Origin of the sequence: Sphaerotilus hippei (assembly GCF_003201595.1) — a bacterium.
Classification (GTDB): domain Bacteria; phylum Pseudomonadota; class Gammaproteobacteria; order Burkholderiales; family Burkholderiaceae_C; genus Sphaerotilus; species Sphaerotilus hippei.
In genome coordinates, this window is sequence record NZ_QJJS01000006.1 from 54,910 (window position 1) to 109,913 (window position 55,004).

Genomic DNA, 55,004 nt, shown 5'->3' on the forward strand with positions numbered 1-55,004 from the left:
CTCGGCGGTGTCAAGGACATCCGCGAGGCGGTCGAGGGCGCCCGGGTGGCGCAGGCGCGTGGCCAGCGCTGCATCGTCTTCGTCGACGAGGTGCACCGCTTCAACAAGTCGCAGCAGGACGCCTTCCTGCCGCACGTCGAGTCGGGCCTGTTCACCTTCATCGGCGCCACGACCGAGAACCCGTCCTTCGAGGTCAACTCGGCGCTGCTGTCGCGTGCCACGGTGCATGTGCTGCAGCCGATGTCGGACGAGGACATGCAGGCCCTGCTGCGGCGCGCCACCGAGGCGCTGGGTGCGGTGGCGCCGCTGCCGGCCGCGGCCGACCGGCTGATCGCCTATGCCGACGGCGATGCGCGGCGCCTGCTCAACACCTTCGAGAACGTGGTGCGCATGCTCGGGGCCGTCCGCCCGATCGACGAGGCGGCGCTGGAGCGCAGCCTGGGTGCGCAGCTGCGCCGCTACGACAAGGGCGGCGAGCAGTTCTACGACACCATCTCCGCGCTGCACAAGTCGGTGCGGGGCAGCCAGCCCGATGCGGCGCTCTACTGGTTCGTGCGCATGATCGATGGCGGGGTCGATGCCCGTTACCTGGCGCGTCGCCTGATCCGCATGGCCACCGAGGACATCGGGCTGGCCGACCCGCGCGCGCTGCGCATGACGCTCGACGCCGCCGAGACCTACGAGCGCCTGGGCTCGCCCGAGGGCGAACTGGCGCTGGCCGAGGCGGTGGTCTACCTGGCGGTCGCGCCCAAGTCCAATGCCGTCTATCAGGCCTACAAGGCCGTGCGCGCGCTCGTCAAGCAGGACGGCACCCGCCCGGTGCCGCTGCACCTGCGCAATGCGCCGACCGCGCTGATGAAGTCGCTCGACTACGGCCGTGACTACCGCTACGCCCACGACGAAGAGGGCGCTTACGCGGCGGGCGAACGTTATCTGCCCGACGGCATGGATCCGGCGACACGCTTCTACGAGCCCGTGCCCCGCGGACTGGAGATCAAGATCGCCGACAAGCTGGCGCGGTTGCGGGCGCTGGACGAACAGGCTCGTGGTCGTACCTGATCTGCCGGTCTCCAGGGCCTGAAACGAGTTGTTGCGACCTTCGTGCCGGCCTCCCCCGTCGGAGGGAGGCGGCGTGGCGCCATCCCCCGCTAGCATCGATCCCGAGTGCCCGGGACCTCACGCATCACGCACCACATCCGGACCAGCGAGTCCGTTCAGGGAATGTCAGATGAAAGTGCTCCTCGTCGATGACCACCCGCTGATCCTGGCGGCCATGCAGTCCGTCATGGCCCGGCTGGGCCCCCAGGTGGAGGCCACCTCGGTCGGTTCCGCCCGCGAGGCGAAGGCGCTGCTCGAGCGACAGGCCGACTACGACCTGCTGCTGCTCGACCTGCTGCTGGGCGACGCGAACGGCATCGATGTGCTGGTCGAGCTGCGGGACCGCTGGCCGGCGCTGCCGGTGGTCGTGGTCTCGGCCTCGGACCGGGCCAGCGACGTGATCCGTGCGATCGACGCGGGCGCGATGGGCTACGTGCCCAAGCGTGCGAGCAACGACATGCTGATCGAGGCCCTGCACCTGGTGATGTCCGGGGGGCTGTACATCCCGCCGATGGCGCCTTCCCTGAGCCAGCCGCCGTCGAACGCGCCGGTCCAGGTGGTCGGTCCGGCCGGTGCGATGGGGCCGGTGTCGACCCGTTCCCTGTCGGCCATGGTCGAGATGGACGAGGTGGCGATGGACGAGGCGCGCGAGCCGCGCCCGGATGCGGCCGACCGGGCGAGCCTGGTGCCGCTGGAGTCGCTCGGCCTGACCCCGCGCCAGTGCGAGGTGCTGGCCCTGCTGCTGCAGGGCAAGGCCAACAAGGTGATCGCCCGGGAACTGGGCCTGTCGGTGGAGACCATCAAGGACCATGTGGCGGCCGTGCTGCGCAGCCTGGGCGTGAGTTCCCGGACCCAGGCGGTGCTGGTGGTCAACCAGATCCAGCAGACCCGCGGCGGAGCCATGCGCCTGATGCGGACCTGAAGCCCCGGCGAGCAGGAGCAGCGATGTCGAGCCTCCCTGTCGCGGTGGTCGCCGAGGCGCCGGACGCCGGTCTGGTCGGGCGGCTGGCGCCGCTGGTGCCGGACGGGCTGGTCGAGCTGCCGCTGTGGTGGGTCGTCGCCGGCCTGGTGCTGCTGATTGGTGGTGTCGGCAGCCTGGTGGGGTGGTCGCTGGCCCTGCAGGCCCGCTGCCGTCGGCTCGAGCACCGGCTGGCGCGCCAGCGGGAGCAGGCCCGTGCCGCCCACGCGAGTGCGGAGCAGGCGCGTGAAGTGGCCGAAGCGGCCCTGCAGGCCCGCACCCAGTTCTTCTCCGCCGCCAGCCATGACCTGCGCCAGCCGCTGCATGCGCTGGTGCTGTTTGCCGATGCCTTGCGCGAGCGGTGCCGCGACCCCGACGTGCTGCACCTGACCGGCGGCATCACCGATGCCGTCCGCGCGCTGGACGGCCTGTTCGACGAGCTGCTCGACCTGACCTGGATCGACCATGGCGGGGTGGAGCTGCATCCGCAGTCGTTCCCGTTCGAGCGGGTGTTCGAGCGCCTGCGGCCGCACCACGAGCCGGTGGCCTTCGACAAGGGGCTGGTGTTCGAGCTGCGCGGCGGGCGGCACTGGCTGCAGGCCGACGAGCAGGTGCTCGAGCGCATCCTGCGCAACCTGGTGGCCAACGCGATCCGCTACACCGAGGACGGCGGGGTGCTCGTCACCTGCCGCCCGCGGCGCGGTCAGTTCCTGATTCAGGTCTGGGACACGGGCGTGGGCATCGCGCCGCAGGCGCAGGAGCGCATCTTCGACGAGTTCTACCAGGTGTCCGGCGAGCACCGGCTGGCCTCGCCCCACCGCAAGGGGCTCGGCCTGGGGCTGGCCATCGTCAAGCGGCTCGCCGGCCTGATGCAGGCCGACCTGCAGCTCTGCTCCAGGCCCGGCCAGGGCTCGGTGTTCAGCCTGACCGTGCCGGCCGGCCGGCCCCAGGAGGCGCCTTCGCCGCCGCCGGCGCAGGTCCGGCAGCAGGCGATGCTGACCTCGACCTCGCTGGTCGATCGTTGCCTCGTGGTGGTCGAGGACGACGAGGCCGTCCGGGCCGGTCTGACGCTGCTGCTGACCGGCTGGGGCGCCGACGTGATCGGGTTTCCTGACCTGGCCAGCGTCCAGGCCTGGGTCTCGCAGCCGTGCGTGCGCTGCCCGGATCTGCTGATCGTCGACCATGGCCTGCCGCAGCAGGTCACCGCACCGCAGGTCATCCGGCTGCTGCGCGAGCGTTTCCAGCCCGACCTGCCGGCCATCGTGATCACGGGGGAGGTGCCGCGACCGGATGGCGGCGGGGCAGCCCCTGCGGGCCATCACCTGCTGCGCAAGCCGGTGGCGCCGAACAAGCTGCGCGCCATGATCGCGGCCAAGCTGCCGCGCCGGCCGCCCGAACCCGCCCGGGCCGGTGCCTGAGCGGGTCGGCCACCGCATACAATCGACACCCCTGCAAGAACCCCGAGAGACTCGGCGGCGGCCCCGCTCGAGCGCATACCCATGTCGATGGAAGACCGAGACGGCAAGATCTGGATGGACGGCGAGATGGTGGACTGGCGTGATGCCAAGATCCACGTGCTGACGCACACGCTGCACTATGGCTGCGGCGCGTTCGAAGGCGTGCGCGCTTACGACACCGTCGACGGCACCGCCATTTTCCGCCTGCGCGAGCACACCGAGCGCCTGTTCAACAGCGCCAAGATCCTGCGCATGAAGATCCCCTTCACGATCGAGCAGGTCGAGGAGGCCCAGAAGGCGGTCGTGCGCGAGAACGGGCTGGCCAGCGGCTACCTGCGCCCGCTGACCTGGATCGGCACCGAGAAGCTGGGCGTCTCGCCCAAGGGCAACCGCATCCACCTGATGGTGGCGGCCTGGTCCTGGGGCGCCTACCTGGGCGAAGAGGGCATGCGGCGCGGCATCCGCGTCAAGACCTCCAGCTACACCCGCCACCACGTCAACATCACGATGACGCAGGCCAAGGCGGTGAGCAACTACACCAACTCGATCCTCGCCAACATGGAAGCGACCGACGACGGCTACGACGAGGCACTGCTGCTCGACGCCTCCGGCTTCGTCTCCGAAGGCGCGGGCGAGAACATCTTCGTCATCAAGAACGGCGTGGTCTACACGCCCGACCTGTCGGCCGGTGCGCTCAACGGCATCACCCGCAACACCATCTTCCACATCTGCAAGGATCTGGGGCTGGAGGTGGTGCAGAAGCGCATCACCCGCGACGAGGTCTACATCGCCGACGAGGCCTTCTTCACCGGCACGGCCGCTGAAGTGACGCCGATCCGCGAACTCGACCGCATCGAGATCGGCATCGGCTCGCGCGGCCCGATCACCGAGAAGATCCAGAGCGCGTTCTTCGACATCGTCAACGGACGCAACCCCAAGTACGCCGACTGGCTCACCAAGGTCTGACCATGAGCGAAAAACAAGCTGTCGTCGAAGTCACCGCCCGCGACCTGCAGGGTCACGGCGTGGTGGCCTGCCCGAACCCGAAGATGGCGCTGTGGAGCACCCACCCGAAGGTCTACATCGACCTGAGCCACGCGGGCGAAGGCCGCTGCCCGTACTGCGGCACGGTCTATCGCCTGAAGGCCGGCGAGTCGCTGCACGCCCACTGATCGCGTGATCCCCGGTTCCGGCCCGGCCGCCTGCGTGCGGCGCCATGTTCCGTCAGTGATGCACCCGGGCGCCCGGCGATGAAGCGTGCACTGATCATCGCCCCGCAGTGGATCGGGGATGCGGTCATGAGCCAGCCGCTGGTGGCCGCGCTGGCCGCCCGCGGCGAGACCGTGACCGTGGCGGCGCTGCCCTGGGTCGCGCCGGTCTACCGTGCGATGGCGGGCGTGGCGGCGATCGTCGAGCTGCCGTTCGCGCATGGTCGCCTCGACTGGTCCGCGCGCCGCGCGCTCGGCCGCTCCTGGCGCGGTCACTTCGACGTGGCCTACGTGCTGCCCAACTCGCTGAAGTCGGCCCTGCTGCCGGTCTTCGCGGGCATGGCGCGGCGGGTGGGCTATCGGGGTGAATCCCGCTGGTGGCTGATCAACGAGGCGCTGCCCAATCCCGGCCACCGCGGCCCGATGGTCGACTTCTACCTGGCGCTGGCCGATGGGCGTCCCCCCGCGGCCGGGTCGGTCGCACCGGCCCCCCGGCTGGTCATCGATGCGCCGCGGGTCACGGCGGCGCTGTCCCGGCTGGGCCTGTCGCCGGGTGGCTACTGGGCGTTTGCCCCGGGCGCCGAATACGGTCCGGCCAAATGCTGGCCCGCCGCGCACTACGCCCGGCTGGCCCGGCGCCTGATGGACGAGACCGGCCTGCCGGTGCTGCTGCTGGGTTCGGGCAAGGAGGCCGCACTGGCCGAAGGCATCGCGCAGCAGGCCGACGACGGCCGCGCCGGCACGGCGGTCCGCTGCCTGGCCCTGGCCGGCAAGACCTCGCTGGACGACGCGATGGCCGTCATCGCCGGGGCCCGTGGCCTGGTCAGCAACGATTCGGGGCTGATGCACGTGGCGGCGGCCTTCGGCCTGCCCCAGGTGGCGGTGTTCGGCTCGACCAGCCCGGAGCACACGCCGCCGCTGAATGCCCGGGCGGCGGTGCTGTGGCTCAAGGACGAGCTGGCGCTGGACTGCGCCCCGTGTTTCGAGCGCACCTGCCGCTATGGCCACACCCGCTGCCTGACCGAGGTCAGCCCCGAGCGGGTGCACGAGGCGCTGAAGAGCCGGCTGTGAGCGCACGGGGCGGGCGGGCCGTGTGCCCGTCGCGCCCACGCGGCCCGTCGGCCCGGCTCAGAGCTCGAGCTTGCCGGCCGACACCACCGGGCCGGTCGGCGCGCCGGTCGGAGAGCCCCCGGGGGGCTCGATGCTGACCGCGAACGCGGCCGTGCCCTGGAGCAGCTCCGCCCGCCGCACCGTGGTGGCGCCCTGTGCCGAGACCAGTCCCAGCGACCGCGGGGCACCCTGTGGTGGCACGGCCCACAGCTCCAGCGCCTGCGTCGCGCTCAGCGCCATGCCGCCCAGCGGCTTGAGCACCAGGCTGCGGCCGTCGGCGCTGACGCTGGCGACGAAGGTGGCCGGACCCTGCTCGCTGTTCATCACCACCACGACGGGGGGCTGCACCGGTGCCGGCAGACCGAGCGCGACCAGCAGCGCCAGGCTGCAGGCGCCCGCGGCGGCGCACAGGCCCTGCCACACCCTCAGGCGCTGCCACCAGGGCCCGGCCTCGCCGGAAGCGGGCGGCGCGAACAGCGTGGACTGGATGCCGGCCCAGACCCGCGGTGACGGCGGCACCGGCGGCACGCTGGCGGTCAGCGGCATCAGGCGATCCTGCCATTGCCAGACCGCCTGGCGCAGGCCGGGGTGGGCCGGCAGCAGGCTCTCGAAGCGCCGCCGCGCGCCGCCGTGCAGGGTGCCCACGACGTATTCGGCGGCCAGGCGCTGGGCCAGTTCGGGACGGCTGTAGTCCATGGGGTCAGGCCTTCGACACCGGCATGCGCACGACGGCCGCATCGCCCAGGCCCGCTCGCTCCAGGCAGCCGCGCAAGGCCTGCAGGCCCCGGCGCACCCAGCTCTTGACGCTGCCCAGCGGCTGCTTCAGGTGCTCGGCCACCTCGGCGTGGGTCAGGCCCTGGTAGAAGGCCAGCGCCAGGCTCTGTTTCTGGTCGGCGTTCAGCGTGCCCAGGCAGGTCTGCATCGCGCGCGCCTGCACGGCGCTGTCGAGCAGGTCCTGGGGGTCGGGGTCGGCGCTGGCAAAGTCCTGCAGCATGTCGTGATCGTCCTCTTCGTCGTGGCCGGCCCGGTGGCTGCTGAGGGTCTGCGGCTGCGTGTGCAGCCGGCGCAGGCTGTCGATGGCCCGGTGGCGGGCCACGCTCGACATCCAGGTCAGCGCCTGGGCCCGCTGGGCATCGAAGCTGCCCGCATGGCGCCAGAGGCTGACGTAGACCTCCTGCAGCAGGTCTTCCGCCAGGTCGTGTCGACGCTGGATACGCAGGATCACGCCCAGCAGATGCGCGCTGGTGCGCTCGTACAGCCGGGCGAAGGCCTGTCGGTCACCCAGCGCCGTGCGGGACAGCAGATCGGCGAGTTCCTGGGCGCGTTCGGCCGGTGGCTGGGGCATGGGGGGGGCGGAGGATCGTGGGTGTGGATGATTCTAGGGGCGAGCGCCGGCCGGCGGGGCTGAATAGAATCCGGGCCACCATGCCCATGTCCCGCGAATTCGTACTCACCCTGTCGTGCCAGGATGCCAAGGGCATCGTGCACGCCGTCTCGGGCCTGCTCTACCAGGCCGGCTGCAACATCATCGACTCCCAGCAGTTCGGCGATGTGCTCGGGGAGGACGCCACCGGGCTGTTCTTCATGCGGGTGCATTTCGACGCCCCGGAGCACCTGGCCGACGCCCCGACGCTCGAGCGCCTCTTCGGCCACGTGCGCCAGCAGTTCGCGATGCGCCTGCAGGTGCACGGACTGCAGCGCCGTCCGCGCCTGATGCTGATGGTCAGCCGGTACGGCCACTGCCTCAACGACCTGCTGTTCCGCTGGAAGAGCGGCCAGCTGGCGGTCGACATCCCCGCCATCGTCTCCAACCACCCCGACTTCGCCGACCTGGCGGCCAGCTACGGCATCGCCTTCCACCACCTGCCGCTGGCCACGGGCAGCGGGGCGGCGGCCAAGCGTGAGCAGGAGCAGCAGGTCGAGGCGCTGTTCGCCCGCCACCAGATCGACCTGGTGGTGCTGGCGCGCTACATGCAGATCCTCAGCCCCGAGTTCTGCGACTTCCTGCAGGGCCGGGCGATCAACATCCACCACAGCTTCCTGCCCAGCTTCAAGGGCGCCAAGCCCTATTTCCAGGCCCACGATCGGGGGGTGAAGCTGATCGGTGCCACGGCGCACTATGTGACCCCGGACCTCGACGAAGGTCCGATCATCGAGCAGGATGTCGAGCGCGTCGATCACACCCTGAGCCCGGAGGACTACACCGCGGTGGGGCGTGACGTCGAATGTGTCGTGCTGGCGCGCGCCGTGCGCTGGCATGTCGAGCACCGTGTCCTGCTCAACGGCCGCAAGACCGTCGTCTTCCGCTGACCTCCTCTTCACCATGCCGCGCCAGAAACCCCTGCAAGCGTCCCTGATGGCCACCCCGGATGACACCGAGGCCCAGTTCTACGAGGCGCTCCAGCGCGCCGATCTCGAGCAGGTGATGGCCGTCTGGGCCGATGACGAGGAGATCGCCTGCATCTCTCCGGGCGGTCCGCGCCAGATCGGGGCCGCCGCCATCCGCGGCGGCTTCGAGGAGATCTTCGCCCAGGGCGGCGTCAACGTGCGGGTGGTGCAGGTCCGCCGGGTGGTGGTGGGCGGCTGCGCCGTGCACCATGTGCTCGAGGAGGTGCGCGTGCCCACCGAGCAGGGCACGCATGCCGGCTACGTGGTGGCCACCAACCTCTACGCCAAGACGACGCAGGGCTGGAAGCTGCTGGTGCACCACGCCAGCCCGGGCGGGCCTGCGGAGCTGCTCGAGTTCCGCGATCCGTCCGCCATCTTCCATTGAACCGCCTCGCCGTCGAGTGGGCCGATGCCCCCTGGTGGCTGCCCGGCGGGCAGCTGCAGACGGTGTGGCCGGCCCTGCTGTCGCGCCACCGGCTCGGCGAGGCGCCGCGCTGGCGGCGCCAGCGCTGGGATACGCCCGACGGTGACTTCATCGATGCCGACTGGCTGATCCCCGCCGGGCCTGCCGAGGCCGCGCCCGCACCGCTGATCGTGCTGTTCCACGGACTGGAGGGCAGCTCGGCCAGCCACTACGCCGTCGCCTGGGCCGACTGGGCGCAGCGCCACGGCCACGCGCTGGTGCTGCCTCATTTCCGGGGCTGCTCTGGCGAGATCAACCGCGCGCCGCGGGCCTATCACAGCGGTGACCATGTCGAGATCGGCTGGATGCTCGAGCAGGTGCGGCGCCAGCACGGGGCCGCGCCGGTGCTGGCCGTCGGCGTGTCGCTGGGCGGCAATGCGCTGCTGCGCTGGGCCCAGGAAGCCGGTCACCAGGCGGGCGGCCTGGCGGGCGCGGTGGTGGCGGTCTGTTCGCCGCTGGATCTGGCCGCCAGCGGGGCGGCCATCGGGCGGGGGCTCAACCGCCTGCTCTACACGCCGATGTTCCTGCGCTCGATGAAGCCCAAGGCGCTGGCCAAGCTGGCCCAGCATCCGGGCCTGTTCGACGCCCGGCGCCTGCGCGCTGCCCGCACGCTGCACGATTTCGACAACGTCTTCACCGCGCCGCTGCACGGCTTCCGCGACACCGACGACTACTGGCGGCGTGCATCCTCGCTCTGGCGGCTGGCCGATGTCCGCGTGCCGGCCCTGGTGATCAATCCGCGCAATGATCCGTTCGTGCCGGTGCACAGCCTGCCGCCGCCGGGGGCGGTCAGCGATGTGGTCATGCTGTGGCAGCCGGCCCACGGCGGGCATGTCGGTTTTGCGACCGGGCCCTGTCCGGGCACGGTCACCACGCTGCCGGCGGTGGTCATGCGCTGGTTGCGGCAAGGAGGATGTGATCATGGATGATCTGGTCAGGGCCGCGATGGCCAAGTGGCCGAACGTGCCGGCCTGCCACGGCTGGCTGGCGCTCGATGCGCGTGGCGACTGGTACATGCGTGACGACCGCACCCAGCAGGCGGGTCCGTTCCCGCAGGTCAAGGGCAGCCGCATCGAGCATGCGAAGCTGATCGGCTTCATCCAGCGCAACTACCAGGCCGACGGGCAGGGCCGCTGGTTCTTCCAGAACGGCCCGCAGCAGGTCTTCGTCGAGCTGGAGGCCGCGCCGCTGGTGCTGGGCGTCGAGCGCGAGACCGGTGCGGCGGGGGGCTGGGCCGTCACGGCCCACACCGGCCAGCCGGTGCGCGAGGTGCGCGAGGCGCTGCTCGACGAGTCCGGGCGCCTCTACCTGCAGACCGAGCTGGGCCTGGGGCTGGTGCGCTCGATGGACATGGCCGTCGCGGTCGAGCCGGTCGAGCAGGGGCTCTGGGCGCCGCTCGAGGTGACGCGCGCCGGCCTGCCGCGGCGCGCTGGTTTTGTGCTCAGCCCGCAGCAGGCGCTGGCCGGGCCGGCACCATGAAAAAAGCCGGCCTCGAGGGGCCGGCTGTTCCGGGGCGGGCAGACCGGGTGGCCTGCGCCCTTCACGGGGCCGAAGCGGCCGGTGCCGCCGGCTCGGCGAACTTGGCACCGCCGGCGTTGGCCATGTAGACCACGGCACGGCCGACTTCGGTGTCGTTGAATTCACCGCCGCCCTGGGCGCTCATGTTGCCCTTGCCCTTCAGGGCCGAGTTCAGCAGGGCTTCGTAACCCTGGCCGAGGCGAGGACCCCAGGCGCCGGCATCGCCGAACTTCGGTGCACCGACCACGCCGGCGGCGTGGCAGGCCGAGCACTGGCCCTTGTAGACCTCTTCACCCGAGCGCAGCGGGCCGCCCTCTAGCTTGATCTCCACCGCGCCGACCGGCTGGATGCGTGCCGCGACGGCTTCCGCGCTCATCGCTTCGGTGCCGGCACCGGTGGTCTTGTTCATCGACACGTTCTTCACCAGCAGCGCGATCGCGAAGATCGGCACCACCAGCGCGAACACCACGGCGGTGATCAGTTGCTTGGGCGTCTTGATCGGGCTCGAATGTTCGTCGTGGTTGGCAGTCTGGGGTCGGGCGTCGCTCATGGGTTCCTCTGGCGGTGACAGCGCGGGGCAAACGCGGTGCGCAAAACCTCGCAATTATAAGGGGCACCCCTGCTCGATGCGTGTTGCGTGCAGACCTCGCTCATATACCTGCTAGAATGTGGATTCTGCGCCCGTAGCTCAGTGGATAGAGTATTGGCCTCCGAAGCCAAGGGTCGCTGGTTCGATCCCAGCCGGGCGCACCACACGATGGTGTGCAAGCACCGCAGCAAAGCCTGATCCCGCCCCGCGTGATCAGGCTTTCTATCTTGTGGGGCCGCGTTGGCGGTGCTCAGCGGCGGGCCGCGCCAGCGCGCTCGATGCATTCGATGCTCAGCTCGCTCATGTCGCCGATGCAGACGCCGGCCAGCGCCAGCACCTCGGGGGCGAGCGGGAACTCCGGCCCCGGCGCGGCCACGATGCCCATGCCGGCGGCCTTCAGCGAGCGGATGCCGTTGCCCGAATCCTCGATGCCCACCGCGTTCTGCGGCGCCACGCCGATCTTGGCCAGCACGTCGAGGTAGATGTCGGGCGCGGGCTTGCCGTGCACCACGTCGTCGCCGTAGGTGGCGGCGAGGAACACCCGGTCGAGGCCGGTGGCCTTCATCACGAACGTGGCCAGCTCATTGGGTGAGCCCGAGGCCAGCGCGACCTTGTACTTCGCGGCGATGCGGTGCACGGCGGCCACCGCGCCCGGACGCTCGGGCAGGTGCTGTTCGTACTTGCGCAGCAGCCGACCCTTGATCTCGGCGGCGATGGCCGCGTCGTCCATGCCCAGGCGCTCCTGCAGCTGCAGGCGCTCGACCATCAGACGCGACCACATGCGGGTGTTGCAGCCCATGGTCGACTCCTGGTCCTCGGCCGACCAGACCAGGCCGTGGTCGGCCGCGAACTCCTCGCGGACCTGGCGCCACAGCACCTCCGAATCGATCAGGATGCCGTCCATGTCGAAGACGACGGTGGTGATGGGGTTCATGGGCTGGATTCCTCGGCGGTGGTGTGGTGTGGGGTGGGGTTCGGGGTGTCGGCGTCAGCGCACCTGCTGGCGCCTGAATTTCTCGGCCTCCCAGTCGGCGAGACCGCGGGCCTCGTCGTCGGGCAGGCAGACCGGGATCATGTCGGCGGGCAGGCGCGGCAGCACGTCGGCCAGGCAGGCCAGCATGTCCTGCGCACCTTCACCCAGGTCGTCGCGCACCAGCATGCCGCGCCCGGGCAGGGCGAGGCTGGCCGGGGTGTGCTCGCCGCGTTGCCGTTCGGACTGCAGCCACTGGCGCAGCGCGGTGTCGTCGTGCATCAGCCGCTGCGGCGCCGTGTGCTGCCGGGTGCCCAGGAAGACGACATGGTCCGGATAGAGCACGCCGGCGCGGGCCTGGGCCAGCTGCGCCGGGTCGGTGGCGATGCCGTGGCAGCGCTCGTGGGTCGGCAGCGCCCAGCCGGTGCCCTCGGCCAGCGTGCGCAGCGCCACGAGGTCGGCCGCGGGGGCGCGGCGCTGCGGACGGCGCAGCGCCGCCACGACGTGGTTCAAGCGGTCCTCGGCCTCGTCCGGCGTGGCGCCGCCCACCACCAGGCCGTGGTTGGCGAGCAGCAGCACGTCGACCTCGTGCCGGGCCATCACCGTCGCGACCGCCCGGGTCAGCGGCAGGCCCGGGCGGGCATAAGGCACCCAGGCCCAGCGCTGGCCGGCCAGCGGCATGCGCAGCCGCTGCTCGGCATCGGGCTGCACCGCCCACGCGATCGCCTCGACCGCATGCACGTGCAGCACCACCGCATGGGGCATCAGCGCATGCAGCGTGGTCTCGATGGAGGGCCTCAGGCCGGGCGCGGCCCGCCCGGCCTGCAGCGCCGGCCCGACCGGGTCGGCCTCGCCCCCGGCCACCCGCCGGCGCACCTCGGCCAGATCGACGGGGGCGAACATCGGCCGGGCCAGCGCATCACGCAGCCACAGGCCGCTGGCCTTGACCCAGAGCGTGCGGCCTTCCTTGATCGAGGTGTTGCCCCCGGCGCCCTGGATCAGCAGCGGATCGGCACCGAGGCGGGCGGACAGCCGGGCGAGGGTGAGGCAGGCGGGGGTGTAGTCGGGCGAGTTCATGGTGGTGGCGCAGGCAGGCGTGAAGGTGGCGTGCAGGTGTGATGTGGCAGGGCCTCAGGCCCAGCGCAGCGTCGGCAGCGCCCAGGTGGGCGCCGGGGCGCCGTGGGCCGGCGGGCTGTCCAGCAGCCGGGCCAGCGTGGCCTCGGCGGGGGCGGCCGAGGCGAAGTCCGCGGCATGCAGGCCACCGGCGATGAAGCAGGTGTCGTAGCCGGCGCGGGCACCGCCGCCGATGTCGTGCTCCAGCGAGTCGCCGATCGCGAGGAAGTGGCGTGAGCCCCAGCGCCCCAGCGCCTCGCGGCAGACGGTGTAGATCAGCGCATGCGGCTTGCCCAGCCACACGACCTCGCCACCCCGATCGGCATGGCGCTGGGCCAGCGCACCGCTCGAGGGCTCGACGCCGCGGGCGCTCAGGCGCTGCCGGTCGGGGTTGGCGCAGATCAGCGGCAGGCCGCGGTCCAGCGCGAGGTCCAGCGCCGGGTGCAGCGCCTCGGCCGCCCCGGCCACGTCGGGCAGGCTGGCCAGCAGCACGAAGTCGGCCTGTGCGGGATCTTCCACCGCCTCGAGGTCGAGGCCTTGCAGCGTGGGCCCGTCCTCGGCCGGATGGCCCAGCCAGACGCGCCGGCCGAGCGTGTCGAACGGTGCCCGGTCGCGCTGGCGCAGCATCTGGAACATCAGCTCGCCGGAGGTGATCAGCGCGTCGTAGTGCGCCGGCGTGACGCCGAAGCGGCTCAGCCGCTCGGCATTGGGCGCGGCCCGCTTGCCCGAGTTGCTCAGCACGATGACCCGCTTGCCACGTGCGCGCAGCTCACGCAGCGCCTCGGCCGCGCCGGGGTAGGGCGTGATGCCGTCGTGCAGCACGCCGAACTGGTCGATCACGTAGCCGTCGTAACGATCGGCCAGTGCCCCCAGGTGATCCAGCCACTGTGTCATGCCGCGGCCTCCGCGCCCTGGCGGGCCAGGCGGGCGACCCCCACCGCGGCCTCGTCCTGCGCCGGGGTGCACACCGGCACGCCCAGCAGGCGCTCGCGGATGCGGCCCCAGGCGGCATTGCGGGCCCCCCCGCCGACGCTGAACACCCGCCGCACCGGCGGGGCGCCCAGCTCGGCCATGCGCTGGAAGGCCAGTCGCTCCACGCCCGCCACGCCTTCGAGCAGGCCCTGGAAGAAGCGCAGGTCATCGGCCGGGCGGGGGTCGACGCGCGCCTGCAGCGCCGGGTCGTGGATCGGGAAACGCTCGCCCGGGCCGGGCAGCGGGTAGTAGTCCAGGCCGGTCGGGGTGTCCGGCTGCAGTCGTGGGGTCATCGCAAGCATCTGTTCGGTCGTGAAGAAGCGCAGCAGCGCCGCGCCGCCGCTGTTCGAGGCGCCGCCGGGCAGCCACAGGTCGCCCAGCCGGTGGCTGTAGAGGCCGAGGCGGGGCGCGAACACCGGCCGGTCGCTGAGCAGCTTGAGGACCAGCGTGGTGCCCAGCGAGCTGACCGCGTCGCCCACCTCGGTGGCGCCGGTGGCGAGGAACGCCGCCACGCCGTCGGTGGTGCCGGCGGCCACCACCACCTCGGGGCGCAGGCCGTGGCGCCGCGCCAGCGCCGGGTCGATGCGGCCGATCGGCGTGCCGGGCGGCCGCACCTCGGGCAGCAGCGCGCGGCGCACGCCGAGGCGGTCGAACCAGTCCGGCCAGCGGCGGTGCACCACGTCGTAGCCCAGCTTCAGCACGTTGTTCTCGTCGGAGACGCCATGGCGGGCGGCGAGCCGGCCGGCCAGCCAGTCGGCCTGGTGCAGCACATGGACGGCCTCGGGGTGCAGCGCCTGCAGGTGCAGCAGGCGGGCCAGCGGCGAGCTGCTGCCGTGGGCCGCGCTGTCCGGCGCGGCGGTGGCGGCCACCCGGGCGGCCTCGGCCACGCAGCTCGTGTCGTTGTACATCCAGCCGGCGCTCAGCGGCCGGCCGTCGGCATCGGCCAGCAGCAGCGTGCCCGAGGTGCCGTCCACCGCCAGCGCGGCCACCCGGGCGGGATCGATCAGGATCATCAGCTGAGCCAGCGTGCGATCGACGGCCTGCCACCACAGCGCGGGATCCTGCGTCAGGCGCTGGCCGTCGCGCTCGGGCGGCGGCAGGGGCGTGCGGGCCCCGGCCGCCACCGTGCCGTCGGGGTCCACCGCCACCGCGCGCACGCCGGAGGTGCCGACGTCGATCCCGACGAACAGGGCGCTCATCGCCTCACCTCGAGCAGCGACGCCGAAGGACGGGTCCGCCGGCCCGGTGTCCGGTGCCGCGTGTTCATGCCGGCTCCTGCGCCGCCGCGGACTGGGCGTTGGCGCCGTAGCTGCGGAACGCGTCCAGCACGCGGTCCATCTCGTCGTCGGGCAGCAGCACCGGACCGCCGGTGCCCAGCGCGAGCAGGTACTGGTGCGCGAGCTGCTCCACCTCGATGGCCAGCGCGAAGGCCGAGCCCAGGTCGGCGCCGACGGCGATCATGCCGTGGTTGGCCAGCAGGCAGGCGCGCCGGTCGGCCAGTGCGGCCAGCGCATGGCGCGACAGGGTCTCGGTGCCGTAGGTCGCATAGGGCGCGCAGCGGATGTCGCGCCCGCCGGCCACCGCCACCATGTAGTGGAAGGCCGGGATCCCGCGGCGCTGCACCGCCAGCGCGGTGGTGTGGGTGGGGTGGGCATGTACCACCGCGCCGACCTCGGGCCGGGCCAGGTAGATGTCGCGGTGGAAGCGCCATTCCGACGAGGGCTTCAGCGGCCCCTGCCAGGCGCCGTCGTGCAGCTGCACGAAGACGATGTCACCAGGCTGCAGGCGCCGGTAGTCCACGCCGCTGGGCGTGATCAGCATGCCCTCGCATCCCGCCTCCCGCCAGCGCACGCTGAGGTTGCCGGAGGTGCCCTGGGACAGTCCGCTGGGTGACAGGCTCAGTGCATGCGCCACCAGGGCGGCGCGGTGGGTGGAGGCGTCGGCGGGGTCGTGGGTCGTGGTCATGGTTGCGCTCCGGTGGTGCGGCCGCAGGCCGCGTCCAGCGCGGCCCGTTCGGCGTGGATCAGGTCGCGGTAGGCCTGCAGCTGCGCCTCGGTCTGCGCGGCCGTCCAGCCCAGCAGCGGGGCGATCAGCGTGGCGGCCGTCGTGGCCAGGGACAGGCCGCCGTCACGCTGCTCGATCGACAGGTGGGTGCGCCGCACCAGCACGTCGGCCAGCGAGCGCGCGCCTTCGGCCATCACCGCGTGCACCAGCTCGGCCGCGAGGTACTGCGGGGCGCCCTCGAGCGGACGGCCCAGCGCGGGGTCGCTGCCGGCCAGCGCCAGCACCTCGTCGATGCGGTCGCCGTGGCGGGCCAGCAGCAGCTTCACCGTCGACGGGGGCAGCCGGTGCTGCCGGGCGATCTCGTCGGCGCGTGCCAGCGTCTCGGGCCAGCGCTGGGCCCCCAGCAGCGGCAGCCGGTCGGTGCACGACGGGGTGTCGATGCCCAGCGGGGCGAGCGCGGCATCCACCGCGTCCATCGCCATGCGCCGGTAGGTGGTGTACTTGCCGCCGACCACCGTGGTCAGGCCGGGCGGCCCGGTCAGCACCGCATGGTCACGCGACAGCGCCGAGGTGCTGTCCACCCCGTCCACCGGCTTGAGCAGCGGGCGCAGGCCGGCGAAGGTGCCCAGCACGTCGTCGGCCGTGACCGGCCGGGCGAGGTAGCGGTTCAGGTTGTCGAGCAGGTAGTCGATGTCCGCCCGCTCGGCCACCGGGCGGGACTTGTCCTTCTGCCAGGGCGTGTCGGTGGTGCCGACCAGCCAGTAGCCGTACCAGCGGCGCGCGATGATCACCGAGTCGGTGGCCCGCGCCAGGATGCCGGCCTGCGACTGGATCGCCTCCGGGCGCAGCAGCAGGTGCACGCCCTTGGCGGGCTGGACCCGGAAGGTGTTGGCGCCGGCCCGCTGCTGCAGCTCGTCGGCCCAGATGCCGCCGGCGTTGATCACCGCCCGTGCCCTCAGCACGTGGCGCTGCCCGTCGTCCCGGTCCTGCACGACCACGCCGCCGACCGTCCCCGCCGTGTCCCGGATGAAGTCGACCACCGGCGTGCCCGTCAGCACCCGCGTGCCCAGGCCGGCGGCGGTGCGCACGACGGCCAGCGTGTGGCGGGCGTCGTCCATCAGCGCGTCGTAGTACTGGATGCCGCCGACCACCCGACGCTCGTCGATGGACGGGATGTGGGCCTTCAGCCCGCGGCGGCCGAAATGCCGTTGCCGCGGCACCGCCCGGCCCTTCAGGCCGAACAGGTCGTAGAGCAGCACGCCCGCGCCCACGTAGGGCCGCTCCCACTGGTGGCTGAGCGGGTAGACGAAGGGCTCGGGCCAGGCCATGTGCGGGCACAGGGTCTTGACCATCAGGTCCCGCTCGGCGATGGCGTGGGCCACCAGCTTGAAGTTGAGCTGCTCCAGGTAGCGCAGGCCGCCGTGGAAGGCCTTGCCCGAGCGCGACGAGGTGCCGATGGCCAGGTCGCCGGCTTCCACCAGCACCACCTTCAGGCCGCGCGCGGCGGCATCCAGCGCCGCCCCCGCACCGGTCACGCCGGCACCGATCACCAGCACGTCGGCGATGCCGGCGGCGGCGTCGGCCAGGTCGCGGGCCCGCTGGGCGGGGTGGAGCCGGGTGCGGTCGTCGACACCGGTGCGGCCGGCCGGGCCGGCGGCGCTGGCGGCCGGCCGGCCGGACGACGGCGATGCCTCCAGGGGGGAGCGGTTCAGGGCGGTGGTCACGGCATCAGCTCGGGTTCAGTGCCGGTTCACCGGCGACATGGCGGCGCAGCTCCTCGGCCACCATGCCGGCGGCCACCTTCACCGTCTGCAGCGAGGCGCCGGCGATGTGCGGGGTCAGCGTCACGTTGGGGTGCTGCAGCAGCGGATCGGCCGGATCGCAGGGCTCGACGCCGAAGGTCTCGAGCCCGGCGCCGCGCAGGTGGCCGCTCTGCAGCGCGGCGTGCAGGTCGGCGTAGTCGACCATCGGGCCGCGCGCGGTGTTGATGAAGTAGGCGCCGGGTTTCATCCGCGCGAAGGCCGCCGCGTTCATGAAGCCGGTGGTCTCGGGCGTGACCCGCGCGTGCAGCGAGACGATGTCGCTGCGCGCCAGCAGCGTGGCCAGGTCCACCTGCTCGACCCCGGCCTCGCGGTCGGTGTCGTCCAGGCTCACGTAGGGGTCGCAGACCAGGATGCGGCAGCCGAAGGGCCGCAGCAGCTTGGTCACCTTGGTGCCGATGTGGCCGTAGCCGATCAGGCCGACGGTCTGGTTGCACAGCTCCTCGCCGGTGAGGTCGGCGCGGTAGAGATCGCCGCGCCACTGGCCGGCCTTCAGCGACACGTGGCCCTTGGTGATCAGCCGCGTCTCGGCCAGGATCATGCCGATGGTGAACTCGGCCACCGCGCTGGCGTTGCGCCCGGGGGCGTTGACCACCTTGACGCCCCGCTCGCGGGCGGCCTTCATGTCGATGTTGACCGGCCCGCCGCGCGACACCGCCACCAGCCGCAGCCGCGGGCAGCGGTCGAGCATGCTGCCCGTCAGCGGCGACAGGTGGGTGACCAGCACGTCGGCCTCGCCGATGAAGGCGGCCATCTCGGCCGGGTCGCCCAGGTACTCCCTGAGGCCCTGCAGGTCCGGGTGGGCGGCCTCGGCGCCGTAGCCGTGGGCCATCGGCGTGTCGGGCCAGTCGAGCTCGAGCGAGCGGATCTCCAGCGCGGTGTCCGGCAGCGCGGCCCGCAGCGCGTCCTCGAAGAAGTGCGCCTTCATGAAATGGTCGCCGATCACGGCCACTTGCAGTCTTGTCATGGGGTCATCCCTGGTCGTGGTTGGGGTGGGGAGAAGTGGCGGCGGTCCGCTGCGCGCTGCGCAGCCGGGCCAGGTCCTGCCACGGCGCGCGCGAGCGCTCGGCCAGCGCGCGGTAGACGGGGAAGAGCTGGTCGTAGAGGGCGGTCTGCTGCGCGTCGGGCCGGGTGAGCCGCTCGTCGAGGCAGGCGTCGACCCAGGTGGGCAGCGCCTCGCGCACGTCGTGGTGCACGCCCAGCGCGATCGCGGCGCACATCGCGGCCGCTGCCGCGCCACATTCCTCGCGGTGCGACACCCGCACCGGCACCCCCGTCACCGAGGCCAGCAGCTGGCGCAGCGCCGGGCTGCGTGCCGCGCCCCCCGACAGGCGGATCTCCTCGGGCATCGGGCCCAGCGCGGCATAACAGTCGCGCGCGGCCAGCGTGATGCCCTCGAACACCGCGCGCGCCAGCCCGGGCAGGCCCAGCCGGGTGCTGAAGCCGCTGAGCTGGGCGCGGGCGCAGGGGTCGACGAACGGGCCGCGCTCGCCGTTGTCGGCGATGTAGGGGTGGTAGAGGGCCTGTGCCGGTGCGGTCTCCAGCACCAGGTCGTTGAGCCGGGCCAGCAGCGCCGCCTTGGACGGCGAGGCCGCCCCGGCCAGCATGGCGGCCTCGCCCAGCAGGCCGATCAGCCAGTCGATGTTGAGCGTGGCGGCCATGTGCGACATCAGCCGGGCACGCACGTCGGGCAGCGGCATCATCATCGTGTAGCCCGCCTCGGCGCTGGGCCGGATCGCCTCCAGCCCCTCGGCCACCCAGCCGTGCATGCCGGTGCTGCCGAGGATGGAGCAGCCCACGCGCCGCAGGCCCCGGGCGTCGAAGGCCACGCCACCGCCGCCGAGCAGCGTGGCGGGCACGTCCATCACCGGCAGCACCACCGGCGTGCCGGCCCGCAGGCCGGTCTGCGCCGCGGCCGCCGCGCTCAGCGGGCTGGCGGGTCCGATGCCGTCCTGCATCGGGGGCAGCAGGTGGCGCCAGGCCGCCAGGCCCAGCAGCTCCAGCACCTCGGGGTCGTAGCTGCCGCTGCGGTGGTCGCCGAAGGTGAACACCCCTTCGGCGCGACAGGTGGCCCGCTGGCCGGTGGCCTTGAAGTGGAGCCAGTCCTTGCAGTGCATCGCGGTGGTCGCGCGGGCCAGGCGCTGCGGCTGATGCGCCTGCAGCCACAGCAGGTGGCCGCTCTGCATCGACGGGTTCAGCGCGGTGCCGGTGCGGGCGGCGATGGCCGCGCCGGCCGGGCTGGCGCGCAGGGCCTGGACCTGCGGGGCGCTGCGGCCGTCGAGCCACAGCATGGCCGGACCCACGGGCCGGCCGTCCGCGTCGATCAGCCAGGTGCCGTCGCCCTGGGCGGTGGCAGCCAGGGCCAGCGTGCGCGCGGCCAGCTGCGGCACCTGCCCGGCCAGGGCCCGCAGCGTCGCGGCGGTGTCGTCCCAGGTGCCGTCCAGGTCCTGCTCGGCCGCACCGTCGGGGCCGTGCAGCACGCGGTTGGGTGTGCTGGCCACCGCGATCTGCCGCCCGCCCAGGTCGAAGGCCACGGCCTTGATGACCGAGGTTCCGGCGTCGATGCCGATGAGGAGGTCGGGTGCCATGGCGTTCAGCGCAGGTCGGTGCCGTGCACCAGCGCCAGCTCGCTGTCGCTGTCGAACAGGTGCAGCGCCTGCAGCGGCAGGCCCAGCGTCACCGGCTGGTCGGCATCGACGTCGACCGCGCCGTCGGTGACCACCAGCAGCGTGTGGCCGCCCAGGTCGATGCCCACATGGCTCTGGTCGCCCTGCCACTGGTTGAAGGCGAGCGTGCCGCGGGCCGCCTGCGTGCCCGCCGGACTGTGGCCCAGCACCACCTTGTGCGGCCGCACGCCCAGGTGCACCTTCTGGCCCTCGTGCAGCGCGGCGGCCGGGTGGATCCGGTCGAGCGCACCGAAGCTCACGCGCAGCGCCTCGCCGGAGCCGGCCTGCGCGGCGACCACCGCGCACAGCTGGCCGTCGCGCAGCGACAGCCGCGCGGGCATCAGGTTCATCGCCGGCTCGCCGATGAAGCCGGCCACGAACAGGTTGGCCGGCCGCTCCTTCAGGTCGGCGGGCGAGGCGAACTGCTGCAGCACACCGTTGCTCATCACCGCGATGCGGTCGCTCAGCGCCACCGCCTCGGTCTGGTCGTGGGTGACGAAGACCGAGGTCATCCGGTGCTCGATCAGGTACTCCTTGATGCGCCCGCGCAGCACCGCGCGCAGCTGCGGCTCGAGCTGCGACATCGGCTCGTCGAGCAGGTAGAGATCGGCGTCGCGCACCAGCGCGCGCGCCAGGCTGACCCGCTGCTGCTGGCCGCCCGACAGCGTCGGCGGGTAGGCCTGCAGGATGTCGGTGATCTCGAGCAGCTCGGCCACGTGGCGCACCCGCCGCGTCACCTCGGCGCGTGGCACCTTGTTGCGCAGCAGGCTGAAGGCGATGTTGTCCGACACCGTCAGCGGCGGGTAGAGCGCATAACCCTCGAAGGCCATCGCCACGTTGCGCTCGGCCGGCTTGAGCTGGTTGATGACCCGGTCGCCGATGCGGATCGCCCCTTCGCTGACCGACTCGAAGCCGGCGATCATGCGCAGCGTGCTGGTCTTGCCGCAGCCCGACGAGCCGAGCAGGGAGATGATCTCGCCATCGTGGATGGCCATGTTGACGGACTTGACCGCACGGTTGCCGGTCTTGCCTTTGTCCCCGTAGATCTTGCTGACCTGTTCGAGGGTGACGGATGCCATGGTCGGCTCCTGGTGCTGAAGGGTTTACAGGCGCGCGCCGGTGGCGCGGTCGAAGAACATCGTGCGGCCGGCGCTCAGGTGCGCGAAGCCGGGGATGCGTTCGCGGGTGCCGGCCAGCTCGGTGTCCTCGGGCCGGCTGGCCAGGATCTCCGTGCCGCTGCCGGCCTTGAGCAGCGTGATGGTGCGCACGTTGAAGGGCATGACCGCCTCCAGCGCCACCGGCATCGCGCCGGGGGCCGCCTGGGTGCTGAACACCACGTCCTCCGGGCGCACGCCCAGCACGCAGGGCTGGCCCTCGAGGTCGGGGCGGGCATCGGGCAGCACCAGCGTCTGGCCGCCGATGTCCACCGTCTGGCCGGCGCCGCCGGCGCGTGGCGTGACCTCGAACAGGTTGATCGGCGGATCACCGAACAGGCGGGCCACCTCCCGGGTGCGCGGGTTGCGGTAGATGCCCGAGGGCGAGTCGATCTGCTGGAAGCGGCCGTTCACCAGCACGCCGATGCGGTCGCCCAGCGCCAGCGCCTCGCGGTAGTCCTGCGTCACGTAGAGCACCGTGGAGCCGAAGGCCTTGAACAGCTTCGGGAACTCCAGCCGCATCTCGAAGCGGATCTTGGCGTCGACGTTGCGCAGCGGGTCGTCCAGCAGGATCACCGGCGGCTTGTGCACCAGGCTGCGGCCCAGCGAGGTGCGCTGCTTCTGGCCGTTGCTGAGCTGCTTGGGCAGGTGGCTCAGCACATGATCGATGCGCAGCAGCCGCGCCACCTCCTGCACCCGGTTGACGATCTCGGCCTCGCCCATCCGGCGCGCGCGCAGCGGGCTGGCGATGTTCTCGAACGCCGTCATGTGCGGGTAGAGCGCGAAGTTCTGGAAGGCCATCGCCACGCCGCGGGCCTCGGGGCCCACGTCGCCGAGGTCCTGGCCGCCCAGCGAGATGCTGCCGGCGTCGGGCTCCATCACGCCGGCGATGTGGCGCAGCAGCGTGGTCTTGCCCGAGCCCGAGCCGCCGAACACCACCAGGCATTCGCCCTTGCGCACCTCGAGGTCCAGGCCGTCGAGCACCTGCTTCTTGCCGAAGGCCTTGCTCAGGCCGGAGAGTTTCAGATAGGACATGGGGTCGTTCTCCAGGGGGCTCACGGTCAGCCCTTGACGGCGCCGAGGCTCAGGCCTTCGACGAGGTAGCGCTGCGCGAACATCGCGATCGTGGCGGTGGGGATGACGCTGAGCATCAGCGCGGCGGCGATCTGGCCGTACTGGATGCCCGAGGCGGTGATGAAGGCCATCGCGCCCACCGTCACCGGCTGCACCGACGACGAGCCCAGGATCAGCGCGAAGACGAAGTTGTTCCACGCGAAGATGAAGCTCAGCAGCCCGGCTGCCGCGATGCCGGGGCCGGCCAGCGGAATGGCGATCTTGATGAAGCTGCTGAACCAGCTGTGGCCGTCGAGCCGGTAGGCGTGCTCGATGTCTGGGCTGATGTCCTCGAAGTAGCCCCGCACGATCCACAGGATCAGCGGCAGCGTGATCAGCTGGTAGACCCAGATCAGGCCGATGTAGGTGTCATACAGACCGATCTCCTGGAAGTACAGCTGCAGCGGCAGCAGCACCAGGATGGGCGGCGCGAAGCGGAAGCTCAGCAGCGTGAAGGCGATGTCCTCGCCCAGCTTGAACTTGAAGCGCGCGAAGGCGTAGGCCGCCGGCACGCCCAGGATCAGCGACAGCAGCACCGAGGCGCTCGACAGCAGCAGGCTGTTGCCGAGGTTCTTGATGTAGTCGCTGGTGAGCGTGCCCACGTCGGTCTTGAGCTCGCCGCGGATCAGCGAGCTGTAGTTGTCCAGCGTGGCATCGAAGGCCAGGCTGGGCGTGGAGCGCAGGATGTCCTGGTTCGTCATGAAGCTCATCAGGAGCACCCAGACGAAGGGGAAAAGGAAGAAGAGGCCGACGACGGTGAGTGCGGACACTCGACCGATGCGCAGCAGGGTGGCGGTGTTCATGCGATGGGTCCTGTGGAGCGGTGTCGGGCGCGGTCAGGCCTGACCGCGCGCACGCTGGCGCAGCTTCAGCCAGTGCTTGATGAACGCGGTGGAGAGCGCGTAGGTGATGGCCCACAGGATCAGCACCAGCGCGGCGGACTTGCCGATGTTGCTGAAGCTGAAGGCCTCCAGGTAGGCCTGCACCTGGAACACGGTGAGCGAGTCGCCCGGGCCGCCCTGGGTCATCGAGTAGATGATGTCGAACTGCTGGATCGAGTCGAGCATGCGGAACATGCCCGCCGTCAGGATGTAGGGCGCCAGCATCGGCAGCGTGATGCGGAAGAACACGAAGCTGGCGGGCACGCCGTCGAGCTCGGCCGCCTCGAAGGGCTGGCGGGGCAGGGCGCGCAGGCCGGCCAGCAGCAGCACGATGATGAAGGGCGTGTAGACCCAGGTGTCCACCAGCACCACGGTGAACATCGCGCTCTCGGGGCGGGAGGACCAGCCGAAGTCCGGGATGCCGACCAGGCCCAGCAGCCAGTTCAGCACGCCGAAGCCGGGGTTGGTCATCAGCTTCCACATCAGGCTGGCGATGGCCGGGGCGACCATCAGCGGCAGGATCAGCAGCACGCTCATCACGTTGTTGAAGCGGCTGCGCTGCTGCAGCAGCAGCGCGATGCCCAGGCCCAGCAGCAGCTGGATGCCCACGGTGGCCACGGTGTAGGTGAGCGAGGCGCGCACCGTGTTCCAGAACGCCTCATCGGTGAACAGGCTGATGTAGTTGTCGAACCAGACGTAGGCCCGCTGGTCCGGGAAGGACAGGTTGTAGCGCTGGAACGAGTAGCCGACCGCGGTGAAGAAGGGGATGAGGATGCCGATGCACACCAGCAGCGCGGGCAGGCTCAGCAGATAGGGCAGCACCGACTGCAGGCGCAGCGCACGGCGCGGCTTCGGGCTGGTGGAGAGGGGCAATGTGGACACGGTGGGGCCTCCCTTGCGGGCGCAGTGGAGCGCGCCCGGCCCGGGCGGGCGAGGCGGAGCTCGGACAGAGGAGAAGGACGCCAGCCGGCGCCGGAACCGGGTCGGCTGGCAAGGGAGAGGCTGCGGCCGCGATCGGCCGCAGCAGGCCCCCTGGTCAGCGTGCTCAGGCCAAGCCGACGTCCTTGAGCTTGCGGGTCAGCGTCTGGGCCAGCTTGTCCAGGCCTTCGTCGACAGGGATCTGGCCGCCGTACATCTGCTGCAGCATCGCCGCCCACTCGGTGGTGAACTCGGGGAAGAGCTGCTGCGGCGTGAAGTGGATCTTCGAGTTGGCGATCGAGTCCTGGTACTGCTTCAGGTAGCCCGGGTAGGTCTTCTCCAGGCGCTGCTGGAACTCGGGGTTGGCCCAGACCGACTTGCGGATCGGGTTGACCAGGTCACCCTTGGTGGCGCCGAAGGTGGTGTTGTCGGTGCCGGTGGCCCACTGCATGAAGAACCAGGCGGCTTCCTTCTGCTTGGAGAACTCGCTCATCGCCAGCGACCAGATCCAGATGTTGGGCGTCGGTGCCTTGGCCTCGGGGTTGGGCGTGAAGCCGCTGAAGGCCAGGTTGCCGGCTTCCTTGTTGGAGCCGCCGTTCATGAAGTAGCCCAGGATGTCGGCGTCGTAGATCATGGCCGACTGGCCGGCGCCCAGGTCGTTGCCGACCTCGTACCAGGTGTAGTTGGTCCAGTTCTTCGGGCCGCCGTTCTTCAGCATGTCGATCCACAGCTTGTGGAAGGCCTTGCTGCCGGCCGAGTTCATCGCCGGCACCAGCTTGCCGCCGTTGTTGCTGAAGTCCTTGCAGCCGTAGTTGGTGTAGCCCGACAGGAAGCCCGCGTGGATGGTGGCCCACGAGCGCGAGCCGCGCACGCCCACGCCGTACATCTTGCCGCCCTTGCTGATGGCCTTGGCCTTGTCGACCAGGTCGGGCAGGCTGGTGGGCGCCTTCATGCCCATGCCGTCGAGCACCTTCTTGTTGTAGGTCAGCGAGTTGAGCTCGAAGCCCCAGGGCAGCGCCCACTGCTTGGAGCCGGCCGCACCCAGCTGCGAGCCGGCCTTGCCGTCCCAGGCGGTCGAGGTGCGCAGGCCTTCGTAGATGTCGTCCCACTGGAAGGCGTCGGACGTCAGCTTCGGATCCTTCAGGAACACGTTCAGGTCGACGATCTGGCGCGCAGGGCCGTACTTCCAGGTCTGGTAGGCGCCGGTCATGAAGGCGTCGTACTGGCTGCTCTTGCTGGCCAGCGCGGCGGTGACCTTGTCGAAGTAGACGTCCTCCGGAAAGATGTCGTAGGTGACGTTCAGGCCGGTCAGGGCCTTGAAGTTGTCGAGGTTCTTCAGCATCGCATCCACGTAGGGATGCTTGTTGAGCAGCAGCTTGATGGTGCGGCCCTTGTGCTTCTGGAAGTCCACGCCGCCGGCGGCCAGCGCGTCGGTGGCCACGCCGTTGAGGGCCAGGCTCGCCGCGGTGGCGCTGAAGCCCATCACGGTGGCACGGGACAGGAACTCGCGACGACCCAGCCGGTTCTCGTGGCAGGACCGGGCCAGTGCCTTCAATGCTTCGGACATGTCTTTGTCTCCTCGTTGTACTGTCAAAGCGAAACGCTGATCCGTTCAGCGCGACGCGGCTTGCGGGTGAAGCACCTGACGGGCAGTGGCCTCATCCACGATCAGAGCGGTGATCACACCGCTACGCAGCACGGCGCGGATCGCGTCGGCCTTGTACTTTCCGCCTGCCACCGCGAGCACGTCGCGTCCGCGCAGGTCATCGAGCGAGGCGCCGACGGCACGCTCGTTCATCTCGCTGTCCACCAGCCCGCCCTCGGCGGTCATGAAACGCCCGGCCAGCTCGCCCACGGCACCGGCGCGAGTCAGGCGCTGGCGCTCCTCCAGCGTCACCGAGTGGCTGCGCTGCAGGTGGGTCCTGGGGCCGAGTTCGCCCACGCCCACCACGCACAGCTGGCACTCGCGGATCATCTCGAAGACATGCTGCACGCCGCTCTGCGCGCGCAGCACCTGGGCGTCGGCGCCGCTGTCGGCGATGAAGGGCACGGGCAGGAAGAAGCACTCGCCGCCGGTGCGTTCGGCCAGCCGGGCGATCACGTCGTAGGGGTTGGCGGCCGAGCTGCGCGTCAGGCTGCCCAGCAGCGACACGAAACGGGTGTCGGGCAGGTTCATCCGCGGCATGCGGTCGACCATCGCCGCCAGCGTGCGGCCGTGGCCGATGCCGACCGACTTCAGCGTGCCGCTCTCCAGCTCGCGGCAGAGGTAGCGGGCACCGGCCACGGCCAGCGCGGCGATCTCGTCGCCCGGGGCCTCGTCGTCATGCGTCGTGGGCACGACCACGCAGCGCTTCAGGCCGAAGGCCTTCATCAGCTCGTCTTCCAGCGCCATGCAGTCCGCCGGCACGCCCTCGACCCAGAACTTCACCATGCCGCTCTGCATCGCCGAGGCGATCAGGCGCTGGGCCTTGATGCGCGAGACGCCCAGGCGCTCGGCGATCTGCTCCTGGGTGTAGCCGCCCACGTAGGCCAGCCAGGCGGCGCGGATCGACAGGCTCTGTTCGTTGTCCATGGTGCGGGTGTCTTTTGAACAATTGATCGTTGTTTGAACTTGTGTTCATTCTGGGCAGAGCCCGGCCCCGGGTCAAGGATTCGGCACACGGGGTTTTCCCGCCCGCGCGACGCCATGCGCCGCGCCCGCCGGAGCTGCCGTGCGTGCAGCGGTGCAAGGGGATCCACGACATGGGAGGTGCCACGGCCGGTCCGGCGGGCGGTGCAGCGGACCCGGCGCGTGGCAGGGTGGTGCGGGAGCGGCGGGTCGGGAGCGGTGGGGCCGCGGGGCGGACCGTGGCGAGGCGGGCGTTCCGCCTCGCGGGGGGCTCAGCGCGACGCGGTGTCGTCGCCGGACTGGCCGGTCACGAACAGGTCCCAGGCGGCGATGAACAGCGCGGCGATCAGCGGGCCGATGACGAAGCCGTTGATGCCGAAGGCGGACAGCCCGCCCAGCGTGGAGATCAGCACCACGTAGTCGGGCAGCTGGGTGTCCTTGCCCACCAGGATCGGGCGCAGCAGGTTGTCGACCAGGCCGATGACCAGCACGCCGAAGGCGATCAGCACCAGGCCCTTGACCAGCGCGCCGGTGGCCAGGAAATAGATCGCCACCGGCACCCAGATCAGTCCGGCCCCGACGGCCGGCACCAGCGACATGAAGCCCATCAGCACCGACCACAGCAGTGCACCCTGCACGCCGAGGATCCAGAAGATCAGCCCGCCGAGCAGGCCCTGCGTGGCCGCCACCGCGATGTTGCCCTTGACGGTGGCGCGGATGACGGTGATGAACTTGCTGAACAGCAGGCGCTTGTGGTCGCGGCTCAGCGGCACCGCGTTGCGCACGCTGGCGGTCAGCGAGGCGCCGTCACGCAGGAAGAAGAACAGCAGGTAGAGCGTCAGGCCGCCGTGCAGCAGCAGCTCGAAGGTGTTCTGCCCCAGGGCCAGCGCCTGTCCGGCGATGGCCTGCCCGCCCTTGGCGATGGCCGCCGAGATCTTCTGGCGCAGCGCGGCCAGGTCGCCCAGGCCGAAGCGGTCGAGCTGGTCGGTGGCCCACTGCGGCAGCACGCCGACCATGCGGTCGAACAGGCCCGGCAGGTCGATCTCGCCGCTGCTGATGCGGTGGTAGGTGGCCACGCCTTCGTGCACCAGCGAGACGCCCACCAGCGACAGCGGCAGCACCACGCCGACCAGGCCCAGCAGCAGCGTGAGCACGGCCGCGAGGTTGGGGCGTCCGTGCAGCGCGCCCAGCAGGCGCCGGTGCAGCGGCATGAACATCACCGCGAGCACCGCGGCCCAGAACACCACGCTGAAGAAGGGCCACAGCACCCAGCCGAAGGCCGCGGTGACGCTCACCAGCAGCAGGATCAGGGTCTTCTGCTGCAACGCACGTGTATCCATCAGGTGTCGAGCCCCATGTGCCGGGCACCGGGGAGTCGGTGCCGGGTGTGGCGGCATTCTCGCCCAGCGGCTGCCGGAGCGTGCGGGGCGGCGCGGCGCTCGGTGCGCCGCCCTGCGGAAGGCGGACATCGCTCGATGCCGGTCTTCCCTGCATCGACGGGGGAGGCCGATGCACGAGGGGTCAGCCCTGGATCAGAGCGTGTCCTTGTAGCCCGGCGTGGGCTTGAAGCGCACGGTCTTGGAGGCCTTGACCTTCACCGACTCGCCGGTCTGCGGGTTGCGGCCGGTGCGGGCGGCGCGCTTGGCGACCTTGAAGGTGCCGAAGCCGGACACGGACACCGTGCCGGTCTTCTTCAGCGACTTCTTGATCGCGTCGAACACGAACTCCAGCACGTCGGCCGAGCGGGTCTTGGGCAGGTCGAATTCGGCGGCGATCAGCTCGACGAAGACCGCCTTGGTCAGCGGCGGCTTGGCCGCGGCCTTCTTGGCGGCCGGAGCCGGTGCGGCTGCAGGCTTGGCGGCCGGCTTGGCCGTTGCCGTCTTGCTCGCGACCTTGGCGGCGGCCTTCACCGGAGCGGCTGCCTTCACGGGAGCGGCGGCCTTCACCGGGGCGGCGGCCTTCACCGGGGCGGCGACCTTCGCGGCCGGCTTGGCGGCGGTCTTGGCGACCGGCTTGGCGACGACCGGAGCCGGAGCAGGGGCCGGAGCCGGTGCAGCCACGGCCTTGGTCGCGGGTTTTGCAGCGGGCTTGGCCGCTGCCGTCTTCGGGGCCGTCGTCTTGGCCGCAGCCTTCACGGGTGCCTTGGCCGGGGCTTTTGCAGGCACCTTGACGGGGAGGGGAGCGGTTTTAGAGGCGGTCTTGGTTGCCATGTTCTTTGTCATCTGTACGGCCCACATGACGATGCCCTGGGCCGTGCTGGGCCCCGTCATGATATCGACATCGCTTCGTGGCCTCGTGCAGCGCCGGCCGGGCGGTGTCAAGCCGGCTTGATCCAGGGCTGACGCGGGAGTCGACTCGGTGCGATAGTACGAGCGACGACAACAGGACGGAGGGGCTCGGTGCGGCGCACAACTGCAGCAGTGCTGATGGGGGCGGGGCTGCTCGCCGGCGCGGCAGCGCTGGCGTGGTGGTGGCAGCCGGTCGAGGTCACGACCGCGCTCGTGACCCGCGGGACCGCGGTGGATGCGGTGTACGCCACCGGCGTGATCGAGCCGACGGTGATGGTGCCGGTGGCCCCGCGCACCGGAGCGCGGCTGACCGCGCTCGAGGTCGACGAAGGGGCGGCGGTGCGCCAGGGCCAGGTGCTCGCGCGGCTCGAGTCCGACGACCTCCAGCAGACCGTCGACGAAATGACCGCGCGTGAACGCCTGGCGCGCCTGCAGTACGAGCGCACGCAGACGCTGGTGCGCCAGCAGTTCCTGTCGCCGGCTGAACTCGACCGCACCCGCACCGAGCTGCAGGCGGCACAGGCGGCGCTGCAGCGCTCGCGCACGCAGCGTGACTACAGCCAGCTGCTCGCCCCGGCCGACGGGCTGGTGCTGCGCCGGGATGGCGAGCGTGGCCAGTTCATCCCGGCCGGGCAGGCCGTCTACACGCTGGCCTGCTGCGCGCCGCTGCGGGTGGCCGTCGAGGTCGACGAGGAGGACATCGCCCGGGTCCGTCCCGGCCAGCCGGTGGTCATGCGCACCGAGGCCCTGCCCGATCGGCTCTTCGATGGCCAGGTCGGCGAGATCACGCCCAAGGGCGATGCGGTCTCGCGCAGCTACCGGGTGCGCATCACGCTGAAGGAGGCCCCGCCGGTGTCGGACCAGACCGTGCGCAGCGGCATGACGATGGACGCCAACATCGTGACCGGCCAGCGGGACCGGGCGCTGCTGATGCCCAGCCAGGCGCTCGGCGGGGCGGTGGTCTGGCGCCTGCACGAGGGCACGCTGCAGCGGGTGCCGGTCAAGGTCGGAGCCGCCGGCGTCGAGCGCACCGAGGTGCTCGCCGGGCTGGAGGAGGGCGACGAGGTCGTGGTCAGCCCGGCGGCCGGGCTGCGCGAAGGGCAGCGCGCCCGAGCCCGCGAGGTCGCTGTGGCCGGGTCGGCGCCCGCTGCGGCCTCCGCGTCTCCTTCAGCACCTTCTCCTGCACCCTCCGCGGCGGCGGCATCGGCCGCCTCCGGGGGCTGAGCACGATGGCCGGCCCCGCGCTGCGCATCGCCCTGGACGTCGCGCTGGCGCACCTGACCAGCCGCAAGCGCCAGACGCTGGTGTCGCTGACGGGCGTGGTGCTGGGGGTGGCCTTCTTCCTGGCGGTGTCCTCGCTGATGCGCGGCTCGGAGCTGGACTTCCTGGCCCGGCTGGTCGACAACAGCCCGCATGTCACCGTCTACGACGAATTCCGCCGCGCGCCCGACCAGCCGGCCCACCTGCGCTGGCCGGGCGCGGCCGTCGAGGTGCGCCACGTCAAGCCGCAGCGCGAGACCCGCGGCATCCGGGGCTGGTCCGAGCGCCTGGAGGCGATCGAGGCGCTGCCCGACGTGCGTGCGGCCGCGACGCTCAGCGGCTCGGCCCTGCTCGGTTTTGCCGGGCGCCAGCAGGCGGTGGCGCTCAACGGGGTCGTGCCCGCGACGCTGCGTGACGTCAGCACCATCGACGAGAAGATGGTGCAGGGCACGCTGCAGTCGCTGGAGGCCCATCCCAACGGCGTCATCATCGGCCAGGGCCTGCTCGACAAGTTCAGCCTGCACCTGGGCAGCACGCTGACGGTGCTGGCCAGCGACGGCAGCAGCCGGGCGCTGCGGGTCGTGGGGGTCTTCCGCACCGGCAACGCCAGCTACGACGAAGGCCAGGCCTTCGTGCTGCTCAAGCGGGCGCAGGCGCTGCTGGGGCGCGAGAACCGCGTCAACCGCATCATCATCCAGCTGAGCGATCCCTACGAGGCCCGCACCGTGGCGCAGACCGTCGAGGGCATGACCGGCTACAAGAGCGTGTCGTGGATCGAGGCCTCCGAGGACTTCCTCAGCCTGCTGCTGGTGCGCAACCTGATCATGTACAGCGTGGTCGCGGCCATCCTGGTGGTGGCCAGCTTCGGCATCTACAACACCATCTCGACCATCGTGATGGAGAAGACGCGTGACATCGCGATCATGAAGTCGATGGGTTTCCACGCCAGCGACGTGCGCAACATCTTCCTGCTCGAGGGCCTGCTGGTCGGGCTGATCGGCAGCGCCGGGGGCGTGCTGCTGGGCCTGGTGCTGATGCGCGGGCTGGCCGAGGTGGTGATCAAGCCGCCCGGCGTGCAGGAGGTGGTGCACCTGCCGCTGTGGTGGGGCGGCGACCAGTTCGTGCTGGCGGCGGTGTTCGCGCTGGTGTCGTGCGTGCTGGCCTCGTGGCTGCCCGCGCGCCGCGCGGCGGGCGTGATGCCGGTCGACATCCTGCGGGGGGCCGCATGAACAGCCGGTTCGAGGAGACCCGCCCGGCGGTGATGGACGCCTCGCGCATCCCGATGATCCGGGCCGAGCGCCTGGTGCGCCGCCTCGACGGCGAGGTGCCCGTCACGCTGGTGCGTGACGTCAGCCTGGAGATCCTGCGCGGCGAGTTCGTCTGCATCATGGGGCCGTCGGGTTCGGGCAAGTCCTCGCTGCTCTACCTGCTGGGCCTGCTCGACCGACCCACCGAAGGCCGGGTCTGGATCGACGGCCAGGACACCACCGGCTTCGACGAGGACGGGCTGACCGACTTCCGCCTCTCGCGGCTGGGGTATGTCTTCCAGTTCCACTTCCTGCTGGCGGAGTTCAGCGTGCTCGACAACGTGATGCTGCCGATGCGCCGGCTGGGCCGGCTGGGCGAGGACGCGGCGCGGCGCCGGGCGATGCTGCTGCTCGAGCAGTTCGACCTCGGGGCGCAGGCGCACAAGGGGCCGCACCAGATCTCGGGCGGCCAGCGCCAGCGGGTGGCGCTGGCCCGGGCGCTGGCCAACGACCCGAAGATCATCCTGGCCGACGAGCCCACCGGCAACCTCGACTCGGCCTCCAGCGCCAACGTGCGCGACCTGCTGCACGGCCTGGCCCACGAGATGGGCAAGACGGTGGTGGCCGTCACCCACGACGGCCACTTCGCCGCCCGGGCCGACCGGCGCATCGCGATCGTCGACGGCCGCATCGACCCGACCTGGACGCCGGCCTGAGGCCCGGGCTCAGCGCGGTGGCCGTTCGGCCCGCTCCGCGGCGAAGGCCTCGCGCTCGAAGCGGTTGTCGCGGTAGGGGTCGCGGCCCCGCAGCAGCGCCAGCAGGCTGGCGGCGCCATAGAGCGGGAAGAACAGTAGGCCCCAGCGTTCGTACTGGCGCACATGCACCTGCTCGTGGGGGCGCAGCCTGGCCAGCGTGCGGCGATCCGTGCCCAGGATGACATGGCCGAGCGTGATCGCCTCGAAGCGGCAGGCGCGTGGCAGGCGGGCGACCAGATGCGGCACCCGTCCGCCGCCGACCTCGAGCACGCCGTCGACCACCTGCGAGCGGCCACCCAGCAGGCGCCAGCCCAGCGCGGCGCCCAGCCCGATCAGGCTGGCCGGTGCCGCCCAGGCGTAGGCGGGCCAGCGGCGAGGGCGGATGGCGGCGGGGCGTCCGGGCAGTGGAGCAGGCATCGGGGACCGCGCGGCGTGGCAGTGACGGCGGTCGATGTTAGCGGGCGCGGCGCGGCCGCGCCGGGGTCATGCGGTGGCCGTGGCGGGCGTGGCGTGGGTCGGGGCATGGTCGCCGCAGCTGTCGCTGCCGCAGCCGTGCAGCGTGCCGGCCGGTGTCGGGCACTGCGGCTGCTCGGCCAGGTGCTCGGCCAGGCCGGCGTCGGCCATGCGGGCGTGGTGCTCGAACCAGCGCAGCAGCTCGACCAGCAGCTCGCCGACGATGTGGCGGCGCTCCGGCGTGGCCTCGACGATCGCGCGCACGTCGCGCAGCGCACCCAGCACCTGCCGGTGCTGCAGGCTGTGGCAGTTGTCGGCGGCGTAGCCCGAGCCCAGCATCCACTCGTCCTCGCGCGCGAAGTGCTCGACCGTGTGCGCGAGCATGGCGTCGTAGCGCGCCAGCAGCTCGGGCAGCTCCAGCGTCAGCGCGGCCTCGACCTGCGTCATGTGGTCGATGAACTCCCGGTGGGTCCGGTCCATCTCGGGGTGGTGCGTGGCGAGCTCGTCGGACCAGGTCGGCATGGTTGTCATCGGTGGCAGGAAAGCCGCCGAGGCTAAGGGTGAGCCGGCGTCCGCACCTTGCGGCCGGTCAAGAAAGCGTGCCGGCCTGCGGCGCGCACTGGCGGAGCAGCCAGTCGCGCAGGGCCACGAGCGCGGCGCCGGGCTGGCGCTGCTTCGGGCAGATCAGGTAGTAGGCCCGGTCGCTGGGCAGCGGCTCGGGCAGCAGCGACACCAGACGGCCGTCGGCGCACTCGGCCTCGACCATCAGGCCGGGCACGAGCGCGGCGCCCAGGCCGTGCACCGCCGCCTCGATCAGCATCGAGAACAGCTCCATGCGCGGGCCCGACCGGGCCCGGTCGGTGGGCAGGCCCAGCGCCTCGAGGCACTGCCGCCAGGCCTGCGGCCGGGTGCTGGCCTGCAGCAGCGGCAAGCCGGCCAGCGCCCGGGCGTCATGCGCCTGGCCGGCGGCCAGCAGCCGGGGGCTGACGACCGCCACCAGCGTCTCGGCCATCAGGAAGTGGGCGTCGGTGCCGGGCCAGGCCGCCGGCGTGCCGGCATGCAGCGCGGCGTCGAGCCCGCTGTCCTCGAACAGGAAGGGCCGGGTGCGTGAGCTCAGGTGCACCGTCACGCCGGGGTGCTGGCGGGTGAAGTCCGGCAGGCGCGGCACCAGCCACTGGGTCGCGAAGGTCGGCACGACCCCCAGCTCGAGCTCTCCGCCGTGTTCGCCCCGGGCCATCAGCGCCAGCGTGTCGCGCTCGACCTCGTCGAGCCGGGCCCGCACGCTGCGGCTGTAGTCGGTGCCGGCCTCGGTCAGCAGCACGCCGCGGCGGGTGCGCCGGAACAGCCGCACGCCGACGAAGTCCTCCAGCAGCGCGATCTGGCGGCACACCGCGCTCTGCGTGACCGACAGCTCCTGGGCGGCGAGCGAGAAGCTCTGGTGGCGGGCGGCGGCCTCGAAGGCCGCCAGGGCGGTGGTGGACGGAATGCGGCGGGCCATGGGTTTTGTCGGACAACGTGTTCGGAGTTCGATTAACGCACACCATCGTGCTTCGAAGTCGTTTGATCGAGCGCATCCGTCTGCGTACAGTGCGAGCCAGCCCATCCCTTGCCGGAGATCCAGATGACTTCCACGAACACGAGCCCCCGCAGCAAGCCCCGTTTCCACTGGGACGACCCGCTGCTGCTCGACCTGCAGCTGAGCGACGACGAACGGGCGGTGCGCGACGCCGCGCAGGCCTACAGCCAGGACCGCCTGCTGCCGCGCGTGCTCGAGGCCTTCCGCCACGAAAGCACCGATCCGGCCATCTTCCGCGAGATGGGCGAGCTCGGCCTGCTCGGCGCGACGATTCCCGAGGCCTACGGCGGCGCCGGCCTGAACTGCGTCTGCTACGGCCTGGTGGCGCGCGAGGTCGAGCGCGTCGACTCGGGCTACCGCTCGATGATGAGCGTGCAGAGCTCGCTGGTGATGGTGCCGATCCACGAGTTCGGCAACGAGGCGACCCGGCAGAAGTACCTGCCGAAGCTGGCGCGTGGCGAATGGATCGGCTGCTTCGGCCTGACGGAACCGAACCACGGCTCCGACCCCGGCAGCATGACCACGCGCGCCAAGAAAGTGCCGGGCGGCTACCGCCTGAGCGGCAGCAAGATGTGGATCACCAACAGCCCGATCGCCGACGTGTTCGTGGTCTGGGCGAAAGACGACGAAGGCGCGATCCGCGGCTTCGTGCTGGAGAAGGGCTGGAGGGGCCTGAGCGCGCCCGCGATCCACGGCAAGGTCGGCCTGCGTGCCAGCATCACCGGCGAGATCGTGATGGACGAGGTGTTCTGTCCCGAGGAGAACGCCTTTCCCGAGGTGCGCGGCCTGAAGGGCCCGTTCACCTGCCTGAACAGCGCGCGCTACGGCATCGCCTGGGGTGCGCTCGGCGCGGCCGAGGACTGCTTCCAGCGCGCCCGCCAGTACACGATGGACCGCCAGCAGTTCGGTCGCCCGCTGGCGGCCAACCAGCTGATCCAGAAGAAGCTGGCCGACATGCTGACCGACATCAGCCTGGGCCTGCAGGGCTGCCTGCGCCTGGGGCGCATGAAGGACGAGGGCAGCGCGGCGGTCGAGGTGACCTCGATCATGAAGCGCAACAGCTGCGGCAAGGCGCTGGACATCGCCCGCCTGGCGCGCGACATGATGGGAGGCAACGGCATCAGCGACGAGTTCGGCGTGGCCCGCCACCTCGTCAACCTCGAGGTGGTCAACACCTACGAGGGCACGCACGACGTGCACGCGCTGATCCTCGGCCGGGCCATCACCGGCCTGGCCGCGTTCGGAAACTGAGGCGACCATGGACCACCACATCCCCGGGGCGGCCGATCCGGCCTCGACCGGCCCCCGCCCGGCGCCGCTGACCGGCGTGCGCGTGCTCGACCTGTCGCGGGTGCTGGCCGGACCGTGGGCCGGCCAGCTGCTGGCCGACCTGGGCGCCGACGTGGTCAAGGTCGAGCGCCCCGGCGTGGGCGACGATACCCGTGCCTGGGGCCCGCCCTGGCTGCACGACGAGGCCGGGGCCGAGACGCGCGAGGCCGCCTACTTCCTCTGCGCCAACCGCAACAAGCGCTCGCTGACGATCGACATCGCCTGCGCCGACGGCCAGGCGCTGGTGCGCCGCCTGGCGCTGCAGGCCGACGTGCTGCTGGAGAACTTCAAGGTCGGCGGCCTGGCCGCCTACGGGCTCGATGCCGCCAGCCTGTGCGCGCTGAACCCGCGGCTGGTCTACTGCTCGATCACCGGCTTCGGCCAGACCGGGCCGTACGCCGCGCGGGCGGGCTACGACTTCCTGATCCAGGGCATGGGCGGGCTGATGAGCGTGACCGGTCGCAGCGACGGCGAGCCGGGCGCCGGGCCGCAGAAGGCCGGGGTCGCGCTGGTCGACGTGATGACCGGGCTGTACGCGACCATCGCCGTGCAGGCGGCGCTGGCCGAGCGCGAGCGCTCCGGGCGGGGCCAGCACATCGACCTGGCGCTGCTGGACGTGCAGGTTGCCGCGATGGCCAACCAGGCGGCCAGCTGCCTGGCCGCCGGGGTGGTGCCGCGCCGGATGGGCAATGCCCATCCGGCCATCGTGCCCTACCAGGACTTCCCGACCGCCGACGGCGACATGATCCTGGCCATCGGCAACGACGGCCAGTTCGCTCGCTTCTGCGCGCTGGCCGGCCACCCGGACTGGGCCGCCGACGAGCGTTTCGCCACCAACCCGCAGCGGGTGCGCCACCGCGCCGTGCTGATCCCGCTGCTGCGCCAAGCCACCGTCATGCGCACGACCGCGCAGTGGATCGAGGCGCTCGATTCGGCGGCCGTGCCCTGCGGGCCGATCAACCGCCTCGATGCGGTGTTCGACGACCCGCAGGTGCGGGCCCGCGGCCTGCGGATGGAGCTGCCGCACCCGGTGGCCGGTCAGGTGCCGCTGGTGGCCAACCCGATCCGGCTGTCGGCCTCGCCGGTGGACTACCGGCGGGCCCCGCCGCTGCTGGGCCAGCACACCGACGAGGTGCTGGCCGAGTGGCTGGACCTGCCGGCCGGACGCTGCGAGGCGCTGCGCCGCGCCGGGGTGATCTGATCACCCCGGCGGCGGCCGGGGCCGCGCAGGCTCACGGATAGAGCCCGCGCTCCTGGCGTGCCATCAGGATGCGCCCGCAGGCCACGGCGAAGGTGGCGGTGCGCAGCGTGATGCGGTGCTGGTCGGCGGTGTCCCAGATCTTGCCCAGGGCCTCGACCATGATCTTGTCGAGCCGGACGTTGATCTCGTCCTCGGTCCAGAAGAAACTCGAGAAGTCCTGCACCCACTCGAAGTAGGAGACCGTCACGCCACCGGCGTTGCAGATCACGTCGGGCACGACCAGCACGCCCCGCTCGGCCAGCACGTCGTCCGCGTCGGACATCGTCGGGCCGTTGGCGCCTTCGAGCACCAGGCGGGCCTTCAGCCGCTGGGCGCGGGCCACGTCGATCTGGCCTTCCAGGGCCGCGGGGATCAGGATGTCGCAGGCGACGTCCCAGAAGGCCTCGTTGTCGATGCGCTCGCCGTCCCTGAAGCCGGCGACGCCGCCGGCTTCCTGCGCGTGGCGGCTCAGCGCGGCCAGGTCCAGGCCGTGCGGGTTGATGACCGTGCCGCTGTGGTCCTGCACCGCGACGACCCTGCCGCCGGCGGCGACGAACAGCTCCGCCGCCGAGCTGCCCACGTTGCCGAAGCCCTGCAGCGCCACCCGCGCGCCCTCGAGCGGCAGGCCGATGCGCCGGGCGGCCTCGCGGCCGGTGACGAACACGCCGCGCCCGGTCGCCTTGACCCGGCCCAGCGAGCCGCCCAGGTGGATGGGCTTGCCGGTGACCACGCCGGTGGCGGTGGCGCCGACGTTCATCGAGTAGGTGTCCATCATCCACGCCATGATCTGGGCGTTGGTGTTGACGTCCGGGGCCGGGATGTCCTGCTGCGGGCCGATGATCAGGCCGATCTCGCTGGTGTAGCGGCGGGTCAGCTTCTCGAGCTCCTTGAGCGACAGCTGCTTGGGATCGACCCGGATGCCCCCCTTGGCCCCGCCGAAGGGCAGGTTGACCGCGGCGTTCTTGACCGTCATCCAGGCCGACAGCGCCATCACCTCCTCGAGCGTGACCTGCGGGTGGTAGCGCACGCCCCCCTTGCCCGGGCCGCGCGACAGGTTGTGCTGCACCCGGTAGCCCTCGAAGTGCCGCACCGTGCCGTCGTCCATCTCGATGGGCACGTCGACGATCAGCGCCCGCTTGGGGTGGCGCAGCGTGTCGGCCCAGCGGGCCAGCGGGCCGAGGTAGGGCACGACCCGGTCGACCTGCGACAGGTAGGTGCCCCAGGGGCTGTGGCTCGAGGGCTGCACGTAGGACAGCGTGCTGCCGGTGGAGGGGAAGGCTTCGTTGGCCATGGAAGAACCTCTTCGGTGAAGGCGTGTGGACGGCCTCGCGTGTGGCGGGACCTGGTGGCGTGGAAGGTCGGTCCGGGTGGGATGCCGACGGGTTGCGCAACCCGGAGCGTCACTGTAGAAAGCCCGGGAGCCCTTGCCACGCCTGCTTCATGCGCTTTGTGCATGGGCAGATCCCGCCGCGCCGCCGTGCTGCCCCGGATGGGCCGATCGCGCCAGCGGGAGACTACGAGGGTGCCGCCACCGGCGCGCGTTCAGCCGCCGAACTGGTCGCCCAGTTCACGCGCCCGGGCCTGCGCGGCCTGCATCGCGCGCACGAAGGCCTCGCCCACGCCGGCCTCGTTCATCGCGCTGAGCGCGGCCCAGGTCGTGCCGCCCTTGGAGGTGACCCGCTCGCGCAGCACGGCCGGGGACTCGTCGGAGCGGCGGGCCAGCTCGGTGGCGCCGCCGAAGGTGGCGATCGCCAGGCGCTTGCCCTGCTCGGCGCTCAGGCCCATGCGCTCGGCCGCGGTGGTCATCGCCTCGATGAAATGGAACACGTAGGCCGGGCCCGAGCCCGACAGCGCGGTGATCGCGTCGAGATCGACCTCGGCATCGACCCACAGCACCTCGCCGGTGGGCGCCAGCAGCCGCTCGACCAGCGTGCGCTCGTCGGCGCTGACGGCCTCGCGGGCGTAGAGCCCGGCGATGCCACGCCCGATCAGCGCCGGCGTGTTGGGCATCGAGCGCACCACCCGGTCGCTGCCGGTGGCCCGAGCGATCGCATCGCTGCGGATGCCCGCCATCACCGACAGGTGCAGCGCCCCCGCCACATGGGCGGCGCACGGTGCGGCGGCTTGCGCGAAGGTCTGCGGCTTGGTGGCCCAGACCACGGTGGCCGCAGCGGCCAGCGCCGCGTCGGCTCCGGCCTGCACCTTCAGGCCGGGCCAGCGCGCCTGCAGGCGGGCGCGCTGCTCGTCCCAGGGTTCGATGACGAGCAGGTCGGCGACGGGGGTGCCGCTGTCGATCAGGCCGCCGAGGATGGCGCTGGCCATGTTGCCCCCGCCGATGAAGGCGAGGGTGCCGGATGAGGGGGTGGTGGTGTTCATGGCGGGCGAGTTTAGGGGAGGGCCCGGGGTCAGCCGCCGGCCAGCAGGGCGGCGTTGCCCCCGGCGGCGGCGGTGTTGATCGTCAGCGTCTGCTCGCCGCAGAAGCGGTAGAGGTAGTGCGGGCCCCCGGCCTTCGGTCCGGTGCCCGACAGGCCCTCGCCACCGAAGGGCTGCACGCCCACGACCGCGCCGATCATGTTGCGGTTGACGTAGACGTTGCCCACCCGCGCCCGCTCGGCCACGCGCAGCGCCCGCTCGTCGATGCGGGTGTGCACCCCCAGCGTCAGGCCGTAGCCCAGCGCGTTGATGCGGTCGACCAGCGTGTCGACGTCGCCGCTCCAGCGCACCACGTGCAGGATGGGGCCGAACAGCTCCTCCCGCAGGTCGCCGACCTGGGCGAGCTCGAAGGCGGCCGGGGCGATGTGGGTGTCGCGCAGCGCCTCGGGCAGCGGCGTGCGGCCGATCAGGCGGGCTTCGCGCTCGAGCCGGGCGACGTGGCGGCCCAGGTGGGCGTGCGCCTCGGCGTCGATGACCGGGCCGACGTCGACCGCCCAGCTCTGCGCCGCGTCGGCGGGCCGGCCGGGCTGCAGCTCCTGCAGCGCGCCGGCCAGCATCTCGCACAGCCCGTCGGCGATGCCTTCGTGCACGCACAGCAGGCGCAGGGCCGAGCAGCGCTGGCCGGCGCTGCGGAAGGCGCTCGTCACCACCGCGTCGATCACCTGCTCGGGCAGGGCGCTGGAGTCGACGATCATCGCGTTGAGCCCGCCGGTCTCGGCGATCAGCGGCACGATCGGGCCGTCGCCGGCGGCCAGCGTGCGGGCGATCAGCCGGGCCACCGCGGTCGAGCCGGTGAAGCACACGCCCGCGCAGCGCGGGTGGCCGACCAGCGCGGCCCCGACCGTCTCGCCCGGGCCGGCCAGCAGCCGCAGGGCGTCGCGTGGCAGGCCGCTGTCGTGCAGCAGCTCGACGAAGGCGCGTGCGCTGGCCGGCGTCTGCTCGGCTGGCTTGGCCGCCACGGTGTTGCCGGTGACCAGCGCGGCGACCACCTGGCCGGCGAAGATCGCCAGCGGGAAGTTCCACGGGCTGATGCAGACGAACACCCCGCGGCCGTGCAGGCGCAGCTCGTTGCGCTCGCCGGTCGGGCCGGGCAGCGCCTGCGGGGCCAGGCGCTGCCCGGCCTGTGCGGCGTAGTAGCGGCAGAAGTCGACCGCCTCGCGCACCTCGGCCACGCCGTCGCCCAGGGTCTTGCCGCCTTCATGGGCCAGCAGCGCGACCAGCCGCGGCAGCTGCGCTTCCATCGCGTCCGCGGTGCGCTGCAGCACGGCGCAGCGCTCGGCCAGCGGCACGTCGTTCCAGGCCGGCTGGGCGGCGTGCAGCGCCTCCATCGCGGCGCGGGCCTCGGCCACGCTGGCGTCGGGCACCGGCGCGGCCGGCGCCACCTTCAGGGCCTCGACCAGCGGCAGGCGCTCGGCGGCCACGTTCAGGTCGACGCCGCGTGAATTGGGGCGTTCGCTGCCGTAGAGCCGTGCCGGCAGCGCCAGCTTCATCGTGGCCACCGGCTGCAGCGGGCTGCGCAGCAGGGTGTCGAGGTTCACCTGCGGGTCGGCCAGCTGGTGCACGAAGGACGAGTTCGCGCCGTTCTCGAGCAGCCGGCGCACCAGGTAGGCCAGCAGGTCGCGGTGCTGACCCACCGGCGCGTAGACCCGCACCGGCGGGGCGTCGGCGGCCTTCATCACCTCGCGGTAGATGCCCTCGCCCATGCCGTGCAGGCGCTGCAGCTCGTAGGGCACGCCGGCCGTCGCGGCCAGCGTGCCGATGGCGGCGATGGTGCCGGCGTTGTGGGTGGCGAACTGCGGGTAGAGCGCATCCGGGGCGGCCAGCATCAGGCGGGCGCAGCACAGGTAGCTCAGGTCGGTGTGGTCCTTCTCGGTGTGGACCGGGTAGCCCGACAGGCCCAGCTCCTGGGCCCGCTTGACCTCGCTGTCCCAGTAGGCGCCCTTGACCAGCCGGACCATCAGCCGCAGGCCGTGGCGGCGCGCCAGCGCGATGACCGCCTCGATCATGCGCGGTGCCCGCAGCTGGTAGGCCTGGATGGCCAGGCCCAGCCCGCCCCACTGCGGGTGGTGGCGGGCGGCGTGGGCCATCAGCGCGTCGAGCACCTGCAGCGACAGCTCCAGCCGCTCCGACTCCTCGGCGTCGATGGTCAGGTTGATGTTGGCCGCGGCCGCCGAGGCCATCAGGCCGGTCACCCGCGGCAGCAGCCGCTCATGGACCCGGTGCCCGTGCGAGGCCTCGTAGCGGGGCTCCAGCGCCGACAGCTTGATCGAGATGCCGTCGGCCGCCTCGGGGCGGGACGCCCGCCCGCCAGGCAGGCTGGTGGCGATGGCCTCGATCGCGTGCTGGTAGGACGCCAGGTAGCGCCGCGCATCCGCATCGGTGCGGGCGCCTTCGCCCAGCATGTCGTAGCTGTGCAGCAGCCGCCCGGGCACCGCGCCCCCGTGGCCGCGGCGCAGCGCCGACTCGATGGTCTCGCCCAGCACGAACTGGCGGCCCAGCAGCTGGATGGCGCGCACCGTCGCGCCCACCACCGTCTGCGCCCCCAGGCGCTGCAGCAGCCCGGGCTGCTGGTCGCTGCCGGCGGGCAGCAGCTTCTTCGACCAGCCCAGCGCCTGGCTGGCCAGGCTGGCCAGCACCGGGTGGGCGGTCGAGCCGCCGTGGCCGGAGAAGTCGGCCCGGCCCAGCTGGTCGGCGGTCAGCGCGATCGCGGTGGCCGTGTCGGGCACCCGCAGCAGCGCCTCGGCCAGCCGCATCAGCGCCAGCCCTTCGGCACTCGAGATCGGGTATTCCTGCAGCAGCGACTCCATCGCCCAGAACGCCGGCGGATGCTGGCGCACCGCGTCGACCCACGGCGCGGCGCGGCGGCGCACCGCGGCCCAGTCCAGGCGCGGCCCGGCGCCGGGTCCCCAGCTGTCGAGCAGCTGGCGCACCAGTTGCATCTCGTCGAGCACGGGCGCCCCCAGCAGATCGCTGCCGGACAGGGAGGAGGCGCCAGCCTGCGGTGCGGCAGCGGAGGTTCTGGTTGGGGTGGTCATGCTTTTGAATGCCGGTTTGTCGAACTATTCGTCTAGAATAATGTCGTTCAACATGAATAACTTTCTATTTATCTTGCTTTAATCTGGACAAAATCCAGCATGAATGACGTCAAGGAGCCCGCCGGGCTCGACTCCATCGACCGCAAGATCCTGCGTCTGCTGCAGCAGGACGGTCGCATTGCCAACCTCAAGCTGGCCGAAGCGGTGCACCTGTCGCCCACGGCGGTGCTCGAGCGGGTGCGTCGCCTGACCCGTGACGGCTATGTGCTGGGCTACGAAGCCCGATTGAACCCCCGATTGCTCGGCGCCGGTCTCATGGTCTTTGTGGAGGTGCTGCTGGACCGCACCGTGCACGACGTCATGGACAACTTCCGTGCCGCCGTCCAGGTGCGCGCCGAGATCCTCGAGTGCCACCTGGTGGCCGGCGGCTTCGACTACCTGCTCAAGACCCGCGTGGCCGACATGGTGGCCTACCGCGAATTCATCGGCTCGGTGGTCTGGGCGCTGCCCGGCGTGCGCGAGACCCGCACCTATGTCGTGATGGAAGAGGTCAAGAACACCAACGCCATTCCGATCTGAACCCCTGTCCGCGGGGGTGTCGCGCCCGGCGCCGGACGTGTGTCACGGTGTGTCCAGTTTTTCCATTTCAGGGTGGACGAGCCCGATCCTGCTGCGCCTACGATGTGGCGACACCATCAGCAGGAGTTCACTGTGGTCCGATCCCCTTCCGACAGACGTCCGCACGGCCCGGCCGACGGCGCTGCGGACGCCGACGTGCATGTGCTCGGCGGCCGCCTGTCGTCGCAGCCCGTCGTGGCGTTCGGCATGCCCACCGACGCCGATGCCGGCATCCGCCCCTGGCGGCGCCACCTCCGGGCCGTCTTCTGCCTGGGGCTGGCCCTGCTGATGCTGTCGGTGCTGTCGCGCCTGTCGATGCTGGGGGCGGTGGTCATGACGCTGCAGCCGCTGGCGGTGCTGGCGACGATCGTCTCGGGGGGGCTGCTGATCCTGCCGGTGCGCTGGCTGCAGCGCCTGGGCGCGTCGATGCCGGCCGCCGAGCGTGACGGGATGCCGCCGGCCCGGGCCCCCGCCCGGGAGCCGGACTTGCGCGTCGTGCCGCCGCAGGCCGTCGATGTTGTCGAGCACGCTTATCCCGTGCTCGACAACATCATCCCGTTCCCGCCTCGCACCGAGGTGTCGGTGCGGCGCCATCCCGGGCCGGGCGGGATGGCGCCGGCGTCCCCGCAGGAGTCGCTGCATGCGCTGTTCAACCGCCTGCAGCAGCAGCGCCTGGCGGCCACGCCGTCCCGCCGGGCTCCGTCGCCTTGGAGCCAGGCCCTGATCGACCAGCTCGACGAGCCTGGCCTGGTCGCGCTGGTCGAGCGCCTGTTCATCCAGGCCGGCTTCCTTCCGCGGCTGCACGCCCGTGCGGGTGGTGCCGATCTGTGGCTGCAGTCCGCGAGCCAGCCCGACGGCCGGCCGGTGAGCCTGGTGCGCTGCCGGCATCGGCGCGCGGGCGAGCCGTGGCGCTGCGTCGATGCGGTCGCGCTGCGTGAGCAGCATGCGGTGATGCAGGCCCACCGGATCGTGCGTGGCCAGTTCGTGACGAACGGGCGCTTCGGCACCGAGGCGGTCGAGTTCGCCCGCCAGCACCGCATCCACCTGCTCGATCGCGACACCCTGCTGACGCTGGTGCAGCGGCGCACCCCGGTGCAGCAGCAGGCCCTGCTCGACACCGTTCGACGGCGCTGACTGCACCGCTTTTCCGCGTCTTATCGGCCCGATGGCCCGGGCCCCTCTGCAGAGAATCCCTGGAGGAGGGTGTCGAACTCCGTTCCTGGCAGCGCCGACTGGGGAGCGTGGGTGCAAGCGCCTTCGTTTCCCCCTCAGCAGCAGGAGACACGTCGTGTCAGGTATTGCAGGAATGAAGGTCTCCACCCGCCTCGCCCTCGGCGTGGGCAGTCTGATCGCCGCCGGCGTGGTGATCGCGGCGACGGCCGTGGTCCAGATGAACAGCATGTCGACCGGACTGCGCGAGCTGACCGACGAGCGCATGGTCAAGGTCGCGCAGTTCACCGAGTTCAAGGACAACCTGGCCACCGTCGCGCGCCATGTGCGCAACGTCATCATCAGCAACGATCCGGCCGTCCAGGAGACCGAGAAGAAGCGCATCGCCGAGCTGCGCGCAGCCGACAACCAGTTGCTGGCCGAGCTGGACCGGACCCTGGTCGTTCCCCAGTCTCGAGAGCTGCTCAAGCGCATCCAGGACCACCGCGGGCCCTACAACGCGGCGCTCGACGAGGCCATGGCGACCGCCATGGGCGGCTGGAAGACGGAGGCGGGGGCGCTGCTGACCACGCGGGTGCTGCCCCGGCAGAACATCCTGTTCAAGGCGGTGGAAGATTCCAGGGCCTTGCAGAAGACCCTGTCGGAGGAGCTGACCGCGAACACGGTCAAAGCGATGCAGCAAGCCATCGCCATCATGGTCGCGCTGGCGGTGCTGATGGCGGTCATCGGCGTGGGCGTGGGCTGGGCCATCAGCCGCCATCTGCGCCGTGCACTGGGCGCTGAACCGGGCGAGCTGGCCACCGTGGTCGGCCTGGTGGCCGAGGGTGACCTGAGCTCGAGGCCGGCGCTGCAGGCCGGGGATTCGAGCAGCGCGATGGCCGCCGTGGCGCGCATGCAGGAGGCGCTGACCCGGATGGTCTCCGGCGTGCGCCAGAGCGCTGATGGCGTCGCGACAGCCAGCGCGCAGATCGCCCAGGGCAACCAGGACCTGTCCGGGCGCACCGAGCAGCAGGCCTCGGCGCTCGAGCAGACCTCGGCGACGATGGAGCAGCTCAACGCCACCGTGCGACAGAACGCCGACAGCGCCCGACAGGCCAACCAGCTGGCGCTGAGCGCCTCCGGCGTGGCCGAGCGCGGGGGCGAGGTGGTCGGCCGGGTGGTCGACACGATGAAGGGCATCAACGACAGCTCGCGCCGCATCGCCGACATCATCTCGGTGATCGATGGCATCGCCTTCCAGACCAACATCCTGGCGCTGAACGCCGCGGTGGAAGCCGCCCGGGCCGGTGAGCAGGGCCGCGGTTTTGCCGTGGTGGCCGGCGAGGTGCGCAACCTTGCGCAGCGCTCGGCCGAAGCCGCGCGCGAGATCAAGTCGCTGATCACCGCCAGCGTCGAGCGCGTGGAGCAGGGCTCCGAGCTGGTCGGCCAGGCCGGCGAGACCATGACCGAGGTGGTGCGCGCGATCCAGCGGGTCACCGACATCGTCGGCGAGATCAGCTCGGCCAGCCAGGAGCAGAGCTCCGGGGTGGCCCAGGTCGGCGAGGCGATCACGCAGATGGACCAGGCCACGCAGCAGAACGCGGCCCTGGTCGAGGAGAGTGCCGCCGCCGCCGAGAGCCTGCGCGTGCAGGCCCGCCAGATGGTGCAGGCCGTCTCGGTCTTCCACCTGGAAGCCGACGGCGTGCGTGGCGGCTGAGCGCCGCCCGGGCTCAGCCGCGCGCGCCGAACAGCGCCGTGCCCACCCGCACCAGGGTCGAGCCTTCGAGCACGGCCTCCTCGAGGTCGTCGCTCATGCCCATCGACAGCGTGTCGAGCCGGGCCAGCGCCGGGCGGGCCTTCAGCGTGTCCAGCAGCTCGCGCAGCGCCCGGTGGGGCTGGCGCCGTGCCTGCGGCGTGTCCGCGGGCTCGGGGATCGACATCAGCCCGCGCAGCTGCAGCCGCGGCAGGGCGGCGACCTGTTCGGCCACGGCCAGCACCTCGTCGGGCGCCAGGCCGCTCTTGCTGGCCTCGCCGCTGATGTTGACCTGCAGGCAGACCTGCAGCGGCCGCAGGTGCGGCGGCCGCTGCTCGCTGAGCCGCTGGGCGATCTTCAGCCGGTCGATGCTGTGCACCCAGTCGACGGCGGCCGCGATCGCGCGGGTCTTGTTGCTCTGCAGCGGCCCGATCAGGTGCCATTCCAGCCGGTCACGCAGGTCGGCCAGCGCGTCGATCTTGTCCAGCGCCTCCTGCACGTAGTTCTCGCCGAAACGGCTCAGCCCGCAGGCATGGGCGGCCCGCACCGCATCGGCGGACCGGGTCTTGCTGACGGCCAGCAGCGTGACGCCGTCGACCGGCCGGCCGGCCTGTATGCAAGCTTTGGTAAGTCGGGTCCGGATGGCTTGTACGCTGGTAACGATCGTCGTCATAATCGATCAGCTTAGATCATTTTGAAGAGCGCCCGGAGCGTGCATGTGAAGGGGCTGCGCAGGCGTGAGTCCGCCGGGCCTGGAGCCTGTCCGTGAGGGCCGGGGAGCGTATGGACATTACTCAGCTGCTGGCTTTTTCGGTGCGCAACAAGGCCTCCGACCTGCATCTTTCGGCCGGTTTGCCGCCGATGATCCGGGTGCATGGCGACGTGCGGCGCATCAATGTGGACCCGATGGCGCACAAGCAGGTGCACGACATGGTCTACGACGTCATGAACGACGCGCAGCGCAAGACCTTCGAGGACACGCTGGAGTGCGACTTCTCGTTCGAGATCCAGGGCCTGTCCCGTTTCCGCGTCAACGCCTTCAACCACAACCGCGGCGCGGGTGCGGTCTTCCGGACCATCCCGAGCAAGATCCAGACGCTCGAGGAGCTCAACACGCCCAAGGTGTTCGCCGAGCTGGCGCTCAAGCCCCGCGGCCTGGTGCTGGTGACCGGGCCGACCGGCTCGGGCAAGTCGACCACGCTGGCGGCGATGGTCAACCACCTCAACGAGAGCGAGTACGGCCACATCCTCACGGTCGAGGATCCGATCGAGTTTGTCCACGAGTCCAAGAAATGCCTTGTCAACCAGCGGGAGGTCGGCCCGCAGACCCGCTCGTTCGAGAGCGCGCTGCGTTCGGCGCTGCGCGAGGACCCGGACGCGATCCTGGTGGGCGAGCTGCGTGACCTGGCCACCATCCGGCTGGCGCTGACCGCCGCCGAGACCGGCCACCTGGTGTTCGGCACGCTGCACACCTCGAGCGCGGCCAAGACCATCGACCGCATGATCGACGTGTTCGACGCCGCCGAGAAGGAGATGGTGCGCGCGATGCTGTCGGAGTCGCTGGTCGCGGTGATCTCGCAGACGCTGTGCAAGAAGAAGGACAACAACGGCCGCGTGGCGGCCCACGAGATCATGCTGGGCACGGCGGCCATCCGCAACCTGATCCGCGAGAACAAGGTGGCGCAGATGTACTCGATCATCCAGACCGGCCAGGCCATGGGCATGGTCACGCTCGACCAGTGCCTGACCGACCTGGTCCGCAAGGGGCAGATCACGCCGGCCGAGGCGCGCAGCAAGGCCCGCTCGCCCGAGAACTTCCCGGGATGAGCGCGTGATCCGCGCAGGGAGAAGCACAGATGGAACGTGACCAGGCCTCGAAGTTCATCAACGACCTGCTGCGGCTGCTGGTGTCGCGCAGCGGCTCCGACCTGTTCCTGACCGCCGAGTTTCCCCCGGCGATCAAGGTGGACGGCAAGGTCACCAAGGTCTCGCCCCAGCCGCTGACCGGCCAGCACACCGTCGCGCTCGCCCGCGCGGTGATGAACGACAAGCAGTCGGCCGAGTTCGAGCGCACCAAGGAGTGCAATTTCGCGATCTCGCCGCAGGGCATCGGGCGCTTCCGGGTCAACGCCTTCGTGCAGCAGGGCCAGGTCGGGCTGGTGCTGCGCACCATCCCGCAGGAGCTGCCGACGATCGACAAGCTGGGCCTGCCGTCGGTGCTCAAGGACATCGCGATGATCAAGCGTGGCCTGGTCATCCTGGTCGGGGCGACCGGCTCGGGCAAGAGCACGTCGCTGGCCGCGATGGTCGATCACCGCAACATCAACGCCTACGACCACATCATCACCATCGAGGATCCGGTCGAGTTCGTGCACCCGCACAAGAACTGCATCATCACGCAGCGTGAGGTCGGCATCGACACGCTGGGCTGGGAGTCGGCGCTCAAGAACACGCTGCGCCAGGCGCCCGACGTGATCCTGATGGGCGAGGTGCGTGACCGCGAGACGATGGAGCACGCGGTCGCCTTCGCCGAGACCGGCCACCTCTGCATGGCCACGCTGCATGCCAACAGCGCCAACCAGGCGCTGGACCGCATCGTCAACTTCTTCCCCGAGGAGCGGCGCGACCAGCTGCTGATGGACCTGTCGCTGAACCTCAAGTCCATGGTGTCGCAGCGCCTGCTGCCCCGTGACGACGGCGCGGGCCGGGTCGCGGCGGTCGAGGTGCTGCTCAACACGCCGCTGATCTCCGAGCTGATCTTCAAGGGCGAGGTCTCCGCCATCAAGGAGATCATGAAGAAGAGCCGCGAGCAGGGCATGCAGACCTTCGACCAGGCGCTGTTCGACCTCTACGAGAGCCACAGCGTGACCTACGCCGATGCGCTGCGCAACGCCGACTCGGTCAACGACCTGCGCCTGCAGATCAAGCTGCACAGCACGCGGGCCCGCAACACCGACTTCGGCACGGGCATCGAACACCTTGCTATCGTGTGAGCCCGATCCTCCAGAACCGTCTTCCCTTTCAATGACCAAGACCTACGACTCCGTGCCCTCCCACCGTGTGGCCTTCATCGGCCTGGGCGTGATGGGCGGCCCGATGGCGGGCCACCTGGCCGCCGCCGGCCATCAGGTGAGTGTCTACAACCGCACGGCCGCCAAGGCCGTGGCCTGGGCGGCCCGCCACGGCGGCCGGGCCGCGGCGACACCACGCGAGGCCGCCGAGGGCGCGCAGCTGGTGTTCGTCTGCGTGGGCAACGACGATGACCTGCGCTCGGTGCTGCTGGGCGACGACGGCGTGTACGCCGGCCTGGCCGCCGGCGCCATCGTGGCCGACCACACCACCGCGTCGGCCGAGGTGGCCGTCGAGATGGCGGCGCTGGCTCAGGCACGGGGCCTGGGCTTCGTCGACGCGCCGGTGTCCGGGGGCGAGGCCGGTGCGGTCAACGGGCTGCTGACGGTGATGTGCGGGGGGGACGAGACGGCGTTCGAGGCGGTGCGCCCGGTCGCCATGGCCTATTCTCGCGCGATCACCCGGGTCGGCGGCAGCGGCGCCGGCCAGCGCGCCAAGATGGTCAACCAGATCTGCATCGCCGGCCTGGTCCAGGGCCTGGCCGAGGCGATCGCCTTCGGCGAGCATGCCGGCCTGGACATGAAGCAGGTGCTCGACGTCATCGGCAAGGGCGCGGCCCAGAGCTGGCAGCTCGACAACCGCGGCCAGACCATGGTCGACGACCGTTTCGACTTCGGCTTCGCGGTCGACTGGATGCGCAAGGACCTGGGCCTGGTGCTGGCCGAGGCGCGGCGCAACGGCTCGAGGCTGCCGGTCACGGCGCTGGTCGACCAGTTCTACGCCGACGTGCAGCAGCAGGGCGGGGGACGCTGGGACACGTCCAGCCTGATCCGCCGCCTGCGCGAGCCGCGCCAGGACTGACGCGCGGCCCGCTGCCGGGGATCAGATCCCCGGCTTCCTGACGCCGATCTGGTCCTCGGTGGCGATCTCCAGCACGCGCACGACCTTCTCCACCCCTTCGACCTCGCGGGCGAGGTTGGTGGCGATGCCCGCCTCGCGCTCGGTCACCCGGCCCATCAGATAGATCACGTTGCGCTCGCAGACCACGGTGAAGATGTTGGCCGCCAGCTCCTTGGAGCCCAGCAGCCGCGTGGCCACCTTGCTGCGCAGCAACTCGTCCTTCGAGCGCTCGCCCAGCGAGCTGGGCCAGCCGATCACGGTCTCGTTGAACACGTCCTTGACCCCGTCGATCTTGCGGATCGACTCGTCGATGGCCTTGCGGTCGGCGTCGTTGTGCACCTCGCCGGTCAGCAGCACCACCTTGTTGTAGCTCTGCACGTTGACGTGTTCACGCGCACCCACCAGCTCGCGGATGCGGCTGCCGGCCTTGAGCTCGATGGTCTGGTCGTCGAGCTGGCTGCCCGAGGTGCGGCGGTCGGTGGCCAGCATGGCCCCGCCCAGCGCGGCCCCGCCGATGATCAGCGGCGCGCAGCCGGCGAGGCCGCTGCCCAGCGTGGCGGCCACCAGCGCGGCGGCGGCCAGGCGGGGCAGGGTGGTGCGGTGCAGGCGTGAAAGCGTCATTCGTCTTCCTGTTCTCCGAGCAGCTGGACATCGATGCCGTCGCACAGGCAGTGGATGGCCAGCAGGTGGACTTCCTGGATGCGTGCCGTGCGGGCATGGGGCACGCAGATGTGCACGTCGGTCTCCTTGAGCGCCTGGCCGATCTTGCCGCCGCCCTTGCCGGTCAGCGCGACCACGATCATCTCCTTGTCGTGCGCGACCTCGATGGCCGCCAGCACGTTGGACGAGTTGCCGCTGGTGCTGATGGCCAGCAGCACGTCGCCGGGGTGGCCCAGCGCCTGCACCTGCTTGGAGAAGATCTGGTCGAAGGCGTAGTCGTTGGCGACCGCGGTGATGATCGACGTGTCGGTCGACAGCGAGATCGCTGCCAGGCCCGGGCGCTCGCGCTCGAAGCGGCCGACGAACTCGGCCGCGAAGTGCTGAGCGTCGCCCGCGGAGCCGCCATTGCCGCAGGCGAGCACCTTGCCGCCCGAGGTGATGCAGCCGAGGATGGCGTTCACCGCGTCGGCAATGGGTCGGGTGAGGGTCTCGGCCGCGGCGTACTTGAGGTCGGCGCTGTCGAAGAACTGTTGTTGGATGCGTTGCTGCAGCATGGGCCAATGATATGTCAGCGCCCGCACCGTTTCTGGCGTGGTGCCTGGCCGGTCGGGCGAGCCCGGTTCAGGCGTCGAAGGCGGCGCTCAGCCACTGCAGCTCACCCCCGTCGATCGCGACGACGTCGAAGCGGCAGGGGGGCCATTCGCCGGGCAGGCGCAGCAGGTAGCGCTGGGCGGCATAGACCAGCCGCTGCCGCTTGGCGTGCGTGACGCTGGCGGCCGCGCCGCCCTGCGACCGGCTGAGCCGGCTGCGCACCTCGACGAAGACCAGCGTGCCGTCGCGGTCGCGCATGATCAGGTCGATTTCGCCGGCCCGCCGGCTGGGGCCGGCCGCGACCCGATAATTGCGCTCCACCAGCCGCAGGCCCTGGCTCAGCAGATGCTGCAGGGCGCGTGCTTCCGCGGCGCTGCCCCGCTCCCGGCGGGCGGCGTCCTGTTCTTCCGCCGACTGCTTCAACCGAGGGGCGATCTCGCCCGCCTTGCCTGTGAGCCTGGACACTCTTGTTTCTCCCCTGCTGCTGCAGGCGGCCGCCCAGGCCGCCGGCGGGCAGCAGCATCCCGCCGGCACACTGTATGTCGTGGCCACCCCGATCGGCAACCTCGCCGACCTCAGCCTGCGGGCCATCCACGTGCTGGCGCTGGCCGACGCCGTGGCCTGCGAGGACACCCGCGTCAGCGGCGGCCTGCTGCAGCGCCTGGGCCTGCACAAGCCGCTGCTGTCGGTGCACGAGCACAACGAGGAGCGTGCGGCGCTGGGCGTGATCGACCGGCTGGTGCGCGGCGAGCGGGTGGCCTACGTCAGCGATGCCGGCACCCCGGCCGTGTCCGATCCGGGCGCGCGGCTGGTCGCGGCCGTGCGTGCGGCCGGTCACCGCGTGCTGCCCCTGCCGGGCGCCAGCGCCGTGGTCACGGCGCTGAGCGCGGCCGGTGACGTGCAGGCCAGCGGCTTCCGTTTTGTCGGTTTCCTGTCGCCCAAGGCGCAGGCCCGCGCGGCCGCGCTGCAGGCGCTGGCCGGCGAGACCGCCAGCTGCGTGCTGTTCGAGGCGCCCCATCGCATCGAGGCGCTGGGTGCGGCGCTGGCCGAGGTGCTGCCGGGGCGGCAGGTGACCGTCTGCCGCGAGCTGACCAAGCAGTTCGAGTCCATCCACACGGTGGTGGCCGCGCAGCTGCCGGCCTGGCTGGCCGAGGACGCCGACCGCCGGCGTGGCGAGTTCGTGCTGGTGCTGCATGGCGCACCGGCGGCCGAGACCACGCTGCTGGCGCAGTCCGTGCCGCTCGACCGCCTGCTCGAGACCCTGCTGGCGGCGCTGCCGCTGCGCCAGGCCACCGACCTGGCCGCCCAGGCCAGCGGCGTCTCGCGCAAGCAGCTCTACCAGCAGGCGCTGGCGCGGCGCCAGCAGGCCGGGGACGGGCAGGACGAAGCGCAGGATGCCGGGGACGAGGGCGGTGACGGGGGCGGCGCGGGCGACGGTGGATGCGGCAGCGGCGGGGACTGAAGCCCGGCGGCATTTGTTACGTCTTGTTGCGCTTGCGCGCTTTCCGGCCACAATCGGCAGGTCGATAAGAACCCGTGCCTGCCCCATCCCCCATGCTGCGTATCGCCCTCGTCACCCCGATGCTGCCGGTGGCCCACGACCAGACCCGTGGCCGCTACATCCACGAGACGGCGCGCTCGCTCGGTCGACTGGCCACCGTGCGCACCTTCTTTCAGACCATGCAGTACCCGCGGCTGCCCGGGCTGCGCCCGCGCAGCTACCTCTATGGCGAGGTCGGCGCCGACTACACGCTCGACGGCTGCGACGTCGAGCATTTCCGCTACAGCGGCGTGCCGGTGCTCAGCCGGGGCTGGAACGGCCACATCGCCAGCTGGTCGCTGACCCCGCGCGTGCGCCGTTTCCGGCCCGACCTGGTGCTGGCCTACTGGGTCTATCCGGACGGATTCGCCGCCTTGCGCACCGCCCGGGCGCTGGGCGTGCCCTGCGTGGTCGGCGCGCTCGGCTCGGACATCCACGTGCGCTCGGGCGTCAACCAGACGATGACCCGGCGCACCATCGCCGGCGTCGACGCGCTGCTGACGGTCAGCGAGGCGATGCGCCAGTACACGATCCGCGAGTTCGACGCGGCCCCCGAGCGGGTGCACACCATCGTCAACGGCTTCAACACCCAGGTCTTCCGGCCGATGGATGGCGCCGCGATGCGGCTCAAGTGGGGCGTCGGGCCGCGCGAGAAGCTGATCGTCTACGTCGGCCGCTTCGTCGAGGCCAAGGGCATGCGCGAGCTGGTGAGCGCGTTCGCGACACTGGCCGCGAGCGACCCCGACCTCAGCCTCGCGCTGGTGGGCGATGGCGTGATGAAGGACGAGCTCACCGGGCTGCTGGAGTCCACCGGGCTGCGCCACCGGGTCCACTTCCCGGGCGGCCTGCCGCCCGAGCAGGTGGCCGAGTGGATCAATGCCGCCGACGTGCTGACGCTGCCCAGCTGGAGCGAGGGGTATCCGAACGTGGTGGTCGAGGGGGTGGCCTGCGGCCGGCCGGTGGTGGCCACCGACGTCGGCGGCACCCGCGAGATCCTGAACGCGCGCAACGGCGTGCTGATCCCGCCCCGTGACGCCGCCGCGCTGGCCGACGGCCTGCGCCGGGCGCTCGACGGCGTGTGGGACCATGGCGCCATCGCCGCGGCGATGAACCGCAGCTGGGACGACGTGGCCGTCGAGACGCTGGCCGTGTGCGAGCAGGTGGCCCGCTCGGCCGCCGGGCGGCGCGTCGCCTGAGGCGCGTCGCCCGCCGGCCGCGTCAGGCCGGGCGGCGCGCCTCGAACCAGGCCCGCGCGTCGAGCACGTCCCGGGCGATGCCGTCCTGGAGCGCCTCGAGCGACGGGTAGCGGCGTTCGTCGTGCAGCTTGTGCAGCAGCTCGACGCTGACCACCTCGCCGTAGCCCCCGTCGAGGGGCAGGTCGGCCGGCCATTGCAGCGCATGCACCTCCAGCAGCACCCGGCCGGCGTCTTCCACCGTCGGTCGCACGCCCAGGCTGGCCACGGCCTGCAGCGGGCGCGCGTCCGGGCCGCCCAGGCCACGCACCTGCACGACGAAGATGCCCTGTGCGGCGGGCCGGGGGTGGGCAAAGCGCAGGTTCATCGTGCGGAAGCCGAGGTCCCGACCGAGCTTGCGGCCGTGGATCACGTGGCCGCTGATGCTGTAGGGGCGGCCCAGCAGCTCGGCCGCCCGCGCCATGTCGCCGGCGGCCAGCGCCTCGCGCGTCGCGGAGCTGGACACCCGCAGGCCGTGCACCTCGTAGCTCATCATGCGGGCGACGTCGAAGCCCTTGCGCGTGCCGGCCGCGTCCAGCATCGTGTAGTCGCCGGCACGCCGGGCACCGAAGCGGAAGTCGTCACCGACCAGCACGTAACGTGCGCCCAGGCCCTGCACCAGCACCTCGTCGATGAAGGCCTCGGGCGGCTGGCCGGCCAGGCGCTGGTCGAAGCGCATCAGCACCACCTGGTCGACCCCGCAGCGGTCGAGCTCCTGCAGCTTGTCGCGCAGCGTCGCGATGCGCGAGGGCGCCTTCTCCGGCGTGCCCGCACGGGCGGCGAAGAAGTCGCGCGGGTGCGGTTCGAAGGTCAGCACGCAGCTGGGCAGGCCGCGGTGGCGTGCCTCGTTGATCAGCAGGGCCAGCAT

The 55,004-nt window shown here is 71.5% G+C and carries 53 protein-coding genes and 1 tRNA gene (2 of these 54 only partly in view); 24 read left to right on the forward strand and 30 right to left on the reverse strand.

All coding sequences use genetic code 11. The features are described 5' to 3' along the window. From C7444_RS08215 to waaF, 6 genes are all read left to right on the forward strand, one after another. On the forward strand, positions 1-1,059 hold the 3' portion of the coding sequence (locus tag C7444_RS08215) for a replication-associated recombination protein A (protein WP_211317503.1). The gene continues 306 nt to the left of window position 1, outside the view; 1,059 of the gene's 1,365 nt are visible here — the last part of the coding sequence; its start codon lies off the left edge, out of view; its stop codon occupies positions 1,057-1,059. 169 nt (positions 1,060-1,228) lie between these two features. After that, a complete protein-coding gene (locus tag C7444_RS08220; protein WP_110400371.1) occupies positions 1,229-2,020 on the forward strand; it encodes a response regulator in 792 nt (263 codons plus the stop codon). 23 nt (positions 2,021-2,043) lie between these two features. Then, positions 2,044-3,474, forward strand: a complete 1,431-nt coding sequence (locus tag C7444_RS08225) for a hybrid sensor histidine kinase/response regulator (protein WP_110400372.1) — start codon at positions 2,044-2,046, stop codon at positions 3,472-3,474. 81 nt (positions 3,475-3,555) lie between these two features. Next, on the forward strand, positions 3,556-4,479 hold the full coding sequence (locus C7444_RS08230) for a branched-chain amino acid transaminase (protein WP_110400373.1): 924 nt from the start codon (positions 3,556-3,558) through the stop codon (positions 4,477-4,479). Between the two features lie 2 nt (positions 4,480-4,481). Continuing rightward, positions 4,482-4,685: a zinc-finger domain-containing protein gene (locus C7444_RS08235; RefSeq protein ID WP_110400374.1), complete on the forward strand. Its 204-nt coding sequence runs from the start codon at positions 4,482-4,484 to the stop codon at positions 4,683-4,685. A gap of 78 nt (positions 4,686-4,763) precedes the next feature. Next, complete coding sequence (waaF, locus tag C7444_RS08240) at positions 4,764-5,792, forward strand: lipopolysaccharide heptosyltransferase II (RefSeq protein WP_110400375.1); 1,029 nt, start codon at positions 4,764-4,766, stop codon at positions 5,790-5,792. A 57-nt stretch (positions 5,793-5,849) separates the two neighbouring features. On the opposite strand, the gene C7444_RS08245 is transcribed toward waaF, so the two are convergent. Then, positions 5,850-6,527: an anti-sigma factor gene (locus C7444_RS08245; protein ID WP_110400376.1), complete on the reverse strand. Its 678-nt coding sequence runs from the start codon at positions 6,525-6,527 to the stop codon at positions 5,850-5,852. A gap of 4 nt (positions 6,528-6,531) precedes the next feature. Continuing rightward, on the reverse strand, positions 6,532-7,176 hold the full coding sequence (locus C7444_RS08250) for a sigma-70 family RNA polymerase sigma factor (protein WP_110400377.1): 645 nt from the start codon (positions 7,174-7,176) through the stop codon (positions 6,532-6,534). Between the two features lie 80 nt (positions 7,177-7,256). Between C7444_RS08250 and purU the strand changes: the two genes are divergently transcribed. Genes purU through C7444_RS08270 form a run of 4 tightly spaced genes read left to right on the forward strand, consistent with a single transcriptional unit; the run spans position 7,257 to position 10,161 of the window. Continuing rightward, entirely contained in the window at positions 7,257-8,141 is an 885-nt protein-coding gene (purU, locus tag C7444_RS08255; protein WP_110400378.1) for a formyltetrahydrofolate deformylase, read from the forward strand. A gap of 46 nt (positions 8,142-8,187) precedes the next feature. Beyond that, positions 8,188-8,604 (forward strand): YybH family protein, encoded by a 417-nt coding sequence (locus tag C7444_RS08260; RefSeq protein WP_110400379.1) that lies wholly within the window; start codon positions 8,188-8,190, stop codon positions 8,602-8,604. Then, positions 8,601-9,611, forward strand: coding sequence for a YheT family hydrolase (locus C7444_RS08265; protein ID WP_245909461.1), 1,011 nt, complete (start codon positions 8,601-8,603; stop codon positions 9,609-9,611). The genes C7444_RS08260 and C7444_RS08265 overlap by 4 nt, the downstream gene beginning before the upstream one ends. Next, positions 9,604-10,161 (forward strand): DUF2946 family protein, encoded by a 558-nt coding sequence (locus C7444_RS08270; RefSeq protein ID WP_110400380.1) that lies wholly within the window; start codon positions 9,604-9,606, stop codon positions 10,159-10,161. The genes C7444_RS08265 and C7444_RS08270 overlap by 8 nt, the downstream gene beginning before the upstream one ends. Positions 10,162-10,222: 61 nt before the next feature. Here the strand turns inward: C7444_RS08270 and C7444_RS08275 are convergent, their stop codons facing one another. Then, positions 10,223-10,750: a c-type cytochrome gene (locus C7444_RS08275; protein ID WP_110400381.1), complete on the reverse strand. Its 528-nt coding sequence runs from the start codon at positions 10,748-10,750 to the stop codon at positions 10,223-10,225. A 127-nt stretch (positions 10,751-10,877) separates the two neighbouring features. Between C7444_RS08275 and C7444_RS08280 the strand changes: the two genes are divergently transcribed. Next, positions 10,878-10,953 (forward strand) — tRNA-Arg (locus tag C7444_RS08280). An 86-nt stretch (positions 10,954-11,039) separates the two neighbouring features. On the opposite strand, the gene C7444_RS08285 is transcribed toward C7444_RS08280, so the two are convergent. The 16 genes from C7444_RS08285 to C7444_RS20775 form a co-directional block, all read right to left on the reverse strand. Next, positions 11,040-11,723, reverse strand: coding sequence for an HAD family hydrolase (locus tag C7444_RS08285; RefSeq protein ID WP_110400382.1), 684 nt, complete (start codon positions 11,721-11,723; stop codon positions 11,040-11,042). Positions 11,724-11,777: 54 nt separating this feature from the next. Further along, entirely contained in the window at positions 11,778-12,836 is a 1,059-nt protein-coding gene (locus C7444_RS08290) for a class II aldolase/adducin family protein (protein ID WP_110400383.1), read from the reverse strand. 54 nt (positions 12,837-12,890) lie between these two features. Continuing rightward, complete coding sequence (locus C7444_RS08295; protein ID WP_110400384.1) at positions 12,891-13,766, reverse strand: TIGR01459 family HAD-type hydrolase; 876 nt, start codon at positions 13,764-13,766, stop codon at positions 12,891-12,893. Further along, the gene (locus C7444_RS08300) at positions 13,763-15,043 is read right to left on the reverse strand and encodes an FGGY-family carbohydrate kinase (RefSeq protein WP_110400385.1); all 1,281 of its coding nucleotides are present in this window, start codon (positions 15,041-15,043) and stop codon (positions 13,763-13,765) included. The genes C7444_RS08295 and C7444_RS08300 overlap by 4 nt, the downstream gene beginning before the upstream one ends. A 64-nt stretch (positions 15,044-15,107) precedes the next feature. Then, positions 15,108-15,809, reverse strand: coding sequence for a class II aldolase/adducin family protein (locus tag C7444_RS08305; RefSeq protein ID WP_110400386.1), 702 nt, complete (start codon positions 15,807-15,809; stop codon positions 15,108-15,110). Continuing rightward, positions 15,806-17,572: a glycerol-3-phosphate dehydrogenase/oxidase gene (locus tag C7444_RS08310; RefSeq protein WP_245909462.1), complete on the reverse strand. Its 1,767-nt coding sequence runs from the start codon at positions 17,570-17,572 to the stop codon at positions 15,806-15,808. Before C7444_RS08310 ends, C7444_RS08305 begins: the two co-directional genes overlap by 4 nt. Before the next feature lie 4 nt (positions 17,573-17,576). Continuing rightward, positions 17,577-18,635 carry a 2-hydroxyacid dehydrogenase gene (locus tag C7444_RS08315; RefSeq protein ID WP_110400387.1) on the reverse strand — a complete coding sequence of 353 codons (1,059 nt, stop codon included), beginning with the start codon at positions 18,633-18,635 and terminating at the stop codon, positions 17,577-17,579. Between the two features lie 4 nt (positions 18,636-18,639). Continuing rightward, positions 18,640-20,256 (reverse strand): FGGY-family carbohydrate kinase, encoded by a 1,617-nt coding sequence (locus tag C7444_RS08320; RefSeq protein WP_110400388.1) that lies wholly within the window; start codon positions 20,254-20,256, stop codon positions 18,640-18,642. A gap of 5 nt (positions 20,257-20,261) precedes the next feature. Continuing rightward, positions 20,262-21,413 carry an ABC transporter ATP-binding protein gene (locus C7444_RS08325; RefSeq protein ID WP_110400389.1) on the reverse strand — a complete coding sequence of 384 codons (1,152 nt, stop codon included), beginning with the start codon at positions 21,411-21,413 and terminating at the stop codon, positions 20,262-20,264. Positions 21,414-21,437: 24 nt separating this feature from the next. Next, positions 21,438-22,523 carry an ABC transporter ATP-binding protein gene (locus C7444_RS08330; protein WP_110400512.1) on the reverse strand — a complete coding sequence of 362 codons (1,086 nt, stop codon included), beginning with the start codon at positions 22,521-22,523 and terminating at the stop codon, positions 21,438-21,440. Positions 22,524-22,549: 26 nt separating this feature from the next. Then, a complete protein-coding gene (locus C7444_RS08335; protein ID WP_110400390.1) occupies positions 22,550-23,404 on the reverse strand; it encodes a carbohydrate ABC transporter permease in 855 nt (284 codons plus the stop codon). A 33-nt stretch (positions 23,405-23,437) separates the two neighbouring features. After that, entirely contained in the window at positions 23,438-24,364 is a 927-nt protein-coding gene (locus C7444_RS08340; protein ID WP_211317504.1) for a carbohydrate ABC transporter permease, read from the reverse strand. Positions 24,365-24,527: 163 nt separating this feature from the next. Continuing rightward, a complete protein-coding gene (locus C7444_RS08345) occupies positions 24,528-25,967 on the reverse strand; it encodes an extracellular solute-binding protein (RefSeq protein ID WP_110400392.1) in 1,440 nt (479 codons plus the stop codon). A gap of 45 nt (positions 25,968-26,012) precedes the next feature. Then, positions 26,013-26,972, reverse strand: a complete 960-nt coding sequence (locus tag C7444_RS08350) for a sugar-binding transcriptional regulator (protein ID WP_110400393.1) — start codon at positions 26,970-26,972, stop codon at positions 26,013-26,015. A gap of 308 nt (positions 26,973-27,280) precedes the next feature. Beyond that, positions 27,281-28,333, reverse strand: a complete 1,053-nt coding sequence (locus tag C7444_RS08355) for an AI-2E family transporter (RefSeq protein ID WP_375136919.1) — start codon at positions 28,331-28,333, stop codon at positions 27,281-27,283. A gap of 207 nt (positions 28,334-28,540) precedes the next feature. Further along, positions 28,541-29,218 (reverse strand): HU family DNA-binding protein, encoded by a 678-nt coding sequence (locus C7444_RS20775; protein ID WP_211317505.1) that lies wholly within the window; start codon positions 29,216-29,218, stop codon positions 28,541-28,543. Between the two features lie 189 nt (positions 29,219-29,407). Between C7444_RS20775 and C7444_RS08365 the strand changes: the two genes are divergently transcribed. The 3 genes from C7444_RS08365 to C7444_RS08375 are packed head-to-tail and all read left to right on the forward strand — an operon-like array spanning position 29,408 to position 32,519. After that, positions 29,408-30,520, forward strand: a complete 1,113-nt coding sequence (locus tag C7444_RS08365; protein WP_146219363.1) for an efflux RND transporter periplasmic adaptor subunit — start codon at positions 29,408-29,410, stop codon at positions 30,518-30,520. A gap of 5 nt (positions 30,521-30,525) precedes the next feature. Further along, positions 30,526-31,785: an ABC transporter permease gene (locus C7444_RS08370; protein WP_211317506.1), complete on the forward strand. Its 1,260-nt coding sequence runs from the start codon at positions 30,526-30,528 to the stop codon at positions 31,783-31,785. Then, positions 31,782-32,519, forward strand: a complete 738-nt coding sequence (locus C7444_RS08375; protein WP_245909463.1) for an ABC transporter ATP-binding protein — start codon at positions 31,782-31,784, stop codon at positions 32,517-32,519. Before C7444_RS08370 ends, C7444_RS08375 begins: the two co-directional genes overlap by 4 nt. A 9-nt stretch (positions 32,520-32,528) precedes the next feature. Here C7444_RS08375 and C7444_RS08380 read toward each other — a convergent pair whose 3' ends face one another. The 3 genes from C7444_RS08380 to C7444_RS08390 form a co-directional block, all read right to left on the reverse strand. Continuing rightward, positions 32,529-32,975 (reverse strand): hypothetical protein, encoded by a 447-nt coding sequence (locus C7444_RS08380; RefSeq protein ID WP_110400397.1) that lies wholly within the window; start codon positions 32,973-32,975, stop codon positions 32,529-32,531. Between the two features lie 66 nt (positions 32,976-33,041). Then, entirely contained in the window at positions 33,042-33,533 is a 492-nt protein-coding gene (locus C7444_RS08385) for a bacteriohemerythrin (protein WP_170130678.1), read from the reverse strand. A 67-nt stretch (positions 33,534-33,600) separates the two neighbouring features. Continuing rightward, a complete protein-coding gene (locus tag C7444_RS08390) occupies positions 33,601-34,509 on the reverse strand; it encodes a LysR family transcriptional regulator (protein WP_110400399.1) in 909 nt (302 codons plus the stop codon). 123 nt (positions 34,510-34,632) lie between these two features. Between C7444_RS08390 and C7444_RS08395 the strand changes: the two genes are divergently transcribed. Both C7444_RS08395 and C7444_RS08400 read left to right on the forward strand, forming a co-directional pair. Further along, positions 34,633-35,838, forward strand: coding sequence for an acyl-CoA dehydrogenase (locus C7444_RS08395; RefSeq protein ID WP_110400400.1), 1,206 nt, complete (start codon positions 34,633-34,635; stop codon positions 35,836-35,838). Positions 35,839-35,845: 7 nt separating this feature from the next. Continuing rightward, positions 35,846-37,117, forward strand: coding sequence for a CaiB/BaiF CoA transferase family protein (locus tag C7444_RS08400; protein ID WP_110400401.1), 1,272 nt, complete (start codon positions 35,846-35,848; stop codon positions 37,115-37,117). Between the two features lie 31 nt (positions 37,118-37,148). Here C7444_RS08400 and C7444_RS08405 read toward each other — a convergent pair whose 3' ends face one another. The 3 genes from C7444_RS08405 to putA form a co-directional block, all read right to left on the reverse strand. After that, complete coding sequence (locus C7444_RS08405) at positions 37,149-38,447, reverse strand: Glu/Leu/Phe/Val family dehydrogenase (RefSeq protein ID WP_110400402.1); 1,299 nt, start codon at positions 38,445-38,447, stop codon at positions 37,149-37,151. 251 nt (positions 38,448-38,698) lie between these two features. Then, positions 38,699-39,532, reverse strand: a complete 834-nt coding sequence (proC, locus tag C7444_RS08410) for a pyrroline-5-carboxylate reductase (protein ID WP_110400403.1) — start codon at positions 39,530-39,532, stop codon at positions 38,699-38,701. Positions 39,533-39,561: 29 nt separating this feature from the next. Further along, complete coding sequence (putA, locus tag C7444_RS08415) at positions 39,562-42,528, reverse strand: bifunctional proline dehydrogenase/L-glutamate gamma-semialdehyde dehydrogenase PutA (protein WP_110400515.1); 2,967 nt, start codon at positions 42,526-42,528, stop codon at positions 39,562-39,564. Between the two features lie 195 nt (positions 42,529-42,723). Here putA and C7444_RS08420 point away from each other — a divergent pair, with 195 nt between their 5' ends. From C7444_RS08420 to C7444_RS20875, 3 genes are all read left to right on the forward strand, one after another. Next, positions 42,724-43,203, forward strand: a complete 480-nt coding sequence (locus C7444_RS08420; RefSeq protein ID WP_110400404.1) for an Lrp/AsnC ligand binding domain-containing protein — start codon at positions 42,724-42,726, stop codon at positions 43,201-43,203. A 132-nt stretch (positions 43,204-43,335) separates the two neighbouring features. After that, positions 43,336-44,376, forward strand: a complete 1,041-nt coding sequence (locus C7444_RS08425; RefSeq protein ID WP_170130679.1) for a restriction endonuclease — start codon at positions 43,336-43,338, stop codon at positions 44,374-44,376. Between the two features lie 172 nt (positions 44,377-44,548). Then, positions 44,549-46,108 carry a methyl-accepting chemotaxis protein gene (locus C7444_RS20875; protein ID WP_110400406.1) on the forward strand — a complete coding sequence of 520 codons (1,560 nt, stop codon included), beginning with the start codon at positions 44,549-44,551 and terminating at the stop codon, positions 46,106-46,108. A gap of 13 nt (positions 46,109-46,121) precedes the next feature. Here the strand turns inward: C7444_RS20875 and C7444_RS08435 are convergent, their stop codons facing one another. Next, a complete protein-coding gene (locus tag C7444_RS08435) occupies positions 46,122-46,817 on the reverse strand; it encodes a YggS family pyridoxal phosphate-dependent enzyme (protein WP_110400407.1) in 696 nt (231 codons plus the stop codon). A gap of 110 nt (positions 46,818-46,927) precedes the next feature. Between C7444_RS08435 and C7444_RS08440 the strand changes: the two genes are divergently transcribed. Genes C7444_RS08440 through C7444_RS08450 form a run of 3 tightly spaced genes read left to right on the forward strand, consistent with a single transcriptional unit; the run spans position 46,928 to position 50,074 of the window. Continuing rightward, positions 46,928-47,971: a type IV pilus twitching motility protein PilT gene (locus C7444_RS08440; RefSeq protein WP_110400408.1), complete on the forward strand. Its 1,044-nt coding sequence runs from the start codon at positions 46,928-46,930 to the stop codon at positions 47,969-47,971. 29 nt (positions 47,972-48,000) lie between these two features. After that, a complete protein-coding gene (locus C7444_RS08445) occupies positions 48,001-49,137 on the forward strand; it encodes a PilT/PilU family type 4a pilus ATPase (RefSeq protein ID WP_110400409.1) in 1,137 nt (378 codons plus the stop codon). A 31-nt stretch (positions 49,138-49,168) separates the two neighbouring features. After that, positions 49,169-50,074 (forward strand): NAD(P)-dependent oxidoreductase, encoded by a 906-nt coding sequence (locus C7444_RS08450; protein ID WP_110400410.1) that lies wholly within the window; start codon positions 49,169-49,171, stop codon positions 50,072-50,074. A 21-nt stretch (positions 50,075-50,095) separates the two neighbouring features. On the opposite strand, the gene C7444_RS08455 is transcribed toward C7444_RS08450, so the two are convergent. The 3 genes from C7444_RS08455 to C7444_RS08465 all read right to left on the reverse strand — a co-directional run bounded on the left by C7444_RS08455 (position 50,096) and on the right by C7444_RS08465 (position 51,787). Then, complete coding sequence (locus C7444_RS08455; protein ID WP_110400411.1) at positions 50,096-50,734, reverse strand: BON domain-containing protein; 639 nt, start codon at positions 50,732-50,734, stop codon at positions 50,096-50,098. Beyond that, a complete protein-coding gene (locus tag C7444_RS08460; protein ID WP_110400412.1) occupies positions 50,731-51,327 on the reverse strand; it encodes a phosphoheptose isomerase in 597 nt (198 codons plus the stop codon). Before C7444_RS08460 ends, C7444_RS08455 begins: the two co-directional genes overlap by 4 nt. A gap of 67 nt (positions 51,328-51,394) precedes the next feature. After that, on the reverse strand, positions 51,395-51,787 hold the full coding sequence (locus tag C7444_RS08465) for a YraN family protein (protein ID WP_245909475.1): 393 nt from the start codon (positions 51,785-51,787) through the stop codon (positions 51,395-51,397). 28 nt (positions 51,788-51,815) lie between these two features. Between C7444_RS08465 and rsmI the strand changes: the two genes are divergently transcribed. Beyond that, positions 51,816-52,826, forward strand: a complete 1,011-nt coding sequence (gene rsmI, locus C7444_RS08470) for a 16S rRNA (cytidine(1402)-2'-O)-methyltransferase (RefSeq protein WP_375136920.1) — start codon at positions 51,816-51,818, stop codon at positions 52,824-52,826. Between the two features lie 92 nt (positions 52,827-52,918). Further along, positions 52,919-54,100: a glycosyltransferase gene (locus tag C7444_RS08475; protein ID WP_110400413.1), complete on the forward strand. Its 1,182-nt coding sequence runs from the start codon at positions 52,919-52,921 to the stop codon at positions 54,098-54,100. A gap of 22 nt (positions 54,101-54,122) precedes the next feature. On the opposite strand, the gene C7444_RS08480 is transcribed toward C7444_RS08475, so the two are convergent. After that, positions 54,123-55,004, reverse strand: partial view of a bifunctional riboflavin kinase/FAD synthetase gene (locus C7444_RS08480; RefSeq protein WP_110400414.1) — the 3' portion only. Its footprint extends 96 nt past the window's final position; only the last 882 of its 978 coding nucleotides appear in the window; its start codon lies off the right edge, out of view; the stop codon is at positions 54,123-54,125.

Coding starts and splice junctions, on each gene's coding strand:
- C7444_RS08405 (WP_110400402.1), bottom strand. CDS start 38,447: ATGGCCAACGAAGCCTTCCCCTCCACCGGCAGCACGCTGTCCTACGTG.
- C7444_RS08260 (WP_110400379.1), top strand. CDS start 8,188: ATGGCCACCCCGGATGACACCGAGGCCCAGTTCTACGAGGCGCTCCAG.
- C7444_RS08225 (WP_110400372.1), top strand. CDS start 2,044: ATGTCGAGCCTCCCTGTCGCGGTGGTCGCCGAGGCGCCGGACGCCGGT.
- C7444_RS08445 (WP_110400409.1), top strand. CDS start 48,001: ATGGAACGTGACCAGGCCTCGAAGTTCATCAACGACCTGCTGCGGCTG.
- C7444_RS20875 (WP_110400406.1), top strand. CDS start 44,549: ATGAAGGTCTCCACCCGCCTCGCCCTCGGCGTGGGCAGTCTGATCGCC.
- C7444_RS08350 (WP_110400393.1), bottom strand. CDS start 26,972: ATGGACAACGAACAGAGCCTGTCGATCCGCGCCGCCTGGCTGGCCTAC.
- putA (WP_110400515.1), bottom strand. CDS start 42,528: ATGCAACTGGTGCGCCAGCTGCTCGACAGCTGGGGACCCGGCGCCGGG.
- C7444_RS08400 (WP_110400401.1), top strand. CDS start 35,846: ATGGACCACCACATCCCCGGGGCGGCCGATCCGGCCTCGACCGGCCCC.
- C7444_RS08325 (WP_110400389.1), bottom strand. CDS start 21,413: ATGGCATCCGTCACCCTCGAACAGGTCAGCAAGATCTACGGGGACAAA.
- C7444_RS08315 (WP_110400387.1), bottom strand. CDS start 18,635: ATGACAAGACTGCAAGTGGCCGTGATCGGCGACCATTTCATGAAGGCG.
- C7444_RS08305 (WP_110400386.1), bottom strand. CDS start 15,809: ATGACCACGACCCACGACCCCGCCGACGCCTCCACCCACCGCGCCGCC.
- C7444_RS08380 (WP_110400397.1), bottom strand. CDS start 32,975: ATGCCTGCTCCACTGCCCGGACGCCCCGCCGCCATCCGCCCTCGCCGC.
- C7444_RS08245 (WP_110400376.1), bottom strand. CDS start 6,527: ATGGACTACAGCCGTCCCGAACTGGCCCAGCGCCTGGCCGCCGAATAC.
- C7444_RS08395 (WP_110400400.1), top strand. CDS start 34,633: ATGACTTCCACGAACACGAGCCCCCGCAGCAAGCCCCGTTTCCACTGG.
- C7444_RS08335 (WP_110400390.1), bottom strand. CDS start 23,404: ATGAACACCGCCACCCTGCTGCGCATCGGTCGAGTGTCCGCACTCACC.
- proC (WP_110400403.1), bottom strand. CDS start 39,532: ATGAACACCACCACCCCCTCATCCGGCACCCTCGCCTTCATCGGCGGG.
- C7444_RS08275 (WP_110400381.1), bottom strand. CDS start 10,750: ATGAGCGACGCCCGACCCCAGACTGCCAACCACGACGAACATTCGAGC.
- purU (WP_110400378.1), top strand. CDS start 7,257: ATGCCCATGTCCCGCGAATTCGTACTCACCCTGTCGTGCCAGGATGCC.
- C7444_RS08455 (WP_110400411.1), bottom strand. CDS start 50,734: ATGACGCTTTCACGCCTGCACCGCACCACCCTGCCCCGCCTGGCCGCC.
- C7444_RS08250 (WP_110400377.1), bottom strand. CDS start 7,176: ATGCCCCAGCCACCGGCCGAACGCGCCCAGGAACTCGCCGATCTGCTG.
- C7444_RS08270 (WP_110400380.1), top strand. CDS start 9,604: ATGGATGATCTGGTCAGGGCCGCGATGGCCAAGTGGCCGAACGTGCCG.
- C7444_RS08390 (WP_110400399.1), bottom strand. CDS start 34,509: ATGGCCCGCCGCATTCCGTCCACCACCGCCCTGGCGGCCTTCGAGGCC.
- C7444_RS08450 (WP_110400410.1), top strand. CDS start 49,169: ATGACCAAGACCTACGACTCCGTGCCCTCCCACCGTGTGGCCTTCATC.
- C7444_RS08230 (WP_110400373.1), top strand. CDS start 3,556: ATGTCGATGGAAGACCGAGACGGCAAGATCTGGATGGACGGCGAGATG.
- C7444_RS08285 (WP_110400382.1), bottom strand. CDS start 11,723: ATGAACCCCATCACCACCGTCGTCTTCGACATGGACGGCATCCTGATC.
- C7444_RS08460 (WP_110400412.1), bottom strand. CDS start 51,327: ATGCTGCAGCAACGCATCCAACAACAGTTCTTCGACAGCGCCGACCTC.
- C7444_RS08330 (WP_110400512.1), bottom strand. CDS start 22,523: ATGTCCTATCTGAAACTCTCCGGCCTGAGCAAGGCCTTCGGCAAGAAG.
- C7444_RS08435 (WP_110400407.1), bottom strand. CDS start 46,817: ATGACGACGATCGTTACCAGCGTACAAGCCATCCGGACCCGACTTACC.
- C7444_RS08475 (WP_110400413.1), top strand. CDS start 52,919: ATGCTGCGTATCGCCCTCGTCACCCCGATGCTGCCGGTGGCCCACGAC.
- C7444_RS08235 (WP_110400374.1), top strand. CDS start 4,482: ATGAGCGAAAAACAAGCTGTCGTCGAAGTCACCGCCCGCGACCTGCAG.
- C7444_RS08320 (WP_110400388.1), bottom strand. CDS start 20,256: ATGGCACCCGACCTCCTCATCGGCATCGACGCCGGAACCTCGGTCATC.
- C7444_RS08420 (WP_110400404.1), top strand. CDS start 42,724: ATGAATGACGTCAAGGAGCCCGCCGGGCTCGACTCCATCGACCGCAAG.
- C7444_RS08385 (WP_170130678.1), bottom strand. CDS start 33,533: ATGCCGACCTGGTCCGACGAGCTCGCCACGCACCACCCCGAGATGGAC.
- C7444_RS08295 (WP_110400384.1), bottom strand. CDS start 13,766: ATGACACAGTGGCTGGATCACCTGGGGGCACTGGCCGATCGTTACGAC.
- C7444_RS08370 (WP_211317506.1), top strand. CDS start 30,526: ATGGCCGGCCCCGCGCTGCGCATCGCCCTGGACGTCGCGCTGGCGCAC.
- C7444_RS08345 (WP_110400392.1), bottom strand. CDS start 25,967: ATGTCCGAAGCATTGAAGGCACTGGCCCGGTCCTGCCACGAGAACCGG.
- C7444_RS08375 (WP_245909463.1), top strand. CDS start 31,782: ATGAACAGCCGGTTCGAGGAGACCCGCCCGGCGGTGATGGACGCCTCG.
- waaF (WP_110400375.1), top strand. CDS start 4,764: ATGAAGCGTGCACTGATCATCGCCCCGCAGTGGATCGGGGATGCGGTC.
- C7444_RS08220 (WP_110400371.1), top strand. CDS start 1,229: ATGAAAGTGCTCCTCGTCGATGACCACCCGCTGATCCTGGCGGCCATG.
- C7444_RS08440 (WP_110400408.1), top strand. CDS start 46,928: ATGGACATTACTCAGCTGCTGGCTTTTTCGGTGCGCAACAAGGCCTCC.
- C7444_RS08290 (WP_110400383.1), bottom strand. CDS start 12,836: ATGAACTCGCCCGACTACACCCCCGCCTGCCTCACCCTCGCCCGGCTG.
- C7444_RS20775 (WP_211317505.1), bottom strand. CDS start 29,218: ATGGCAACCAAGACCGCCTCTAAAACCGCTCCCCTCCCCGTCAAGGTG.
- C7444_RS08300 (WP_110400385.1), bottom strand. CDS start 15,043: ATGAGCGCCCTGTTCGTCGGGATCGACGTCGGCACCTCCGGCGTGCGC.